This is a genomic window from Kitasatospora putterlickiae, assembly GCF_039527695.1.
In the GTDB taxonomy this organism is placed as follows: Bacteria; Actinomycetota; Actinomycetes; order Streptomycetales; family Streptomycetaceae; genus Kitasatospora; species Kitasatospora putterlickiae.
The window spans coordinates 14243-71913 of the sequence record NZ_BAAAKJ010000162.1 but is presented as its reverse complement, the minus strand read 5'-3'; the positions used below and the strand labels follow the sequence as shown (position 1 = coordinate 71913).

The window sequence follows — 57671 nt, the reverse complement described above, 5'->3', positions numbered from 1 at the left end:
ACAGGCTGTTCACGACCGCGGTCCGCATCGTCGAGTCCATCGTGTACGCGGCCGAGCAGGCCTCCGCGCAGAGCACCACGGCGAGTTCGCCGGGATGGGCGGCGGACCAGCCCGCCACCACGTTGAGGGCGTTGAGTCCCGCGTTGCAGCCCATGCCGACGATGTCGCTGCGGCTGCAGTGGCGGTCGATGCCCAGTTCCCGGATCAGCAGCGCGCTGAGTCCGGGGGTGAGGAAGCCGGTGGACGTCACGACGCACAGGTGCCGCAGGTCCGAGAGTTCGGCGCCGCTCCGCTTCAGGCAGGCCTGGAGGGCCGCGGCGCCCATCTCGACCGCCAGCCGCTTGTGCTTGTCGAGCAGGTCGCCCTGGGACTCCGTGACCCGGCCGCTGGCGCCGTCCTCGGGCGGCAGGTCGAGGTTGCGCCGCTCGATGGCGCTGTTGAGGAAGAGGGAGCGGACCTTGGGATCGGTGATCCCGAAGGTGTCGAGCACTTCCCGCTGGGAGTAGGACGTACTGGTCGCGGCCGTGCCCACCCCGACGATGCGGGGCCGTGGGAGGGCCGGGAACCCGGGGTACCGCGCGGACGCCACCTCCGTCTCCAGGACGGGGGCGTCGAGTACCAGCGGACGGTCGGCGTTGACGGTCACCGGAACGTCCACCCCCACATGCGCGGCTTGCTGCGCGGTCGGTGAATGACGGCGTCTTCGGTCATGCTCATCACCTTTCCTGATGAGTTGTGACGGTTCGTTCGTTCGAGGTCGTCACGGCCTCGCGCTCTCCGCCTCGATGAAGCGCGCGAGCCGGACGGTCCCCTCGTCGATCTCGGCGGGCGTCAGATAGCTGATCGAGAGCCGGATGCCGTGGTCTCCGCCCCCGCCCGGGTAGAAGTGCTCCATCGGCGTCCAGATGACGCCGAAGTCCTCCGCGGACCGGGTGAGCGCCGCGCCGTCCGCCCGGAACGGGACCCGCACGGTCAGGAAGAAACCGCCGGTCGGTTCGTTCCAGCGCACCCCCAGCGCCGCTCGCCGGTCCGCCGGCAGACGCGCGTCCAGGTGCCGCAGCGTGCGCCGCATGGCATCGCCGTAGTACTCGCCCGCCTTGGCGTTCAGTTCGGAGATCCGGCCCCGCGCGGCGAGCAGCGCGCCCGCCACGGCGGCCTGGCTCAGCGACGAGGTGTTCACCGTCACCATGCTCTTGATCTTGGCGAGTTCGTCCGCGAGCAGGCCGGTCCGTCCGGCCCGGTCCACGACCGGCTGGTCGGCGACGGCGAAGCCGACCCGGGCGCCGGGAAAGATCGTCTTGGAGAAGGAGCCCAGGTGGACCACCGTGCGGGCCCGGTCCAGGGACTTCAGGGTCGGCAGCGGCGGTTCGGGGCTGACCATCCGGTAGGGGCTGTCCTCCAGGATGAGGACGCCCTCCCGCGCCGCGAGTTCCAGGAGTTCGGCACGGGCCCGCGGCCCCATCGTGTTCCCCGAGGGATTGGCGTGGTCGGGCACCACGTAGAAGGCGCGGGGACGGCGCCCCCGGGCCCGCTCGTCCCGGATCGCCGCCGCCAGGTCGGCGCAGGAGAACCCGTCCTCCCGCTCCACGACCGGAGTCAGCGCGATGTCCAGCAGGCGGGCCGCGCCGGTGATCCCCACGTAGCAGGGGCTGGAGACGAGCAGGACGTCGTCGGGGCCGCTGATCAGGGCACGCAGCACCAGCAGCATCGCCTCCTGGGCACCGACGGTCACCACGATGGACTCGGGAGGGACGTCGATGTTCTCGTCGGCGCGGAGCGAGTCGGCGATGATCTCGCGGATCTGACCGGCCGTGGGCCCGTACTGGTACATGGCGGTGCGGATCTCCCGCGGTGAACCGCCCTCCTCGGCGAGGTGCTCCAGGTACCGCCGGACGTGCGAGAAGATCTGCTCGGTCTCGAAGAACCCGTCATAGGGGCGACCGGGCGCGAAGGAAATCGCGTCGGGATAGCGGAGCGTGACCTCGTTGAGGAAGTTCATCGTGTCCAGGACCGGATCCGAGACGCTGCCGTGCAGGTCCGCCTTCCGCAATTCCACCGATTCGGCCATAGGTTCCCCCAACGCGAAACAATTCAATGATTATCGGGGCCCGCCGATACAGGATCACACAGCGGATGGTGTTCGACAACCGCCGTCCAACCGGCATAAACGCTCACTTGGACACGGCTTCCGGGGGAATGCCGTCGCCTTTTCGCACTTTTTCCGTGAAGCGCGGTCCGGCGCCGTTCGGCCGCCCCGCCTCCCACCCGCCGGCCCTGAGCGAGGCCACGATCCGGGCGGCGGCGACCGGCCGGACGGTGAACCCCACGGTGAGCGCGCCGGTCCCGTCGGCGTCCACGGCGGCGTCCTCGGAGTCGACGCCGAAGTCCGCGATGGCGCCCAGCAGCCGCGGCAGCTCCCCGGGGCGGTCCGGGACGGTCACCCGCACCGCGCTGCCGCCCCCCGGGTCCCCGGGACGGCGCCCGGGGACCTCCGCCAGCCCGGCGACACCCCGGTCGAGCAGTTCCAGCACGATCCGCATGCCTTCGTCCCGGTCGCCGCCGTCCGGCCCGGCGAGCCGGTCCAAGGCGTCCACCAGCCGGGACATGTCCGCGTGCACGCGCCTGACGACGCCCGCCACGGCCGCCGCGTTGGACTGCAGGATGTCGGCCCACAACCGGGAGTCGCCGCCGGCGATCCGGGTCACGTCGCGCAGCCCGTGACCCGCGAGCCTGGACATCCCGGCCGGGGCGTCCCGCAGCCGCGCCGCCATCAGGCTCGCCAGCAGGTGCGGCACGTGGGAGGTCAGGGCCACCGCGTCGTCGTGCGCCCGGCTCCGCGTCACCACCGGCACCGCCCCGCACAGCGCCACCAGCTCCAGGGCCCGGTTGAAGGCCGCGTCGGACGTCACCGGTGACGGGGTGAGCGCCCACGGGCGGTCCCGGAACAGGTCGGCCCTGGCCGCCAGCGGACCCGACCGCTCCCGGCCCGCCAGCGGGTGGCCGCCGATGTAGCGGGACGGGTCCGGGGCCCGGCTCAGCGCGATCCGTTCCGGGCCGGCCTTCACGCTCGCCACATCGGTGTAGACGAGGGCGAGCTCCCGCTCCTGCGCCTCCGCGAGCACCGTACCGACCTGGCTCGGCGGGACCGCGAGAACGGCCAGGTCCACCTGCTCCGGCGGGGTCCGGGCCAGTCCCGCACCGAGCGCGGCGGCCGTCCTGGCCGTGGAGCGGTTCCGGTCGGACAGATACACCAGCACCCCCTGCCGGCTTGCCGCGAGCGCGACCGAGGTGCCGATCAGACCCGTGCCGATGACGGCCATGGTGCGAATCATGAGACATCACCCGTTCAAAAGGCCACCGACCATTACCGGAATTCCGACCGACGGTACCCGACGGGCCGTGAGTCCGTCCGTCCAGCCGTCCGCTGCTTTTATCCGGCGAGGGCGGCTATTAAAGTTCACAGCACCCTGCCTTCTCCTCCTGATATGGACACGGTCATGAGTGAATTAGCAGAGCACACGGACCCGCTGGCGGACCTCTCGGTCGACTACGTAGAGATGTACGTGGAACACCTGGAGACGGCCGCGCGCACCTGGGTCGACACCTACGCCTTCACCCCGGTCGGCTCCGGCGACTTCGCCGACCACCGGAGCGTCGCGCTGCGCCACGGGCGGATCACCCTGGTGCTCACCGAGCCGACGTCGGACGACCACGCGGCCTCGGCCTACCTCGCCTCCCACGGGGACGGTGTCGCCGACATCGCGCTGCGGACCGCGGACGTCACCGCGGCCTTCGACGCGGCGGTCGCGAACGGCGCCCGCGTCCACCGCCCGCCGACCCCGCACCCGGGCGACGGGCCGGCCGTGACGGCCGTCCTCGGCGGCTTCGGGGACGTCGTCCACACGCTCGTCCAGCGCGCCCCCGGGGAGGGGCCGGGGCTGCCCGCCGGTCTCTCCCCGGCGCCGCGCGCCGACGACGGCCCGACCGACGCGGGGCTGCTCGGCATCGACCACATCGCGGTGTGCCTGAGCACCGGCGACCTCGACCCCACGGTCGACTACTACCGGACGGCCCTCGGGTTCCAGCGCGTCTTCGAGGAGCGCATCGTCGTCGGCCGGCAGGCCATGGAGTCCAAGGTGGTGCAGAGCCCGTCGGGCTCGGTGACCCTGACGCTCATCCAGCCCGACCCCTCGGCCGACCCGGGACAGATCGACGAGTTCCTCAAGGCCCACCAGGGGTCCGGCGTCCAGCACCTGGCCTTCTCCTCGCCGGACGCGGTCCGTTCGGTGCGGGCCCTGACCGACCGGGGCGTCACCTTCCTCAGCACTCCCTCGACCTACTACGACCTGCTGGGCGAGCGGGTCGATCTGAGCGAGTCCAAGGTGGAGGCCCTCCGGGAGACGAACGTGCTCGTCGACGAGGACCACGGCGGCCGGCTCTTCCAGATCTTCACCGCCTCGACCCACCTCCGGCACACGCTGTTCTTCGAGGTCATCGAGCGCCAGGGCGCCGAAACCTTCGGCAGCGCCAACATCAAGGCGCTCTACGAGGCCGTGGAGCTGGAGAGGACGGGGCAGCGTGGGCCACGGCGATGAGGTGACGGTCGACCGCGCCCACTGCCTGGCCGACCTCGAACGCGCCGCCGCCTCGGCCCTGCCCGCCGAGGTCTGGGACTTCGTGGCCGGAGGAAGCGGCGCCGAGACCACGCTCGACGCCAACCGCCGCGCGCTGGACCGCGTCTTCCTCGTCCCCCGGGTGCTCAGGGACGTGTCGCGGTGCACGACCGCCGCCACCCTGCTCGGCCGTCCCGTCCCCGTGCCGGTCGCCACCGCGCCCGTCGCCTACCAGCGACTGGTCCACCCCGATGGCGAAACGGCCGCCGCCCGGGCGGCCAAGGCGGCCGGGGTGCCGTTCACCGCGAGCACGCTCAGCAGCGTCCCGATCGAGGAGATCACGGCGATCGGCGGAACGGTCTGGTTCCAGTTCTACCGGCTCCGGGACGCCGAGCGGTCCCTGAGGCTCGTCCGCAGGGCCGAGGACGCCGGCTGCGAGGCGATCATGCTCACCGTCGACGTGCCGTGGATGGGCCGCCGGCTGCGCGACGTCCGCAACCGCTTCACCCTGCCCGACCACGTGCGGGCCGCCAACATCGAGGCCGGCCCGACCGCGCACCAGCGGCACGCCGACGCCTCCTCGGTGGCCGTTCACACCGGCGAGATCCTCTCCTCCGCGACGACGTGGTCGTCGCTGGCGGCCCTGCGCGAGCAGACCCGGCTTCCGCTGCTGCTCAAGGGTGTCCTGTCGGCCGAGGACGCGCGGCGGGCGGCCGAGGCGGGGGTCGACGCGGTCGTGGTCTCCAACCACGGCGGCCGCCAACTCGACGGCGCCCTCCCCAGCGTCGACGCGTTGCCGGAGGTCGCGGCGGCCGTCGGGGACGGCTGCGAGGTGCTGCTGGACAGCGGCATCCGCAGCGGCACCGACGTGCTCAGGGCGCTCGCCCTCGGGGCGTCCGGTGTCCTGGTCGGCCGTCCGCTGATCTGGGGCCTGGCCGCGGCCGGAGAGGCCGGCGCACGCCGGGTGCTCGACCTGCTGTCCGACGAACTCCGCGACGCCCTCGGCCTGTCCGGCTGCGACGGCGTCGAGGCGGCCAAGCGGCTCCGCACCTTCGTCCCCGCCTGACGGCCGGTTGGTCGGCCGAAGTCCCCCCGCCAGCGCGTGGCGGGGGGACTTCGGCCGACCAACCGGCCGTTTTGGACGCTTGGACGCGGCGACGGCGCGTTACGCGGTCTTGGAGACCCCGTCACTCAGCCGAACGGACAGCTCCGACCACATCACCGCGTACTCGTCGGCCAGGCGGGCCACGATGCCGCTGCAGTGGGGCGGCACGTTGTCGATGATCCTCTGCCACTCCTTCTCGTTGATGGTGTGGAGGTTGAGCAGTCGCAACAGGGTGCGCCCGGTCTCGCTCAGCCGCAGCGACGGATCGGCCCTGAGCCGTTGCAGCAGGGCGCTGTACTCCTGCGCCGACGGCCGGTCGTGGATCGCCGCGACGCCGGAACCGTGCCGCGGCGCCGGAGGTCTCGCCTCGGGGTTCGCGGGTTCCCTGCTCTGCCGCACGGGCAGCGGGTCCTCCCCCCGCCGGAGCCGGCCCCTGACATCGCGGGCGGTCTCGGGGGAGATGCCCGCCATCCGCGCGATCTGACGCAGCGACAGGCCCGGGTTCTCGGCGATGATCCTTCCGGCGATCCTGCGTCCCGCGGCGGCGTTGATCGGGCGGACCCGGCCGTCCTGGCCGATCCGGCTCTCCTCGCCGGCGGACACGGCCGGCAGCCCCTTGCGGATGTCCGCCACCGTGCCGGAGGAGAAACCGGTGACCGACGCGACCATCCGGTCCGACCACTGCGGATGCGAGAGGAGGATCCGCGCGGCCGCCCGCCTGCGGTCGGCCCTCGACAGCGGGAGGCCGTGCATGATGTTGGACTCGACCGCCAACACGAACGCGTCGGCCTCGCTGCCCTCGAAGAAGCTGACGGCGATGGTCTCCTGCCCGCGCAGTTGAGCCGCCCGCACGCGGTGGAGACCGTCGATGACGCGCATCGTCGGACGGTGCACGAGGATGGGCGGAAGCGGGGCCTGCACCACGGAGAGCGCCTCCACGTGGTCCGGATCCGCCCCCGAGGTCCGTGGTGAGTCGACTGTTGACAGTAAGCCGATCTCGACTTCGACCGACGTCTGGTGATCGATGTGCTGCTGATCTCGCTGCACTGCGGTCTCCCTCATAATCTGACTACCTGTACACGGCTCTGTGAAGGCATGCAGAAAATCCCCCGCTGGAGCTGGGACGTGTCCCGTATCGCGGCGTGATCAGGGAACCCCGTGGTGTCAGAGAGATCGTCATCCGATCAGAGGGCGTTCCCGAACAAGATCACGCGTAACTTCGTAGAAGACCAGGGGCGTGCGAGCCCTGTCGCGCTGAACATCGTGTCGCCACTGCACACCCCTCCCCGTCTTAGAAATTCATCAGAACGGAACACCCATGGGACGGTAACACCTCAGCCCGAACGACGTACTCCCCTGGACCGCCACCGCCGCAATGGACGCCGCGATTCCAGCCACGGCCGGCCCGGTGGTTCAAATCCGTACTGGTGGCGGGCTTGCGCGCGGGCCCGGCGGTGGGGGGCCTGGCCATCGGACGCGGGAAGCGTTCCATTTCCCGGACAGAACTTCGAGACAAGTCCGCCGGAACGGGTGTCGTCCTCCACAAAGCCCAGGGGGGGTGTCTTCCGCATTGCCCCACCGTGGCCACATTCGGAATGGTCGGTTTCGGGTGCGGCGTCCTCGCGATCAGCTCGATCGCGGCGCCTGCGGGGGTCCAGGCGGAATGCTACGGGGTGACACATATCGTCCGCGTATCGAAAACCGCATACGTGCCGGCAACGGCCGGTCGCCTTACCTGGTCGCATGCCTCGAACCCCGGCCATGGCGCCATCGAACCCGCCTCGCGGCGCACGAGTGAGCGGGAACCGACGATGACCAGGGTGGACACGGCGGAGACCGGACGGGGAAGCCCGTCGAGCGAGGACGACGCGACCCGCCCCGTGAACCGTTCCAGGCCGGGCCCGTGGAGGCGCGGCCGGGTGCTCGCGGTGTGCGCGCTGCTGCTCTGGCTGCTCCTGCTGCTGCACCGGAGCGTCACGGACTGGGCCGGTCTGGGCAGTCTGGTGGAGACCTTCCTGCCGTGGTTCGGCCTGTTCGTCCCCGTGCTGCTGGCCGGCGCGCTGTGGCGCCGTTCCGCCTCCGCGGTCGTCGCCCTGCTGCTGCCGGCCATCGTGTGGTTCAGCCTCTTCGGCGGGCTGCTCCACGACAAGTCCCACCAGGACGGCGATCTCACGGTGGTCAGCCACAACGTGGGCGCCGCCAACCCCGATCCGGTCGGCACCGCCCGTGACCTGGCCGCCTCCGGCGCGGACCTGCTGGCGCTGGAGGAGCTGACCGACCAGGCCAGGAGCGCCTACGGGAACGCGCTGGCGACGGCGTACCCGTACCACACCGTCCAGGGCACCGTCGGGCTGTGGAGCAAGTCGCCGCTGTCCGGCACCCGGCCGGTCGACGTCCAGCCGGACAAGACCGGGCCGCTGGAGCCGCCCCGCGCGCTGCGCACCACGGTGACCACCGGGAAGGGACCGCTGGTGGTGTACGTGGTGCACCTCGGCTCGGTGCGGGTGATGCCCAGGGGCGGCTACTGGACGAACACCCGGGACACCGGCGCGGCCAAGCTCGCCGAGGCCGTCGCCGCCGACCCCGGCGAGCGGGTGGTGGTGCTCGGCGACTTCAACGGCGGCCTGGACGACCGCGCGCTCAGCGGCCTCACCGCACAGCTGCGTTCAGCCCAAGAGGTGGCGGGGGACGGATTCGGCTTCAGCTGGCCGGCGACGTTCCCGATGGTGCGGATCGACCACATCCTGGTCCGCGGCGTGGAACCGAGGAGTGCGTGGCTGCTGCCGGCCACCGGCAGTGACCACCGGCCGGTGGCGGCCGGGATCAGCTGGTGAACGCCGGAAGCGGCCCGGCGGTGGCATGTCGTCGGCGTATGGAAATCCGCATACGTCTGGGCAACACACCGCCGCGTTGACTGGCAGCATGTCCTCCATGTCCTCCATGTCCTCCAGTGAGCCAACGTCAACTACCGTCGGACGACCGGCCGTCAGGCCGATCAGCGCCGCCGAGCACCTGGCGTTCGTCCGGGCCCAGCGGTCGGTCAGCTTTCTGCAGACCCCGGCGTGGGGCCGGGTCAAGACCGAATGGCGCAGCGAGTCCCTCGGCTGGTTCGACGGTCCGCACCTGGTCGGCGCCGGGCTCGTCCTGCACCGCCCGCTCCCGCGGATCGACCGTCTCACGCTGGCGTACCTGCCCGAGGGCCCGGTCATCGACTGGAGCGGCGACATCGGCGCGTGGCTCGATCCCCTGGCGGCGTACCTCAAGAAGCAGGGCGCGTTCGCGATCCGGCTCGGCCCGCCGGTGGTGACGGACGTCTGGAGCGCCGACCAGGTCAAGGAGGGCATCGCCGACCCGCGGGTCCGGCGGCTGACCGACCTGCCCGGACGGTCCGGCTACCCGGTCGGCGCCCACGTGAGCGGCCGGCTCAAGGAGGCGGGCTGGCTGCCGCAGAACCCGGAGGACGGGTTCGGAGTCGGGCATCCGCAGTTCAAGTACGAGGTTCCGCTGGCGGGCAGGTCCGAGGACGACCTGCTCAAGGGCATGAACCAGCAGTGGCGCCGCAACATCAAGAAGGCGGCGAAGGAGGGCGTCGAGGTCACGGTCAGCGACGGGGGGCCGGAGGACCTCAAGGCGTTCCACGACCTCTACGTGCACACCGCCCAGCGCGACCACTTCACCCCCCGACCGCTGCGCTACTTCGAGATCATGTTCGCGGCGCTCAAGGCCGAGGACCCCGAGCGGATCAGGCTCTACCTGGCCCACCACCAGGGCGACCTGGTCGCCGCCACGATCCTGGTCAGCGTCGGGGCCCACGCGGTGTACTCCTACGGCGCCTCCGCCACCGCGAAGCGCGAGGTGCGCGGCTCCAACGCCTGCCAGTGGGCGATGATCCGCGACGCGCGCGCGGCCGGCTGCGACGTCTACGACCTGCGCGGCATCACTCCGACCCTCGACCCCGACGACCCGCACGTCGGCCTGGTCCAGTTCAAGGTCGGCACCGGCGGCCAGGCGGTGCGGTACGTCGGCGAGTGGGACCTGCCGCTGCGGCCGATGACCTACCGGGCCTTCGACCTCTACATGAAGCGGCGCGGACGCTGAACACCGTCCGGCCGGCTACGCGAGCGCGGCGGCGACCTCGTCGAGGCGCGCCCCGCGGGACGCCTTGACCAGCGCCACGTCCCCGGCGGCGAGGTGATCGCGCAGCCAGTCGACGGCCGCCTCCCGGCCGGCGAGCAGCACCGCCCGCTCTCCCGCGCCGTCGGCGATGGGACGGGCGGCCTCGCCGACGACCGCCACCACGTCGGCCCGTTCGGCCGCGTACGCTCCGACGGCGCGGTGCTGCGCCGCGCTGCCGTCGCCGAGTTCGAGCATCTCGCCGAGGACGGCGATGCGGCGTCCGCACTCGATGGCCGCCAGCGCGTCCAGGGCGGCGCGGGTCGAGTCGGGGTTGGCGTTGTAGGTGTCGTTGAGCAGCGTCGCCCCGCAGGCGAGGTCGCGCAGCTCCATCCGCCACGGCGACAGCGAGGCGGTGCCCAGCGCCCCCGTGGCCAGGTCGAGGGGGACCCCGGCCGCGAGCGCCGCCGCGGTGGCGGCCACGGCGTTGAGCGCCTGGTGGGCGCCGACCAGGGGCAGCGTCAGGTGCGCCGAGCCGGCGGCGGTCCGCAGCGTGCAGGAGGGCCGGCCGAGCCGGTCGAGGGCCAGGTCGCGGACCTGGACGTCGGCGTGGGCCGCCCGGCCGAAGGTCAGGACCGGCCCCCCGGTGAGCGCGCTCATCGCGGCCACCCTGGGGTCGTCGGCGTTGAGGACGGCGGTGCCGCCGGGCGCGAGACCGCGCACCAGTTCGCCCTTGGTCCTGGCGATGGCGGCGCGTGACCCGAACTCGCCGAGGTGGGCCAGGCCGACGTTGAGGACGACGGCGATGTCGGGCGAGACCAGGCCGGTCAGCCAGGCGATGTCGCCGACGTGGCGCGCTCCCATCTCCAGGACGAGGAACCGGGTGGCCGCGTCGGCGCGCAGCATGGTGAGCGGCACACCGAGCTCGTTGTTGAGCGAGCCGGCCGTGGCGACCGTCGGTCCGGTGCCCGAGAGCACGGCCCCCAGCAGGTCCTTGGTGCCGGTCTTGCCCTGCGAGCCGGTCACCCCGACGACGGTCAGTCCGTCGCGCAGCCGGGCCACGACCCGGGCGGCGAGCATCCGCAGCGCGGCCTGGACGTCCTCGACGACGACGGTGGGCAGCGGCGTGGGCCGGGAGCCGAGCACGGCCACCGCACCGGCCGCACCGGCCCGTTCCGCGTAGTCGTGGCCGTCGGCGTGCTCGCCGGCGAACGCCACGAAGAGGCCGCCCGGCTCGGCCCGCCGGCTGTCGAGCACGGCCGGCGCGGTCACGGTCACGGAGCCGTCGCCCGCGACCGCTCCGTCCACGATGTCGGCGATCTCGCCGAGGCTGAGCGGGATCACGCGGGCCCCCTGGACGTCACAACCGGTGCCTTGTCAGTCATGCCTCCAGCGAAGGGGGTGGGGCGTATCGCGTGTGTATCGAAAACCGAATACGTTCCGGCAACAGCACGCCGCCTTGACTGGGGGACATGCCCCACAGCGAGAAGACCCGTGTCACGATCTACGGGTGCGGTCCGGATGAAGCCGCTCAGTTCCGCGAGCTGGCGCCCGGCTTCGGCGTGCTGCCGGTCATCACCGACGCCGCGGTGTCCGAGGCCACCAGTGAACTGGCCGCCGGCAGCCGGTGCGTGAGCATCAGCCACAAGACGCCCGTCACCCACGCCACGCTGCGTGCGCTCAGGGCGGCCGGCGTGCGCTACGTCTCCACGCGGAGCATCGGGTACAACCACATCGACGTGGAGTACGCGGCCGGCATCGGCGTCTTCGTCGGGAACGTCTCCTACTCGCCGGACAGCGTGGCCGACTACACGCTGATGCTCATGCTGATGGCGGTGAGGGGTGCGAAGTCCATCGTTCGCCGTACCGACGCGCACGACTACCGGCTGAGCGAGGTCCGCGGCAGGGAACTGCGTGACCTGACCGTCGGAGTGGTCGGCACGGGGCGGATCGGCGTGGCGGTCCTGGACCGGCTGCGGGGTTTCGGCTGCCGCGTCCTGGCCCATGACACCCGTCTCGTGGACCGCCCCGGCGCCGCCGTCGAGTACGTCCCGCTCGATGAACTGCTGCGGCGGAGCGACCTGGTGACGCTGCACGCGCGACTCACCGAGGAAACCCACCACCTGCTGAACCGGCGGCGGCTGGCGCGGATGAAGGACGGCGCGCTGATCGTCAACACCGGACGTGGCGGGCTCATCGACACCGAGGCCCTGGTGGACGAACTGGAGAGCGGCCGGCTGGGCGGCGCGGCACTGGACGTCGTCGAGGGCGAGGAGGGCGTCTTCTACACCGACTGCCGCGACAAGCCCATAGCGAGCAAGGCGCTGTTGCGCCTGCAGGAGCTGCCGAACGCGCTCATCACCCCGCACACCGCCTATTTCACGGATCGCGCGCTGCGCGACACCGTCGAGAACTCCCTCATCAACTGCCTGACATTCGAAAGCGGGAATCAGCATGGGTAGGCTGAAGATCGGCGTCATATTCGGGGGCCGTTCCGAGGAGCACCCCGTCTCCGTCAAGTCCGCGCGGGAGGTCGCCCGGAACCTGGATCTCGAAAAGTACGAACCCTTCTACATCGGGATCACGAGGAGCGGTGCCTGGAGGCTCTGCGACGGGCCCGACACGGAGTGGGAGAACGGCGACGGCCGCCCGGTCGTGCTGTCGCCGGACAGCGGGGTGCACGGACTGCTCGTGCTGGAGCAGGGGGGCTGGAGCACGGTCCGCCTGGACGTCATCCTGCCCGTGCTGCACGGCACGCTCGGCGAGGACGGCGCCATGCAGGGCCTGCTGGAGCTCTCGGGCGTCCCCTACGTCGGCTGCGACGTGCAGAGTTCCGCCCTGTGCATGGACAAGTCCCTCACCTACGCCGTCGCCGGAAGCGCGGGAATCGCCACCCCCGACTTCTGGACCGTCGCGGTGGACGAGACCGTCGATCCCGCCCTGCTCACCTTTCCGGTCTTCGTGAAGCCGGCCCGGTCGGGGTCGTCCTTCGGCGTCACCAAGGTCTCCGCGCCGGAGGAACTGCCGGGCGCGGTGGAAACGGCGCGGCAGTACGACTCGAAGGTGCTGATCGAGGCGGCCGTCGTCGGCAGCGAGATCGGCTGCGCCATCCTGGGGAACGGGTCGGAGCTCGTCGTGGGCGAGCTGGACCGGATCGCGCTCTCGCAGGGGTTCTTCAGGATCCATCAGGAGCTCTCCCCGGAGACCGGTTCCGACAACTCCATCGCCATCGTCCCCGCCGACATCCCCGAGGAGTCGCGGCTGGTCGTCCAGGAGACGGCCAAGGCCGTGTACCGCGCCCTGGGGTGCCGCGGTCTCTCGCGGGTGGACATGTTCCTCAAGGAGGACGGCGAGGTGGTCCTCAACGAGGTCAACACCTTCCCGGGGCTGACCTCGTACAGCCGCTATCCGCGGATGATGTCGGCCGCCGGCCTGCCGCTCTCCGAGGTGATCGACAAGGCCGTCTCCCTCGCCCTGACCGGGAAGCTGCGATGAAGGACGGCTTCGTCTTCGCGGACGACCTGGTGACCGGCATCCGGTGGGACGCCAAGTACGCCACGTGGGACAACTTCACCGGCAAACCGGTGGACGGGTACCTGGCCAACCGGATCGTCGGCACGAGGGCCCTGTGCGACGCCCTGGGGCGGGCGCGGGATCAGGCCGCGTCCCTGGGGTTCAGCCTGCTGCTCTGGGACGGCTACCGCCCGCAGCGCGCCGTCGACTGCTTCCTGCGCTGGTCCCGGCAGCCGGAGGACGGCCGGACCAAGTCGCGGCACTATCCCCGCATCGAGCGGGCCGAGATGTTCGAACGGGGGTACGTGGCCGCCAAGTCGGGCCACAGCCGGGGCAGCACCGTCGACCTCACGCTCTACGACCTGGCCACGAACGAACTCGTTCCCATGGGCGGCGACCACGACCTGATGGATCCCGTCTCGCACCACGGCGCCCAGGGCATCACCCCCGCCGAGGCGCGGAACCGTGAGCACCTGCGGTCCGTCATGGAGACCAGCGGCTTCATCGCGTACGAGTGCGAGTGGTGGCACTACACCCTCGGCGACGAGCCCTATCCGGACACCTACTTCGACTTCCCCATCGCCTAGGACGAGGTCCGACGGGGCCGCCTGCCATCCGGCAGGCGGCCCCGTCGCCGTGCCCGGGTGATCCGGCGAGGCGCCGGCCGGGCGTCGACTCGGCGTCAGACGCCGTGGTCCGCCTTCTCCTTGGCGACCGGAGCGGGGCGGCGCCCCTCGTGGAAGCCGAGGCGTTGCAGCAGCGGTCCGGTCATGAACGTGGTGACCAGGGCCATGACGACCATGGCGCTGAACATGCGGCTGTCCAGCATGCCGAGCCCGAGGCCCACGTTCAGGATGACCAGTTCGGTGAGCCCGCGGGCGTTGAGCAGGACGCCGAGCGTCATCGCCTCGGCCCGCGTGGCGCCGGTCAGGCCCGCGGAGGCGGCGGCGCCGACGAACTTCCCCGTACAGGCGACCAGGACGGCGGCGGCGGTCATGATCAGACCGTGGCCGGCGAGCCCGCCGATGTCCACCGACAGGCCGGTCACGGTGAAGAAGACCGGCAGCAGGAACAGACTGGTCTGCTCGATGCGCTCGACGACCTGCGGGGCCCGCGCCTGGAGGCGGTCGCGGGGCACCGCGGCGCCGAAGGCGAAGGCGCCGAAGACGGCGTGCAGGCCGATCTGGTTGGTCGCCCAGGCGGACACCAGCAGTCCGGTGACGAGGACGGCGTGGATGAGGGAGCCGCCGACCGCCCGCGACCGCTCCGGGGCCAGCAGCCGGCGAAGCCCCGGTCGCACGACGCAGAGGAGCACGACCAGGAACAGCGCCGACTCCAGCACCAGCCGTGCCAGCGGCCACGCACCGCTCGCGGTGGCGACGGCCACGACCACGGCCAGGACGCACCAGGCGAGGAAGTCCTGGACGGCGGCACAGGCGAGCGCCATGGAACCGACGCGGCTGCGCTGCATCCCGTACTCCGCGATGATCCGGGACAGCACCGGGAACGCGGTGATCGACATCGCCGCCCCGAGGAAGAGCGCCGGGGCGAGCACACCGTCGGTGCCGAGCTGCGACTCGTCGTACCAGGGGAACAGCAGAACGGCGAGCCCGGTCCCCAGCGCCAGCGGCAGCGCCATGGAACCGAGGGAGACCGAGGTGACCCGGCGGCCGTGCCCCCGGAGCCGGGCGAAGTCCAGTTCGTAGCCGATGCCGAACATGAACATCACGAGTCCGAGCTGCGAGAGCGCCTGCAGGATCGGCCGCGCGTCCGCCGGGAACAGCGTGTTGACGGGGTCGCCCGGGAGGAGCCCCAACAGGCTCGGCCCCAGGGCGACACCGGCGATGATCTCCCCCATGACCACGGGTTGCCGGATGAGCTTGGCGAGCCGGGCGAAGACGAACGCCACGGCGAGGATCACCGCGAGGCCCGCCAGCACTTCTCCGATGAGGGCGTCGCCACTGGAGCGGGCGACGGAAGCGTACTCCGAGGTGATCAACTCTCTCCCTCGCCCGTCCGGCTAGGACCACTGCCATTCGGCCCGATTGAGCAGGTGGCCGAACTTGATCCCCTGGCGCGAGCACCATTCCTGGAACTCGGCGATCTGCTGGAGCTGATAGGAGTCCTCGTTGTAGCTGGTGGCCATGACGTGGCCGAGCCAGCTCTCCTCACCCATGGCGTAGATGTACACCTCCTCGGCCCCGAGTTCGGTGGCGATCGCGCTCGCCTGCACCGCGTCGGAGCCGGACAGCTTGCGGGTCTCGCCCATCTTCTTCGGGATCGGCTGGGTGAACAGGGGCTGGTACTTCCAGCTCATCGGCGCGCCGTCGCACTCCATGCCGAGGAACGCGATGTCGACCCGTCCGAGATGCCGGCGGACGTAGCGGTAGAGGACCGGATCGATGCCGGAGGAGTCCGCGCCCACGTAGACGGACTTCCCGCCGATGCTGATCCAGTAGGTCGACTTGGCGCGGATGTCGAGATCGGCGTGCTCCCCGAAGAACGGCGTGGCGACGATCCTCCCGCCGGAGAAGGGCACCTCGTCGAAGTCGTCCACCTCGATGACGGGGAACCCGAGGGTCTTCAGGAAGAGCGCCAGCGACGGGTCGAACAGATTGCCGCGCGAGGTCCTCGGCACGACGAACGCGCCGACCCGGCCCCGGAGCTGGAGCAGGGTCTCGGACACCAGGTGGTCGGAATGCCCGTGGGTGATGAGGACGTAGTCGATGTGGTCGGGCAGGTCGTCATAGGTGAACCGGCCGGTCGCGCCGGTGTCGGCGCTGATGAACGGGTCCGTGAGGATCGACACCTCGGGCGTCTGCAGGAGGAGGCAGGCATGCCCCCAGTAGCGGATCCTGGCCCCGTCCGTGACATGGCGGTCGGCGGCCAGCCCCGGCTCCGGGACCAGCAGGCGGGACAGCTGAGCGGCCTGCGCGTCGCCGAGTTCCAGCGCCTCGCGGAGCGCGGCCAGGGTGGTGGGCCGCAGCCTGGTACGGAACAGCTCCTCGATGCCGGGGTGCCGGAAGGGGATGTCCAGTTCCAGCACGTCGGGCGAGGGCAGCCGCGGGGTGCTCATCACGAACGGCCGCTCGATGCCGGTCTCCACCGAGAGCTGGACCGACTGGCGGTCCTCGGTGTAGGCCTTGCTCCGGTAGACCAGCGGCTCCAGGAAGTGCAGCGACGCCTGGTTGCCGGTGTCGTAGGTGACCTCCACCAGGCCCGCCAGCTCGGGGGGCAGCTTCGGGTAGAGCGGCCTGAGGTCGTAGCCGGTCGCCTCCTCCCGAACGGTCTTCTCGGCCTCCGCGATCGCCTCGGCGAACCGGATCATGTCCGCGCGGTCGCGCCGGATGGCCGCCAGCAGCGCCTCGACCTCGCCCTTGCGCTTCTCCTCGACCCCGACGAAGAATCCGCCGCGGAACTTCGGGTCGCGGCTGCCCGCGTAGTGCCAGTCCGGGGTCTGCAGATAGGACTCCAGCATCGGGATCTGCCGGAAGGCCAGGTTCATGCTGGCCGTGACCGGAGCCGTGGTGTACAGCTGGGCGTAGAACCGGTCGACCAGGGGCTCGATGATGGTGCTGGACCGGAGGAAGAGCCGTTCGTCAGTCACTTCTGTTCCTTACGATCGAGTGCTTACCGGGCTGCGTCGGGCAGCCACTTCAATCCGTCGGGCGAGACCGCCGGCCCACCCGGGAACACCGCTCCGCCTGTCACGAGCGCCGGGTCGCCGGACGACACGCCGGCGGCCACATCCACGAACGACTCCGGTTCCGGGTACTCGTCGCCGGCCGCCGTGTGGAACGCCGTGAGCAGATCGGAGAACGCCCCGAACTCGCGGCGGTACCGCGTCTCGAACTCGGTCAGGGCGGTCTTCTCGTCCAGCTCGCCCGCGAGGACGGTGTTGATCGAACGGGCGGCCAGCAGGGCGCCGTAGGTCGCGAGGTGGACACCGCTGGAGAACAGCGGGTCGAGGGAGCACGCGGCGTCGCCCACCAGGACCGTCCCCGGGCGCCAGAACGCCGTCCGGCGGTAGGCGTAGTCCTCGCTGATCCGCAGCCGCCCGTACTTGCCGGCCGTCACCCGCATCCCCCGCGACAGCAGGTCCGCGATGGTCGGGCATTCGGCGATCAGCGCCTTGAAGGCCTCCTCGCGGTCGGCCGGGAGCCGCTCGGCCCGCTCCCGGCGCACCACCGCGCCCACGCTGGTCAGCCCGCCGAACAGCGGGACGTACCAGAACCAGCCGCCGTCGAAGGCCACGCTCAGGCCGTCGCCCGCCCGCGGTTCCGGCAGCCGCCCGCAGCCGTTCCCGAAGTAGCCGGACAGCACCAGGCCGCCGAAGGACTCCGGGTGGTCGCGGGTGCCGCCGGCGCCGGGCGACAGCGGGCTCTCCTGGCCCGTCGCGTCGATCACGAAACGCGCGCCGACCTCGTGCTCACCGCCGTCGGCATCGGTGTACCGCAGGCCGGTGACCCGCCCGCCCTCCTCGACGGCCCCGGTGACCGAGCAGCCCTCGCGGACCGTCACGCCCTTGCGCTTGGCGTTGTTCAGCAGGATCTCGTCGAACCGCGTCCGATCCGCCTGGTAGGCGAAGGACGTCGGGCCGGTCAGTCGCGGTGACGCCTCGAAGGAGAAGGACCACGGCTGCGGCCGGCCACCCCACTGGAACGTCGCGCCCCGCTTCACCGGGAAGTCCGTCCCCGCCAGTTCGTCCGTGACGCCGAGCAGCCGGCACACCCCGTGCACGGTGGAGGGAAGCAGCGACTCACCGACCCGGTAGCGCGGGAAGGCCTCCTTCTCCACCAGGAGCACCCGGTGGCCCCCCAGGGCCACCAGGGTGGCCGCGGTCGAACCCGCCGGCCCGCCCCCCGCCACCACCACGTCGAACGCTTCCGCCGACATCTCTCACCATCTCCCGATCGATCGTTGAACCGTCGTGGCGCCCGCTACCAGGTGACCGGCAGGCGGTCCGGGCTGTCGATGAACGCGCTGCGGAACCTCACGTCCTCAGCGGGTACGGCCAGGTCCAGTCCGGGGAACCGCCGCCACAGGGACTGGTAGGCGATCCGGAGCACCGCCCGCGCCACGGCGGCGCCGATGCAGTGGTGGATGCCATGCCCGAACGCGACGTGCGGCAGCGGTTCGCGGTTCGCGTCGAGGAGGTGGGTCTCCGGCGTCAGCTCCGCGTCCCGGTTGGCCATCAGGATCGAGCAGAGGACGTACTCCCCCGCCTTGATCAGCTGCCCGTCCACGACGACGTCCCTGACGGCCATCCGCGGAGTCGGCTGCTGCACCGCCGAGAGGAAGCGCAGCAGTTCGTTCACCAGGCGGTCGGTCTCCTCGCGGGTGCCGAAGAGCAGCCGGCGCTGGTCGGGGTGTTCGAGCAGCGCGAGGACCCCGAAGCCGATCATCCCGGCGACGCTCTCGACGCCGCCGAGGACCAGCGCCGTGCAGACGCCCTTCAACTCCTCGTCGGTGATCCGCTCGCCGTGCTCGCGCACGAGCATGCCGAGGAACCCCTCGTCGGGCTCCTTCCGCTGCCGGGCGATGAGCGTCTTCAGGTACCGGTTGAACGCCGCGCTGTCCGCCGCCCGGGCCCGGTATCCGCGGCTGAGGTCGACGTTCTGCCGCACGCGCCGGATGAACTCGTTCCGGTCGTCGCGCGGGACCCCGAGCAGCTCGCACAGGGTCTCGCCGCCGACCGGGTCGGCGAACAGCACCTGGAGATCCGCGGGGGGTCCCGCGGCCTCCATCGCGTCGAGGTGCTCCTCGATGATGCCCTCGATCGCCGGCTCCAGCCTGCGGATCCGCCGGACCGTGAACTCCGGCGTCAGCATCCGCCGCAGTCGCGTGTGATCGGGGGGATCGTAGATCGAGATCTGTCCCACCAGCTCCGGCGGGACCGGAACCCCTTCGCCGCTGAGCGGCTGCGCCTCGGTCAGCCGCAGCCGCGTCGTGAAGTTCTCGTGGTCGCCGAGTATCCTCCGCACCACGTCGTAGCCCATGGCCTGCCAGACGTAGTCCGTGCTCATCTGATCGGAGGCGTTCCCCTCGATCCGGATCAGCGGGCCGTGCGCCCTGAGGGCGAACATGTCCTCGTGCGGATCGCAGAGCGTCCTTCGCATGTAGTTCGCCGTCGGGCGAACGAGCGGCGCGGCCTCGTCGGCCTCACCCACGGTAGGGCAGCCACTTCATCCCGTCGGGCGAGGACACCAGCCCGCCGGGGAAGACCGGCTCCTCGGGCGCGGCGTCCTCGCCGAGCACCGCCCGCATCTGGACCTGGCCGCCCTCCTGCATCACCTGCTTGACCACCTGCGACTTGAACAGCGGCACCATGTCCCCGTCGTCGGCGGCGGCCATCCGGTCGACGGCCCCGGCGAACTCGGCGCTGTGCTCGGCGATCCTGGACGCCACGAGCGCCGACTCGCCGGACGACACCCCGCCGACCAGCTCCACGAACGACTCGAACTCCGTGTGCTCGTTCTTCGTGACCTGCTTGGCGTGCCAGAAATACGATTCCTCGTTCTGGTTCATCTGGTAGAACGCCACCAGGAACTCGTAGAAGACGCCGTACTCCCGCCGGTAGCGGGCCTCGAACTCGTTCAGGGCGGTGTCCTCGTCCAGGTCACCGGCGAGAATGCTGTTGATGGAACGGGCGGCCAGCAAAGCGCTGTAGGTGGCCAGGTGAACGCCGGAGGAGAACACCGGGTCGACGAAGCACGCGGCGTCGCCCACCAGAATCATTCCCGGTCGCCAGAACGCCGTCTGGCGGTAGGAGTAGTCCTTCCGGACCCGCAGTTCCCCGTAATCCCCGGTCGTCACCCGGCGGGCGTCCGACAGGTATTCCGTGATCAGCGGGCATTCGGCGATCAGGGCCTTGTACGCCTCTTCCCGGTCCCCCTGGATCTTCTCGGACATCTCCCTGCGGACCACCACGCCCACACTGGTGAGCGTGTCGCTCAGCGGGATGTACCAGATCCAGCCGCTGTCGAAGGCGACACTCAGAATGTTGCCCGAATAGGGTTCCGGGAGCCGCTTGCCGTTCTCGAAGTAGCCGAAGAGCGCCAGATTGCGGAAGAACTCCGAGTAGTCGCGGGTGCCGCCGACACTGGAGTGCAGCCGGCTCTTGTTGCCCGACGCGTCGATCACGAAACGGGCGCCGACCTGGTGCTCAACGCCCTCGGGGTCGGTGTACCGCAGGCCGGTGACCCGCTCGCCCTCCTCGACGACCTCGGTGACCGAGCAGCCCTCGCGGACCGTCACGCCCTTGCGCTTGGCGTTGTTCAGCAGGATCTCGTCGAACCGCGACCGCTCCACCTGATAGGCGAACGAGGTCGGCCCCGTCATCCGCGGGGACACCGCGAAGGAGAAAGTCCACGGTTCCGGCCGCGCGCCCCACCGGAATGTGCCGCCGCGCTTCACCGGGAATTTCGCCGCCGCGAGTTCCTCGGTGACGCCGAGCATCTTGCACACCCCGTGCACGGTGGACGGGAGCAGCGACTCACCGATCTGGTACCGCGGGAACACCTCTTTCTCCAGCAGTAGTACCCGGTGGCCCTGCATGGCGACCAGGGAGGCCAAGGTCGAACCCGCCGGCCCGCCTCCCGCCACCACCACGTCGAACGTTTCCTCCGACATATCCCACCATCCCTGGATCGAGTCTTTTGCGATTGTGCAGCGCGATGGAGCGCCGCTCAAGCCGTCCGTTTGGTCACCACGTGACCAGCAGACTTTTGATTCCGTACGCGGGGGTGCTCAGCCGGAACTCGGTCGCCCCGGCGGGATCCGCCAGCCGAAGCCCCGGAAAGCGCCGCCACAGCCCGGTATAGGCGATGCGCAGTTCGAGGCGGGCGAGCGCGGCTCCCAGGCAGTGGTGGACACCGTGCCCGAACGCGACATGGGGGACGGGCTCCCGGGTGACGTCGAGACGGTCCACGTCCGGCAGCAGCGCGGGGTCGCGGTTGGCCGCCGGGAGGGAGCACAGGACGGTCTCCCCCGCCCTGATCACCTGGTCGCCGACGACGGTGTCCTCGATGGCGGTCCGGGGTGTCGGAGCGTAGGGGACCGTCAGGTACCGGATCAGCTCGTCGACCGCCCGGTCCGCCGACTGGACGTCGCCCCGCAGCGCGTCGATCTGCCCGGGATCGCGCAGCAGCGCCAGCACGCCCAGGCCGATCATGCCGGAGATGTTGTCGTCGCCGGCCAGCATCATCTGCACGCAGACGCCCCGCAGTTCCTCATCGGTGACCGCGTCGCCGTGTTCGGCGACGACCATCCCGATGAGCCCTTCGCCGGGCTCCTTCCGTTCCCTGGCGACCATGGTCACCAGGTACCGGGAGAACGCCTCGCCCGCGGCCGCCCGCCGGCGGGCGCTGAGCGAGGCGTCGAGATGCCGGTGGCAGAGCTGGAGGAACACCGCGCGGTCGTCCCGCGGCACCCCGAGCAGCTCGCACAGCACGGGGCCGGGCACCTGGTCGGCGAACAGCTCGATCAGGTCCGCGGGGGACCCCTCCCGCTCCATCGCGTCGAGGCGTTCCGCCACGATCTGTTCGATGTACGGGGCCATCCTGCGGATCCGGCGGTGGGTGAACCCCGGGGCCAGCAGGCGCCGTAGCCGGGTGTGCTCCGGCGGGTCGTAGTCCATCAGGTTGCCGACCAGCTCACGCGGCCGGAAGACGCCCTTTCCGCCGATCTCGTCGTTCCGGTCGAAGCGGCGGCGCGTGCTGAACCGGGTGTGATCGCCGAGGACCTGCCGGACGACCGCGTGCCCGGTCGCCAGCCAGGTCGTTTCGGCCCCCGCCCCGGATCCGATCGTGATCCGCGTCAGCGGTCCGGCGGCGCGCAGTTCGTCGGCCGGGTCGAAGCCCTGCCGACGCGTGTGGACCGGAGGCCGGTCGTCACCACTCAAGGGGAAGCTCCTCCACGGCGAAGGGGGCGGGACGGCCCGGCTTGAACCGCAGGTCCTCCTCGGGGACGGCGAGCCGCAGCGACGGGAACCGGCGGAACACCGCCGGCAGGGCCACCCGTAGCTGGAGCCTGGCCAGCGGCGCCCCGAGGCAGTGGTGGATGCCGTATCCGAACGCCAGGTGTTTCGGGTTCTCGCGGGTGATGTCGAAGCTCTCGCCCCGCGGACGGTTGATCGCCAGCAGGGAGCAGGTCATGACGTCCCCGGCCCGGATGTCGCGTCCGCCGACGTGCGCGTCCGCGAGAGCGACCCGGGGGGCCGGGGCCTCGACGATCGAGGCGTGCCGCAGCAACTCCTCGGTCGCGCCGTCCACCAGCTCGGGACGTTCGCGGAGCAGCGCCATCTGGTCGGGACGGGTCACGAACAGGAGCACCGCGACCGCCAGTTGGGCGGCCATCTGCTCGGCCGCCATGATCAGGTTCCCCTCGGCGAGGCCCGCCAGTTCCTCGTCGCCGACCTCCGCCCCGTACTCGCGCACGACGACGCCGAGCATCCCCTCGCCGGGATCGAGGCGCTTACGGGCCGCGAGCTTCTTGGTGTAGTTGACGACGCCCATCCCCGAGGAGGTCCGCTGCCGGGGGAGCCGGCTCTCCCGGCTCTCCCGGATCATGCGCGACAGCTCGGCCCGGTCGTCCCGGGGGACGTCCAGGAACTCGCAGGCGATGAGCGCCGGAATGGGCCAGGCCGCGTGCCTGACGAAGTCGACCGGCGACCCCATGTCCTCCAGGTCGTCCAGGCACTCCTCGACGATCTCCTCGATGCGGGGCCGCAGCCGCTCCATCCGCCGGGCCGAGTAGGCCGGGGCCACGGTCCTGCGCAACCGGGTGTGGTCCGGCGGGTCGTACGCCTGGAGGATCCCCGGCAGCAGGGCCCGGTCGGCCTCGTCGTCGACCGGCCGCATGGAGCTGAACCGCTCGGGATCGGCGAGGATCCCCCGGACCTCGTCGTACCCGGTGACCAGCCACTGCTTGCGGCCGTCCATCCCGGGCTCGGTGTCGTACTCGTGCAGCGACCCCTCGTCCAGCAGGTCGTGGAACTCCGGCACGGGATCGAGCCGGTGCCGCTGATGCGGTAGGGGCAGTGCCATCGGGTCCTCCAGTGTTTCGGTGCTACCAGTCGAGCAGCAGGGCTTCCACGTCGAACGGCGGCGGCCCCAAGGTGATCGGGCGGTCCGGCTCGGCCAGCCGCAGGGTGGGGAAGCGGTGCGCCAGCGCCGGTATCGCGACCCGGAACATCAGCTCGGCCATGGCCCGGCCGAGGCAGTGGTGGATGCCGTGCCCGAACGCCAGGTGGTCCGGCCTGCCCCGGGTGATGTCGAACCCGTCGTCGGCGTGCGGGTAGTCCCGGCGGTTGGCGGCCAGGAGAGAGCAGGTGACGGTGTCACCGGCCTTGACCAGGTGGTCCCCGATCCGCACGTCCTGCGTCGCGACCCGCGGATGGGTCTTCTCGTCGGTCGTGAGGTACCGCATCGTCTCGTCCAGCCAGTCCGGCACGCTGTCGGGCTTCTCGCGGAGCAGGGCGAACTGTTCGGGCTCCTCGACCATCAGCCACGCGCCGGCCGCGAGGAGACGGGCCACCTGGTCGGCGCCCGCACCCATGACGAACGCGGCCACCCCGGTCAGCTCGGCGTCCGTGATGGCGTCACCGTGTTCGCGCGCCACGACGCCGAACAGGTCGTCGCCGGCCTCCCGGCGCGACCGGGCGACGTGCTGCTTCATGTACGTCATGAACTTGTTCCCCGCCGCGGTGCGCCGCTTGTCCGACCGGTCGGTCCGGCTGGCGAGCAGGATCCGCGCCAGATCCGCCTGGTCGTCATGGGGAATGCCGAGGAAGTCGCAGGTCGCCGGGGTCGCCACCGCCCATCCGAAGTGCGGGACGAAGTCCACCGGGCCACCGAGTGCCTCGATGGCGTCCAGGCTCTCCTGGACGATCGCCTCGACCCGCGGCTGGAAGCCCCGCATCCGGCGGGCGGAGAACGCGGGAAGCACCATCCGACGCAGCCGCGTGTGCTCCGGCGGGTCGTACTGGGTGAGGAAGCCGGGCCAGGTGAAGCCGGCCGCGGTTCCGCCGTAGAGCAGGCGCGCGCTGAACTTGTCCGAACCGAGGACCTGCCGGACCTCGTCGAACCCGGTGGCGAGCCACGCGGTCCGCCCCTCGGCGGATTCCTCGGTTCCCAGGACGGTCAGGTCGCCCTCGGTCATCAGGGAGTGGAGCTCGGGCACCGGATCGAACCCGTTCCTCCGGTGCAGCCGCGCCGCCCGGACGACGTTGATCTCCTCGAACATGCTGCGGGTCCTTTCGCCTCATCCGGCCGGCGTTCGGGGAATGACGGTCACTGGGCGGTTGGACGGGCGCGCGGCCCGTCCAACCGCCCGAATCGAGCAGCTGGACACTCAGCCGCCGATCTCCGCGATCAGGCTCTTCGGCCGCAGGTCGGTCCAGTTCTCCTCGACGTAGGCGAGGCAGTCCTGGCGGGCGGCCTCGCCGTGCACCGGGGTCCAGCCGGCCGGCACCTCGGCGAAGGCGGGCCAGAGGGAGTGCTGGCCCTCGTCGTTGACGAGCACGAAGAAGGAGCCGTCCTCGTCGTCAAAGGGGTTGGTCATGGTGTGTTCCTCTCCTGCTACGGCCGCGGCCGGAGCTTCTCGGCGACGACGGCCCCGATCCGGGCCAGCGACGCGGGCTGCAACATCTCGTTGTGGTCCGAGGGGATCTCGTGGGGCTCCACGGTCCCGGTGGTCAGCGGCCGCCAGCTGGCGATCGCCCAGTCGACGGGCATGTGCGGCGGGCGGTCCTTCGCGGCGATGAACAGCAGGACGTCGGCGGCGATGCTCGGAGCGTCGTGCCTGGGCCCGACCTCGGCGAGGTTGCGCATCACCTCTTCCAGGCGGGCCCGGGCGCCGTCCCCCCTGGCCAGTGCGGCGGCGAGCTCCATCTGCTGTTCCTTCAGCCGGTCCACGGCCTCCTGGGCCTGCCCGTCGCCGCGCGCCTTCTTCCCCATGTAGGTGGGGTAGGCGTCGAGCAGGGCGAGCAGGGCGACCCGCTCGCCCTCGGCCTCGAACCGCGCGGCCATCGCCTGCGCGATCCGCCCGCCGAGGGACCAGCCGAGGAGGTGGTAGGGCCCGGTCGGCTGGACCGTGCGGATCTGCGCGACGTAGTCGGCCGCCATCTCCTCGACGCCGCCGGGCAGGGCCTCGGTGCGGGCCAGGCCGCGCGCCTGGATTCCGTACACCGGCTGGTTCGCCGGGAGTTCCCGCAGCAGCGGCCCGTAGTTCCAGCTCAGGCCGCCGCTCGCGTGGACGCAGAACAGCGGCGGACGGTCGCCGCCGGGGCGCAGCGGCAGCAGGACCTCGAAGTCGCCCGTGACGGTCTTCGCCACGACGCTGGAGCGCCGCCGCTCGCCCAGGACGGTCAGGGTGCCGGCGGCGGACCAGCGGGCGAGCAGGCCGGTGCGCAGCATCCGCCGGCCCTCGGCCCCGAACGGGTGGGCCAGGGTCTGGTCGGCCGGGCGCGCGTCGACCGCGGGGCCGGTGACGTGGAGACCGCCGACGGCCCCGGGCGCGACGGGCCGCAGCCGGTCGTCGAGCACCAGCGCGCCGAGCGGGCCGTCCTGGACCAGGTCGGCGAGTGCCGGGGGCACCGGTCCGGTCCACACCGCCGGGGCCTCGGCCGGGCGCTCGCGCTCGGTGTCGTCCAGCAGGAGGTCCAGGTCGCTGACGCGCCGGTGGGGGTCTTCGGCCACCTGCTCCAGGACGCGGACCAGCCGCCGGGCCAGCGCGTCGGCCGTGGCCCCGTCGAACAGGTCGACGGCGTAGCGGAGTTCTCCGTCGATGCCGTCGCCGTGGTCGTCCTCGTCGAGGTGCTCGGTGAGCCTGAAGGCCAGGTCCAGCTCGGTGGCCTCGGGCCGGCCGGGCTCGACGCTGGTGCGCAGGGCCGGCAGTTCCGTCGCGTCCCACGCGCCGGTGTCCTCCTCGGCGACCTCCAGGGACACCTGGAACACGGGGTGGCGGGAGAGCGAGGCGGGCAGGTCCAGCAGATCGACGACGCGCTCGAAGGGGACGTCCAGGTGCTGGCGGGTGTCCCGGACGGTCTCCTGCACCCGGGCGACGGTCTCCAGGAAGGTCGGGTCGCCCGGGAGGGTGGTGCGCAGTGGCAGCGGCCGGGCGAACGGCCCGACCATCGGCTCCAGGTCGATCAGGTCCTCGTCCCGGGGCAGCACCGTGCCGATCACCAGGTCGTCGCCCGCGCCCAGTCGGGTCAGCAGCATGGCGAGCGCGGCGTGCACCAGCTGGTGCGCGTCGGCGCCCGTCGGTTCCGCGGCCGCCAGCAGCCGGGCGTGCGGGGCGCCGTCCAGCCGCAGCGCGACCGCGCCGGCCTGTCGTGACGGGACGGCCGGGCGCGGACGGTCGAAGGGGAGGACCGTTTCCCCGTCGATGCCGGCGAGGTGGTCCCGCCAGAAGGACGCCTGGTCGTCGATCAGGCTTCCCTGCTCGCGCTCGCCCTCCAGCAGCCGCTGCTCCCAGACGGCGTAGTCGGCGAACTGCAGGGTCAGTGGCGCGCGCTCCGGGACCCGGCCCGCGCGCCGCGCGCCGTAGGCGGCCGCCAGGTCGCGGAAGTACACGTCCAGCGAGTCGTCGTCGGCGGCGATCCGGTGCACCGTCAGCGCCAGCACGTGCTCCCGCTCCGCGATCGCGAAGAGCTCGCAGCGCCACGGCGTCTCACGGGTGAGGTCGAAGGGCCGGCCGGCCCGTTCGGCGAGCAGCCCCGGGAGGTCCTCCTCGGTGGCCGGAACCGGCGTCAGCCGGGCCGTCGCGGAGTCGTGGACGTGCTGGTGGACGGTCGTGGCCTGGCCGGGGAAGGTCGTCCGGAGGATCTCGTGCCGGGACGCGACGTCACCGAGCGCCGCCTCCAGCGCGGGCACGTCCAGCCGGCCGCGCACCCGCAGCGCGACCGAGGCGTGCAGGCCCTCGGTCGTCTCTCCGGGACGGGCCAGCAGCCAGGCGCGGAGCTGCCGGGCGGTGAGCGGCACCCGCTCCGGCCGGGTGGCGGCCTCCAGGGCGGGGCGCGACTTCGCCGCCAGCGCCCTGGCGATGCCCGCGGGGGTGGGCGAGGAGAACAGCTGCCGGATGGGCAGGTCCGCGCCGATCTCCTCGCGGATCCGCGCGATGAGCCGCATGGCCAGCGCCGAGCTGCCGCCCAGGTCGTGGAAGGCGTCGTCGACGCCCACCCGCTCGACACCGAGGATCTCGGCGAACAGCACGCAGAGCACCTTCTCGGTCTCGCTCTCGGGGGCCTTCTCCGTGGAACGGTCCGCGAGGTCGGGGGCGGGCAGGGCCCGGCGGTCCACCTTGCCGTTCGCGGTGATGGGCAGGCCCGGACGGACGACGACCGCCACGGGGACCATGTAGGAGGGCAGGACGAGGCCGATCCGCCGCCGCATCTCCTCGACGTCGGCCTCGGCTCCGTCGGTGACGACGTAGCCGACCAGCCGCCGCTCGCCGGGCTGGTCCTCGCGTGCCACGACGACCGCCTCGGTCACGCCCGGCTGGGCGGCCAGCACGGCCTCCACCTCGGCCGGCTCCACCCGGAAGCCGCGGATCTTCACCTGCTCGTCGGCCCGCCCGACGAACACCACCTCTCCGTCGCGGTTCCAGCGCGCCAGGTCGCCCGTGCGGTACATCCGCTCACCGGCGAGGAACGGGCACGCGACGAACCGTTCGGCCGTCAGGTCCGGCCTGCCGAGGTAGCCGCGGGCCAGGCCGGTGCCGGCGATGTACAGCTCGCCGGTGATCCCCGGCGCGACCGGCCGCAGGAAGGCGTCGAGGACGTAGACGCCGCGATTGGCCATGGGGCGGCCGATCGGCAGCTCGTGTCCGGCCTCCTCGCCGGGCTCGATCGGCTTCCAGGTCGCGCACAGGGTGGTCTCGGTCGGCCCGTAGGTGTTCCTCACCCGCAGGCCGGGCTGGGCCCGCCGCAGGTTCTCCACCGCGAAGGCGGGAACGACGTCCCCGCCCGTGCCGACCTCGGTCAGACCCGTGAAGCATTCCGGTGACGCCTCCGCGAGGGCGCGGAAGGTTCCGGCGGTGAGGTGGACGGCGGTCGCGCCCCGCTCGACGGCCCGGCGCACACCGCCGGCGTCCACCACGCCCGGCTCGGCGAGCAGGATCCGGCCGCCCGTGGCGAGCGGCACCCACAGCTCGTAGAGCGAGGCGTCGAAGACGTGCGTCGCGTGCATCAGCACGCCGTCCCCGGGACCGATCCGCCAGCCCGCGTCGCCCGCCAGGCCGGCCACTCCCCCGTGGGTGACGGCCACGCCCTTCGGGACGCCGGTGGATCCGGAGGTGTACATCACGTACGCCAGGTCGTCCGCGCCGATCCGGGTCCCCGGAGCGGTGGCGTCCTGGCCGTCGACGGCCGCGCGGGTCTCCGGCGCGTCGAGGACGATCGCGTCCTCGGGTGCGGCCGTCCTGGTGGCGGCCGTGCACAGGGTGGTCGGGGCCCCGGAGTCGGCGAGGACGAGCGCGATCCGCTCGGCCGGGCTCCCCGCGTCGACCGGGACGAACGCGGCGCCCGCCTTCCAGATCGCCAGGAACGCGATCACCAGGTCGGCGGAGCGTTCCATGGCCACCCCGACCAGGGCGCCGCGCCGGACGCCGCGGCCGGTGAGGTAGTGGGCCAGCCGGTTCGACGCCCGGTCGAGCTCGGCGTAGGTCAGGTCCCGGCCGGCGGCGTCGGTGATCGCCACCGCGTGGGGTGCGGCGTCCACCCGCCGCCCGAACAGCTCGACCACGGACGCTCCGGGCACCGGGCCCGCGGTCGCGTTCCAGTCGTCCACCACCGCGGTGCGCTCGGCCTCGCTCAGCAGGGTCAGCCGGCCGACCAGCACACCGGGGTCGGAGACCAGCCGTTCCACCACCCGGACGAACGCGCCCAGGACGGATTCGGCGACCTCCCGGTCGAACAGGCCCCGGTCGTAGTTGAGGATCACCGGCATCCGCTCGCCCGGCCCGGTGACCAGGGTGAACGGGTAGTGCGAGGAGTCGCGCCCCTTCCGCACGGGGCGCATGTTCAGGCCGCCGTCCCCCGGCCGGTCGAGTCCGGTACGGGGGAAGTTCTCGTAGACGAGGAGCGTGTCGAAGACCGATCCGGGCCCGCCGGCGGCCTGCGCCTCCTGGAGGCCGAGGTGCTGGTGGGCCATCAGCGCCGACTGGTTCCGCTGCAACTCGGCGAGCAGGTCGACGACCCGCCGCGTGCCGTCGAGCCGAACGCGCACCGGCAGGGTGGCGAGCAGCATGCCGACCATCGACTCCACGCCGGCCAGCTCGGCCGGCCGCCCGGAGACGGTCGCGCCGAACACCACGTCGGTGCGGCCCGCCAGCCGCGACAGCACGACGGCCCACACGCCCTGGACCACGGTGCTCAGCGTGAGGCTGTGAGCGCGGGCCAGCCGGGCCAGCCGGTCCGTCAGCTCCGGGCTGAGCTCGGTCATCACCGTGTCGATGTCCGGCACCCGGCCCGGATCGGCCGGGGCGACCGTGGTGGGGGCGTCCAGACCGGCGAGCTCCTTGCGCCAGGCGGCCCGGGCCGCCTCCTTGTCCTGGCGGCCCAGCCAGGCGAGGTAGTCGCGGTAGGAGGTCGTGGCCGGCAGCCCGGACGGGTCCCCGCCGGCGGCGTAGAGCGCGGAGAGCTCGCGGTGGATGATCGGCATCGACCAGCCGTCGGCCAGCACGTGGTGCAGGGTGTGGACGAGCCGGTGGCTGTCCGGGCCGAGCCGGATCAGGTGCAGCTTCATCAACGGGGCCGTCTCAAGACGGAAGCGCTCGGCGAGCTCCTGCTCCGCCAGCCGCCCCACCTCGGCGTCGGCCAGGTCGTCCGGGAGTCCGGAGAGGTCGGTCTCACGCCACGGGATCGTGGCGCCCCGGAGGACGACCTGGACCATCTGCGCGCCGCTGACGTACCGGAAGCAGACCCGCAGCGCGGCGTGCCGGTCCAGGAGCGCCTGCCAGGACGCCTTCAGGCGCCCGGCGTCCAGCGGGCCCTCGATGCCGTAGACGGACTGCACGGTGTAGGTGTCCGGGCCGTCCTTGTCGAGGGCGGTGTGGTAGAGCATCCCCTCCTGCAGCGGCGACAGGGGCCAGACGTCTTCCACGCCGGAGCGAGGCTTTGCGGGGGTGTCGTCAACGGTCATGATCTGCTCCTTGTGGAGGTTATTCATCGGCCAGCCCGGCCTGGAGCCGGTCCATCTGGTCGGGCGAGAGGGCCACGAGCATCCCGTCGGGGGACGCCGGCTCCGTGCTCTCCCCGCCCTTGGCCGGGAGCTCCTTGGCGAGCGCCGCCAGCCGTTCGGGCGTCTTCTCCTCGAACACTTGCCACGGGGTCAGTTCCAGCCCTTCGCGGCCGAGCCGGGCGGACAGCTGCATCGAGCTGATCGAGTCGCCGCCGAGCTCGAAGAAGCTGTCGTCGGCCCCGACCCGTTCCACCCCGAGGATCTCGGCGAACAGCGCGCACAGCAGTTCCTCGACGGCCGTGCGCGGATCCCGTCCGGCGGGGTTCCCGGCGAAGTCGGGGGCCCGGAGCGCCCGGTGGTCGACCTTTCCGTTCGGGGTCAGGGGCATCAGGTCCAGCGGCACGAACGCCACCGGCCGCATGTGCTCGGGCAGGCGCTCGGCCGCCGTCCCGCGGAGGGCGTCGATCAGCGCGTCGGCCGGCTGCCCGGCCGCCGGGACGACGTACGCCACCAGCCGCTTCTCGCCGGGCCCGTCCTCACGGGCGGCCACCACCACCTGGGCGGCCCCGGGGTGGTCCGCCAGCACGGCCTCGATCTCACCCGGCTCGATCCGGTAGCCGCGCACCTTGACCTGCGCGTCGGCCCGGCCGACGAAGACCAGCTCCCCCTCCCGGGTCCAGCGGGCCCGGTCGCCGGTGCGGTACAAGCGGCCGCCGGAGGAGAACGGGTCGGCGATGAACCGTTCCGCGGTCAGGCCCGGCCTCGCGAGGTATCCGCGCGCGAGCCCCGGCCCGGTGACGTAGAGCTCACCGGCCACGCCGGGCGGCACCGGCTGCAGGAAGGCGTCGAGCACGTACGCCCGCGCGTTGGCGATCGGGCGGCCGATGGGGACCACGTCGCGTCCCGGGGACAGCGGCGGGCTCATCGTGGCGCACACGGTCGTCTCGGTGGGCCCGTAGGCGTTGATCATCCGCCGGCCCCCCGACCAGCGTTCCACCAGCGCGGGCGGGCACGCCTCACCGGCGGTGATCAGGGTCTCCAGGCCGTCCGGCAGGTCGTCCTCGACGGCCAGCACGCTCGGCGGCACGGTGACGTGGGTGATGCGCCACCGGCGCAGCGCCTCGCCCAGCGACACGCGCGGCGGCATGCTGTCGGGGTCGGCCAGCACCACGGTCCCGCCGGACAGCAGGGCCGTGCACAGCTCGGAGACCGCGGCGTCGAACCCGAGGGACGCGAACTGCAGGACCCGCGCGGAGGACGTCACGCCGAAGCGCTCGATCTGCGCGGCGGCCAGGTTGCCGAGCCCGGCGTGGGTGACCTGGACGCCCTTGGGCGTCCCCGACGAACCGGAGGTGTAGATCACGTACGCCGCGTCGCCCGCGGCCACGGCCGGCAGCACCGCTCCCGGGTCGGCGGCGGGCCGCTCGTCCAGCGCGACCACCGTGCCCGCGAAGCCGTCCGGCACGGCCGTCCTGGTCGCCCCCGTGCACAGCAGCACCTCGGGTCCGGAATCCGCCAGCATCAGCCCGATCCGGGCGGCGGGGTAGTCCGGGTCGACCGGGACGAACGCCCCGCCCGCCAGCGAGACGCCGAGAAGGGCCACCACCAGCTCCACCGACCGTCCGACCAGCACGGCCACCCGCGTCTCACGTCGGACGCCCAGCCCCGCCAGCCGCAGCGCCAGCTCCTCCGCCTCTCCCAGCAGCCCTCCGTACGACAGGCTCCGCGCCGCGTCCTCGACCGCGATCGCGTCCGGCGAGAGTTCCGCCCGGCGGCGGAACAGCACCGGCAGCGGCTCCGGCACGACCCGCGCGTCGGTGGCGTTCCACTCCTCGACCACCAGCCGGCGCTCCGCCGCGCCGATCAGGCCGACCCGGCCCACCGGAGTCCGCGGATCGGCCGCCACCTGCTCCAGCGCCCGGACGACCGCCGCCAGCATCTCCTCCGCCCGGGTCCGGTCGAAGGCGTCCGGCCGGTAGATGAACTCGCCGTGGACGCCGCCGTCGTGGGAGGCGCGCATGGAGACCGGATAGTGCCCGCTGTCGTTCGGGATCCCGGCGGGGCGCATCACGAGCGCGTCGGGGTCCTCGGACGGGAGCGGCGGGCGGGGGTAGTTCTCGAACACCACGATCGTGTCGAACGCGGCGCTCTGCCCGGCGAGCTGGTTGAGCTCCGACAGCCCGACGTGCTGGTGCGCCATCATCGCGACCTGGCGCTCCTGCAGGTGCGTCAGCATGTCGAGGAACGGTTCGCCACCCGCGAGGCGGGCCCGGACCGGCAGCGTGTTCATGAACAGGCCGACCACGGACTCGACGCCGGGGATCTCCGGCGGACGCCCGGCCACCGCGGAGCCGAAGACCACGTCGTCCCGGCCCGTCAGCCGGGACAGCAGCAGCGCCCAGACCCCCTGGAAGAGGGTGTTCATCGTGACGCCGTGCCGGCGCGTGAACTCCACCAGCCGACGGCTCAGCTCGTCGTCGAGTTCGAACCGGAGGCGCTCGGGCTCGACGGGCGCGGTGTGGGCCTCCGGCGGCACGACGTGGGTCGCCTCGTCGAGCCCGGCGAGCTCGGTCCGCCACGCCTCCCGGGCGGCTTCCTTGTCCTGGCGGGAGAGCCAGGCGAGGTAGTCGCGGTACGACGTCGGGGCGGGCAGGGACAGGCCGTCACCGCCCGCTTCGTAGGCCGCCATCACGTCGACGGAGAGGATCGGGAGGGACCATCCGTCGCAGGAGATGTGGTGGGAGGCGAGGGCCAGCCGGTGGCTGCGTTCGCCGATGCGCACCAGGTGCAGGCGCAGCAGCGGGGCCCGGCTCAGGTCGAACCGGTCGGCGTGCAGTTCCTCCGCGAGCCGCTCGAACTCCGCCAGCGCCTCCTCCTCGGGCAGGTGGGACAGGTCGGTCTCGGTCCAGGGCAGCGCCACCTCACGGGCGATCGCCTGCACGGCCCGGCCCGACCCGAGCTGGTGGAAGCTCGCCCGGAGGGCCGGGTGCCGGTCGACGAGGGCCTGCCAGGACGCGCGGAAGCGGGCGGCGTCCAGCGGGCCGTCGAGGGCGAGGGTGCGGATGCCCGCGTAGACGTCCGGGCCCCGCTCGTCGACGGCGTGGAACAGCAGGCCCTCCTGGAGCGGGGAGAGCGGCCAGATGTCGGCGAGGTCCGGAACGGCGGCCTCGATCTCCTCCACGTCCTGGTGCGTCAGCGCGGTGAGCGGGAAGTCGGAGGGGGTGTGCCCGCCGGCGCCGGGGGCGGCGTGCGCGGCGAGGCCGGACAGCAGGTCCAGCCAGGCCCGGCCGAGCGACTCCGCCTCGGCCTCACCGAGGATCCGGCCGGCCCAGGTCACGGTCAGCCGGAGTTCGGGTCCGTCCGGGGAGTCGAGGACGACGGCGTCGACCTCCACGGCGTGGCGCAACGGCGCGTGCTGCTCCGCCGCGCCGCCGATGGTCCCGGTCGCCTGCCAGGGCTCCGGGCCGCCGTCGGGGCCGGAGGGGAAGCGGCCCAGGTAGTTGAACCCGATCTCCGGCTGCGGCAACGCCGCCAGGACCGGTGCCGTCTCGGCGTTCAGGTGGCGCAGCAGCCCGTAGCCGAGGCCGCCGTCGGGCACGGTCCGCACGTTCTCCTTGACCTGCTTCAGCAGGTGGCCGGCCGCCTCGCCACCGGCGATCGCCTCGTCGGTGTCGATCCCGGTCACGTCCAGCCGCAGCGGGTGGATGTCGGTGAACCAGCCGACCGTCCGCGAGGGATCCAGCCCTGCGACGGGCCGGCGGCCATGGCCTTCGACGTCCACCACGACGGAGTCGCCGCCGCGCCACCGGGCGACCGCGCCGGCCAGGGTGGCCAGCAGCACCTCGTGGACACCGCAGTGGAAGGCCGGGGCGGCCTTCTCCACGAGCACGCCCGTGCGCTCGCGCGGCAGGGTCCACGACCTGCGTCCCGCGGTCGCGACGGTGTCGCGCGTGGGGTCGAGGGGGGCCAGCCGCTGTTCCGCGCGGTCGAGGACCTCCGTCCAGGTCCCGAGCTCCGCGGTCCGGAGCGCGGCCTGTTCGGCCAGGGTCAGCGCCCAGCGCCGGAACGGGACCTCCACCGGGTCGAGAGCGGGCTCCCGACCCGTGATCACGGCCTCGCACGCCGTCCGCAGGTCCAGCAGCAGGATCAGCCACGACACCGCGTCGGCCACCAGGTGGTGGGCCACCAGCACGAGCCGTCCCACCCGACCGGGTCCGGCGTCCACCCACACCGCCCGGATCATCACACCGGCGGCGGGATCCAGCCGTGCCGCCGCCTCTCCGGCGCACCGGTCCGCGGCCTCGTCGAGGTCACCGCCGTCCGCCTCGACCCGCTCGATCAGGGCCGCCGCGTCCACCGTGCCCCGGCCGGACACGACCAGGCGCGGTTCCTCGCCCCTGGCCACGACGACCCGGCCGCGCAGCAGGTCGTGGGTGTCGATCACCGCGCCCAGCCCGGCCGCCAGCGCGTCCGGCGTCAGGTCGCCCGGGGTGCCCACGGTCATCCACTGGGTCAGCGCCCCTCCGGCCAGCGCCCCGGGGTCGCGTTCGATGAGCGCCCGCGCCACCGGCGTCCACGGGACCTCGNNNNGGTCCCACCGGCGTCGCGCCGCCCTGCTCGGCGACCGCCGCGATCCCCGCCGGCGTCTCCTGCTCGAAGACGTCCTTCGCGCCGAAGACGACGTCGGCGCGGCGGGCCCGGGCGGCCAGTTGCATCGAGAGGATCGAGTCGCCGCCCAGTTCGAAGAAGCTGTCGTCGGCGCCGACCCGGTCCAGCCCGAGGATCTCGGCGAACAGCCCGCACAGCACCCGCTCCGCCTCGGTGCGCGGCTCGCGGCCGGCGACCTTCCCGGAGAACTCGGGAGCGGGCAGCGCCGCGCGGTCGATCTTCCCGTTGATGGTCAGCGGGACGTCGTCCAGGACCACCACGGCGGCCGGGACCATGAACTCCGGCAGCCGCGCCGCGAGGTGCGCGCGGAGCTCGTCGGGGTCCGGGGCCCGGTCCGGTTCCCCGGTCACGTAGCCGATCAGCCGCTTCTCACCCGGGCGGTCCTCCCGCGCGACGACGACCGCCTGCGTGACCCGGGGCGCCTCGGCGAGCACCGTCTCGATCTCCGCCGGCTCGACCCGGTAGCCCCGGATCTTCACCTGGGAGTCGGCCCGTCCGGCGAACAGCAGCTCGCCCCGGTCGGTCCAGCGCGCCAGGTCGCCGGTGCGGTACATCCTCTCCCCCCGCCCGTCGCCGGGGGCGAACGGGGCGGCGACGAACCGCTCCGAGGTCGCGCCGTTGGCGCCGAGGTAGCCGAGCGCCAGACCGGCGCCCGCGAGGTACAGCTCGCCGGTCACGTTCGGGGCGACCGGCTGGAGGAACGCGTCGAGGACGTACGCCCGCCGCCCGGCCAGCGGGCGGCCGATCGGCAGGACGTCACCCGTCCCGTCCCCCGGCTCCAGGAGGTGCCAGGTGGCGCACAGGGTGGTCTCGGTCGGGCCGTACAGGTGCCGGATCCGGACGTCCGGGCAGGCCCGGCGCAGCTGTGCGACGGAGGCGGGGGGCACCGTGTCCCCGCCGGTGAGGATCTCGCGCAACCCGTGGAACGAGCCCGGCGACTCCTCGGCCAGCACCCGGAAGCTTCCGGCCGTCAGATGGACGGTCGTCACGCCGCGGGCGATCGCCTCCCGCAGCCGCCGCGTGTCGACCGCGCCCGGTTCGGCGACCAGGACGCGGGCACCGTGGACCAGCGGCGCCCAGATCTCGACCAGCGACGCGTCGAACGCGTGCGAGGCGTGCATCAGGACGCAGTCGTCCGCGCCGAGCGACCAGCCGGGGTCGCCGGCCAGCGCGGCGACGCTTCCGTGCGGCACCGCGACGCCCTTGGGCTCCCCGGTCGATCCCGACGTGTACATCACGTAGGCGACGTCGCCCGCCGTGACCACCGGTGTCCCGTGCCCCGCCTCGCCGGTCCACGGCGCGTCCACGGGCACGGCCTCGATCCCGTCCGGCACCGCCTTCCGGGTCGCCCCGGAGCAGACCGCGACCGCCACGCCGGCGTCGGCCAGCGTCCGCCCGATCCGCACCGGCGGGTGGTCCACGTTCACCGGGACGTACGCGGCCCCGGCCTTCCAGACCGCGAGCAGCGCGACGAACAGGTCCGCGCCGCGCTCCATCACCACGCCGACGTGGTCGCCGCGCCGCACGCCCAGCCCGGCCAGCCGCCCGGCCAGCCGGTCCGACGCCCGGTCGAGCTCGCCGTAGGACAGGGTGCGGTCGCCGTCGACGACGGCCACCGCGTCCGGCGCGCCCGCCGAGCGCCGCCGGAACAGGTCCACCACCGACGGACCGCCGGCGGCCTCACCGGTCGCGTTCCAGCGCTCCACCACGGACGTGCGGGTCTCGTCGCCCGTCACGCCCAGGCGGCCCACCGGGAGCGAGGGCGCGGCCGTCATCCGTTCGATGACCCGCACGACCTGCCCGGCCACCTCGGCGGCGGTCCTCCCGTCGATCCGGTCGGGCCGGAAGGACACCCGGATCTGCAGGCGTTCCCCGGGGCTGGCGCTCATGGTCAGCGGGTAGCCGGTACCGGTCCGGGTGAGGGCCGAGCTGATCGTGACGCCGCCGTCGTCGCCGAGGCCGGCCGCGTCCCGCGGGTAGTTCTCGACCATCATGATGGTGTCGAAGACCGCGCCCGGCCCCACCGCCTTCTGGATCTCCGACAGACCCAGGTACTGGTGCTCCGTCAGCACCGACTGACGTCGCTGCAGGTCCTGGAGCAGCTCCAGCACCGACAGGCCGCCGTCGAGGCGCACCCGGACCGGAACGGTGTTGATGAACATCCCCACCATCCGCTCCACCTCCGGCACGTCCGCCGGGCGGCCCGACACCACCGTCCCGAACACCACGTCCGTCCGGCCCGCCAGCCGGGCCAGCACCAGCGCCCACGCGCCCTGCACGATCGTGCTCAGCGTCAGCCCGTGGCCGCGGGTGAAGTCGGTGAGTGCCCGGGTCGTCCCCTCGGACAGCCACGCGCAGTGCTCGTCCGGCATCACCATCGCCTTGCCCGCGTCGGCGTCCACCACGGTCGGCTCGTCCGTCCCGGCCAGCTCCGCCCGCCACGCCGCCCGCGTCGCGTCCTGGTCCTGACGGCTCAGCCACGCCAGGTGCTCACGGTAGGAGGGCGCGGTCGACGGGCCGGGTCCGCCCGCGTAGCCGGACGACATCTCGCCCAGGATGATCGGCGTCGACCAGCCGTCCAGGAGGACGTGGTGCGACGTCAGGACGAGCCGGTGCCGGTTCTCGCCGAGCCGGATCAGCAGCAGCCGGAGCAGCGGCGGGCGGGTCACGTCGAACCGTTCCGCCTGGTCCTCCGCGAGGAGACGCTCGACCTCGGCGGCCGCGTCGGCCTCGTCGAGGTGCGAGACGTCCGCCTCCCGCCAGGGGATCCCGGCCTCGCCCACGACGACCTGCACCGTCCGCCCCGAGCCGAGCTGGTGGAAGCCCGTCCGGAGGGTCTCGTGCCGGTCGACCAGCGGCTGCCACGCGGCGCGCAGCCGTCGCGGGTCGAGCGGCCCGTCGAGGTCCAGGATCCGCTGGCTCTGGTAGACGTCCACGCCCTCCACGTCGAGGGCCCGTTCGAAGAGCATGCCCTCCTGCAGGGGCGACAGGGGCCAGACGTCCGTCAGCCCGGGTGCGGCGGCCTCCAGCTCCGCGACGTCCCGCCGCGACATGGCGACGAGGTCGAAGTCGGACGGCGTGCGGCCTCCGGCACCGGGGGCGGCGGCGTGGGCGGCGAGGCCGGTGAGCATCTCCAGCCAGGCCTCCCCCAGCCGCTCCACCGTGGCGGGGTCGAGGTCCCGGCCGTCCATGGTGAGCCTCAGCACGGGACCGTCCGGCGTGTCCTGAACGTCCGCGCCGACCTCCAGGGCGTGGGCGAGGACCAGGTCGGGGCCGGCGGCTCCCCCGCCGAGCGGTCCTTCGCAGACCTGCCACGGAGTGGCCGGGGAGGCCGCGGCCGACCGGCCGAGGTAGTTGAACCCGATCTGCGGGGACGGCAGTTCGGCCAGCCTGGCCCCCGTGCCGGGGTTGAGATGGCGCAGCAGCCCGTAGCCGAGCCCGTCGCCCGGCACGGAGCGGACCTGCTCCTTCACGGCCTTCAGCAGGTCCCCGGCCGCCGCGTTCCCGGCCGCCGCGGCCGCCAGGTCGAGGCCGGAGACGTCGAGGCGGACCGGGTGGACGCTGGTGAACCAGCCCACGGTGCGCAGCAGGTCCTCGCCGTCGGCCGCGTGGCGGCCGTGGCCCTCCACGTCCACCAGCACTCCGGCGTCACCGCCGTGCCGGCGCGCCACCGCGCCCGCCAGGCCCGCCAGCAGGACCTCCTGGATCCCGCAGTGGAAGGCTCCCGGGGCCTGGCCCACCAGGCTCCTCGCCGTGGGCCCGGACAGGGTCCGGGCCCAGGAGTGCGGCCGCCCCGTGTGCTGCCCGGGGAACGGGTCCGCGCCGTCCAGGACCTCCGCCCAGTGATCGGTCTCGGCGACCGTGCGCTCGCTGAACGCCTGCTCGGTCAGCCGCCGCGACCAGTGCCGGTAGGAGGTCGTCGCGGGTTCGAGGGACGGGGTCCCGCCGGAGACCACCTGGTCGTAGGCCGTGCGCAGGTCCGGCAGCAGGATGCCCCAGGAGACCGCGTCGACCACCAGGTGGTGCGCCACCAGCGCCAGCCGGCCCGGCTCGGTGTCTCCGGCGTCGATCCACACCGCCCGCACCATGGTTCCGGTCGACGGGTCCAGGGTGCCCGCGGCCGTCCCGGCCGCGCGGGCGGCGATCTCGTCGGGGTTCCCGGTCCCGGCCTCCACCCGGGTCACCAGTGCGGCCGCGTCCACCGTGCCCCGACCGGGCACGATCAGCCGGCCGTCGGGCTCCACCCGGCCGCGGAGCTGGTCGTGGACGTCCAGCAGCGCTCCCAGGGCGGTCACCAGCGCGTCCCGGTCGAGGCCGGGCGGGGCGACGACGACGCGCGCCTGGGCGAAGCCGGGGCGCAGCGCGTCGGCGCCGAGGGCGCGCATCACCGGCGTCCAGGGGACCTCTCCGACGCCCGTGTCCGCCTCGGAGCGGCCCGGCCTGGTCGTCGCGGCCGTCCGCGCCACCGCGGCCAGCCGTTCGGGCGTCCGCTGCTCGAACACCTGCCTAGGGGTGAGGGCGAGGCCCTCGCGACGGGCGCGGGCGGCCACCCGCATCGACGAGATCGAGTCCCCGCCCAGCTCGAAGAAGCCGTCCCCGACCCCGACCCGGTCCAGGCCGAGGACCTCGGCGAACACCCGGCACAGGATCCGCTCGGCCTCGGTGGCCGGGTCGCGGCCCTCCGACGTGGACGCGAAGTCCGGTTCGGGCAGGGCCTGCCGGTCCACCTTCCCGTTGACCGTCAACGGCAGCTCGTCCAGCGCGATCAGCGCCGCCGGGACCATGAACTCGGGCATCGTCGCGGCGAGCCGCTCCCGCAGCCGCACCAGGTCGAGGTCGTGCCCCGCCTCGGCGACCACGTAGCCGATCAGCTGCCCGTCCCGGGCGTGGACCACGGCCTGGCCGACGCCCGGAAGCCCGGCGAGGACCGCCTCGGTCTCCCCCGGCTCCACGCGGTAGCCGCGGATCTTCACCTGGTCGTCGGCCCGTCCGCCGAACACGAGCGTGCCCCGGTCCGTCCAGCGGGCCAGGTCACCGGTCCGGTACATCCTCCCTCCGGGGACGAAGGGGTCGGCGGTGAACCGCTCGGCCGTCAACGCCGGACGCCCCAGGTAGCCGCGCGCCACCCCGGCGCCGGCGACGTACAGTTCGCCCTTCACGCCCGGCGGGACGGGGTTCAGGAACGCGTCGAGGACGTAGACGCGCCGGCCCGCGAGGGGACGTCCGATCGGCAGCACCGGGCCGGTCCCGTCGCCGGGTCCGAGCAGCCACCAGGTCGCGCACAGCGTCGTCTCCGTCGGGCCGTAGAGGTGCCGCACCCGGACGTCCGGGCACGCCCGCCGCACCCGCTCGACCGCCGTCGGCGGCACCTCGTCCCCGCCGGTCAGCACCTCGCGGAGCCCGGCGACCGCCTCCGGCGACTCCTCGGCCAGCACCCGGAAGGCCCCGGCGGTCAGGTGGGCGGCCGTGACGCCGCCCGCCACGTACCGGGCCAGGGCCTCGCCGTCCACCGCGCCCGGCGCGGCGATCACCATCCGGGCGCCCGACAGGAGCGGCACCCAGATCTCGAACAGGGAGATGTCGAAGGCGTGCGAGGCGTGCGTCAGCACGGCGTCGCCGGGCCCGATCCCCCACCGCGGTTCCCCGACCAGCGCCGCCACGGCGCCGTGCGACACCGCGACGCCCTTGGGCGTGCCCGTCGACCCCGAGGTGTACATCACGTAGGCGAGGTCGTCGGCTCCGACCTCCACCGGGGGGCGGGCGCACCGCGCCACGGCCCGCCGCGTCCGCTCGTCGTCCAGGACGATCGGATCGAGCCCGCCGTCCGACACGGCCTCCCGGCTCGCGGCCCGGCACACCACCGCCGCCGGATCCGCGTCCGCCAGCATGACCTTCACGCGCTCCGCCGGATAGGCGGGGTCCACCGGCACGAACGCCGCCCCCGCCTTCCACACCGCGAGCAGCGTCACGATCAGGTCGGACGACCGTTCCATCACCACGGCGACCCGGTCCCCGCGCCGGATGCCGCGGCCGGTCAGGTAGCCCGCGAGGCTGTCCGCCCGCCCGGCCAGCTCCCGGAACGACGTCGTCCGGTCCCCTTCGGTGATCGCCGTCTCGTCTCCGCGGCGCTCCGCCTGGCGATCGAACAGGGCCGGCGGCAGGCCGCCCGGCCCGGCGTCGGGCGCCGTGCCCCAGGTGTTCACCACCAGGTCGCGCTCGGCGGCGGTGGTCACGGCGACGTCGGCCACGGTGGTCCCGGGGTCGGCCGTCAGCCCGCGCAGCACCCCCTGGAACCGGTCGAGGACGGCGCGGGCCGCGTCCGCGTCGAAGAGGTCGGTCAGGTGGTCGAGCTTGAGGAGCATCGTGTCGCCGGGGACGGCGACCAGCGTCAGCGGATAGTGGGCGGCCTCCCGGCCCTGGTTCACCCGGATGGAGAAGGTCTCGGCGGAGTCCGGTTCGCCGAGGTCGCGGGGGAAGTTCTCGAAGACGAGCAGGGTGTCGAAGACCGCGCCGGGGCCGGCCGCCCGCTGGATGTCCACCAGCCCCACGTACTGGTCCGGGATGAGCGCCGACTGCCGCCGCTGCAGCTCCGTCAGCAGGTCGAGGACCGGTGTGGCACCGTTCAGCCGCACCCGCACGGGCACGGTGTTGAGGAACAGCCCGACCATGCCCTCCACGCCGGGCAGGTCCGCCGGGCGTGCCGACACCACCGCCCCGAACACCACGTCCGTCCGGCCGGACAGCTGCGCCAGCACCAGCGCCCACGCGCCCTGCACCACCGTGTTCAGGGTCAGCCCGTGGCCGCGGGCGAGGTCCTCCAGCGAGCGGGTGAGCCGCTCGGGGAGCTCGGCCGTGACGCTCTCCGGTATGCCGGGCGCCCGGGCCGGGTCGGCCGGCGCCACCAGCGTCGGGTCCTGCGCGTCGCGAAGCTCCGCCGTCCACGCCGCCAGCGCCCGCTCCCGGTCCTGCCGGTTCAGCCAGGCGAGGTAGTCCCGGTAGGACGCCGCCTCCGGAAGATCCGGCCGACCGGCACCGGCCGCGTACAGGGCCAGCAGTTCATCGAACACGATGGGCAGCGACCAGCCGTCCATCACCGCGTGATGGCAGGTCACCACCAGCCGGTGCCCGGCGTCGCCGAGACGGATCAGGGTGAGGCGCAGCAGCGGGGGCCTGGTGAGGTCGAACTTCCGGAGCCGGTCCTCCTCGGCCAGCTCCCGCACCGCCTCCTCGGGATCGTCGAGGGAGGAGAGGTCGACCTCGCGCCACGGCAGGTCCACCCGGTCCGCGATGACCTGCACCGTCTCGCCCGACCCCCGCTGCCGGAAACAGGCCCGGAGCGCGGCGTGCCGGGTGAACAGCGCCTCCCACGCCGCGCGCAACCTGGCCGGGTCCACCGGACCCCGCAGCTCCAGAATCCAGTGGCCGACATAGAGGTCGGGCCCCTCGTCGTCGTAGACCGTGTGGAACAGCAGGCCTTCCTGCAGCGGCGACATCGGCCAGATGTCCTCGATCCGCGACTGAGCCATCGGTATCTCCCTCGATCCGCAAAAAGGCTTAAAGGTCGTCGTTGAACTCGGCTTCGAGTTCCTCGATCTCGTCCTGGTTCAGGTCGAGGAGGTCGAAGTCGGACGCGGTGTGCCCCCCTGCGGAGGGGTCACCCACCAGGCGGGTCAGGGCGGACAGCCCGTCCGACCACAGCCGGCCGAGCCGTTCGATCCCGGCCTCCGGGAAGAGGCCGGCCGGCCAGCCCAGCGTGAGCGTCAGTTCCAGGCCGTCCGGCGACTCCCTGACGGCCGCCTCGGCCTCCAGCGCGTGCGGCGGGACGGGCGCCGGGTCCGGTGAACCGCCGATCGGTCCGGAGCGCCGCCACTCCCGTACGTCGCCGGTGACGGACCGGCCCCGGTAGGCGAAGCCGATCCGCGGGGCCGGCAGGGCTTCCAGGACAGCTGCCGTCCCGGCGTTCAGACGGCGCAGCAGGCCGTAGCCGAGCGTGTCGCCGGGCACCGCCCGCGACTGCTCCTTCACCGCCTTCAGCAACGACGCGGACGCCGGATCGAGCCCGCCCACGTCCAGCCGCACCGGATGCACGCTCGTGAACCGGCCCACCGTCCGGGACGGATCCAACCCGCCGACCGGGTGACGGCCGTGGTCCTCCACGTCCACCAGCACCACGTGGCCTCCGCGCCACCGCGCCACCGCGCCCGCCAGACCCGCCAGCAGCACCTCGTGGACCCCGCAGTGGAAGGCCGCGGTGACCCGCTCGACGAGCGCTCGCGCGGACTCCTCCGGCACGGTCCATGAGCGGCGTCCCCCGGCCGAACCGGCGCCGGGCGCGCCCGGCCGCGGCTCCTCCCCGTCGAGGAGCGCCGTCCACGCGGGCAGTTCCGCGACGCGCTCCGCGGAGGCCGCCTGTTCGGCCAGGGCGGCCGCCCAGCGCCGGAACGGGACGTCCACCGGGTCGAGGGACGGCTCCCCGCCGGCGGCGAGCGCCTCATGGGCGGCCTTCAGGTCCGTCAGCAGGATCTCCCAGGACGTCGCGTCGACCACCGAGGGATGCGCCACCAGCACGAGCCGGCCGACCCGGTCGGGTCCGGCGTCCACCCACACCGCGCGGATCATCACCCCCGCGGCGGGATCCAGCCGGACGGCCGCCTCCCGGGCGCACCGCTCCGCCAGGTCGTCGAGGTCACCGGTGTCCGCCCCGACCCGCTCGACCAGTACCGCGGCGTCCACCGTGCCCCGGCCGGACACGACCAGCCGGGGCGTCCCGGCCTCGACGACCCGGCTCCGCAGCATGTCGTGGGCGTCGATCAGCGCGCTCAGCCCGGCCGCCAGCGTGTCCACCGACAGGCCGCCGGGCGCGCCGGCGGTCACCCACCGCGCGGCTCCCGGTTCCCAGGCCGTCATCGCCGGCGTCCGGGCGACGTCCCCCGCCTCCCCGGCCGGATCGGGTGACCCGGCCGGACCGTCCGGCCCGCCGTCCAGGCCGAGGATCCCGGCGATCCCCGCCGGGGTCCTGTGCTGGAACACCTCGCGCGCGCCGAAGGCCATTCCGGCGCGGCGGGCCCGCGCCGCCAGCTGCATCGAGGTGATCGAGTCCCCGCCCAGCTCGAAGAAGCCGTCGTCCGCGCCGACCCGTTCCAGGCCGAGGACCTCGGCGAACAGCGCGCACAGCACCCGCTCGGCGTCGGTGGCCGGCTCCCGGCCGGTGACGCGGGCGCCGAAGTCGGGCTCGGGCAGCGCCGCCCGGTCCACCTTGCCGTTGGCCGTCACCGGCAGGGCGTCCAGGACCAGCACCGCCGCCGGCACCATGTAGTCCGGCAGCACCCTGGCGACGTCCTCGCGCAGCCGTTCCGGATCGGCGTCGCCGGCGGCCACGACATAGCCGATCAGGCGACCGTCACGGGCCACCACCACGGCCTGGTCGACACCCGGCCGCTCGGCGAGCGCCGCCTCGACCTCGCCCGGCTCCACCCGGTAGCCGCGGATCTTCACCTGCGCGTCGGCGCGCCCGGCGAAGACCAGCTCGCCCTCGTCGGTCCAGTACGCGACGTCACCCGTCCGGTACATGCGCCGTCCGGGGGCGAACGGGTCCGCGACGAACCGCTCCGCCGTCAGTCCCGGACGGTCCAGGTAGCCGTGCGCCACCCCCGCGCCCGCGATGTAGAGATCGCCCGCGACGCCCGGCGGCAACGGGCGCAGGAAGACGTCCAGCACGTACAGCCGCCGGCCCGGCAGCGGGCGGCCGATCGGCAGGAGCGGCCCCAGCCGCTCGCCGGGACCGATCGCCTTCCAGGTCGCGCACAGGGTGGTCTCCGTCGGACCGTACGTGTGCTGGACGACCAGTCCGGGGCAGGCCAGCCGGACCCGCTCCACCTCACCGGGCGGCACCACGTCGCCGCCCGCCAGCACCTCGCGCAATCCCGAGAACGACTCCGGCGCCTCCTGCGCCAGCGCCCGGAACTGACCCGCCGTGAAGTTCACCGAGGTGAGGCCCTGGGCGACGTGGGCGGCGAGGCGCGCCGCGTCGACCACGCCCGGCTCGGTGATCATCACCCGCGCACCCGACACGAGCGGCACCCAGAGGTCGTACAGGGACGCGTCGAAGGTGTGCGGCGCGTGCATCAGCACCGCGTCGCCCGCTCCGACGCCCCACCCCGGGTCCCCCGCCAGGGCCGCGACGCCGCCGTGCGGGACGGCGACGCCCTTCGGCGTCCCGGTCGACCCCGAGGTGTACATCACGTACGCCAGGTCGTCCGCCCCGACCGGGACCAGCGCGGTCGCGCCGTCGACGGCGTCGTCCATCATGACGAGCCCGTGGCCCGCGGGCACGGCGGCCGCGGTCCCCGCGCGGCACACCACCGCGGCCACCGCGGCGTCGGACAGCAGGTGCGCGACCCGGTCCGCCGGGTAGTCCGGATCGACCGGGACGAACGCCGCTCCCGCCTTCCACACCCCGAGCCATGCCGCCGGCACCTCCGGCGAGCGCTCCAGCAGGACACCGACCCGGTCGCCGCGCCGCACGCCCCGGTCCACCAGGACCCGGGCCAGCCGGCCCGACCACGCGTCGAGCTCCGCGTACGACCAGTCCCGCCCGCCGGCCGTGATCGCCGTCGCGTCCGGGGCCTTCTCCACCTGCCGGAGGAAGAGCTCCACCGCCGACGGCGCGGCGACCGGGTCACCCGTCCCGTTCCACCGCTCGACGGCCCGCTCGCGTTCGGCCTCGCCCACCAGGTCCAGGCGGCCCAGCGGCGCGGCCGGATCCGCGATCATCCGTTCCAGGACGCGGACCAGCCCGCGCAGAGCGGTCCCGGCGATCCCGGCGTCGACCAGCCCGGGCTGGTACTGCAGCTCGGTCTCGATGCTCTCGCCCGGCATGACGCCCAGGGTGATCGCGTAGGGGGACGCCTGGTGGAACTCCCGCAGGGTCAGTCCGAGGGCGCGCGGGGACGCCGGGCCCGCCGAGGGATCGACGTAGTTCTCGAACACGACGAGCGTGTCCAGGCCCGCCCCCGCGAGCCGCTGGATCTCCGGGAGCCCGAGGTGCTGGTGCGCGATCAGCGCGGACTGCCGCTCCTGCAGCTCCTTCAGCGTCTCCAGGACCGTCTTCCCGCCGTCCAGCCGCACGCGCACCGGCACGGTGTTGATGAACAGCCCCACCACGCCCTCCACGCCCGGCAGATCGGCCGGACGCCCGGAGACCGTCGCGCCGAACACCACGTCCCGGCGGCGCCCCAGCCGGGCCAGCACCAGCGCCCACGCGCCCTGCACCACGGTGTTCAGGGTCAGCCCGTGGCCGCGGGCGAACTCCGTCAGGGCGGAGGTGAAGGCCGGGGAATGGCGGATCACCTCCCGGACCGGCGGTTCCGGAGCCCGGCCGGGCCTTTCGGGGAGGCCGAGCGCCGATGTTCCGTCGGTGCCGGCCAGCTCCGCCCGCCAGGCCGCCCGGGCCGCCTCCTTGTCCTGCCGCCCCAGCCAGGCCAGGTGGTTGCGGTAGGAGGCCGCCGACCGCAGGCCCGAGGCGACGCCGCCGGCCGCGTAGACGTCGAGGAGTTCCGCTTCGAGGATCGCCCGCGACCACCCGTCCATCAGCAGGTGATGACTGGTCGTCACGAGGCAGTGCCGGTCCGGGCCGAGCCGGACGAGCGTCAGCCGCAGCAGCGGAGGCCACGTCAGGTCGAAACCCCTGGCGCGCTCCTTGCGCGCGATCACCGCCACCTCGGCCAGCGCGTCGTCCTCGTCCAGGCCGGACACGTCGTGCTCGGCCCAGGGGAGTTCCACCTCCCGGGCGATGAGCTGGACCGTCTCGCCGGACTTCCGCCGGTGGAAGGACGTCCTGAGCGCCGCGTGCCGGTCGAGGAGGACCTGCCAGGAGGTCCGGAGCCGCCGCGCGTCCAGCGGCCCGTCGATGACCTGGGTCTGCTGGATGACGTAGATGTCGGGGGCCGCGTCGCCGAAGGAGGAGTGGTAGAGCATTCCCTCCTGCATGGGTGACAGCGGCCAGATCTCGGCGAGCGCCGATCCAGGGGTCACGATTTCCCGCCTCCGCCGAAGTGCGTCGCTATGGCTTCAAAACCCTCGATCTCGTCCTGATCGAGGTCGAGGAGGTCGAAGTCGGACGCGGTGTGTCCGCCCGCCGAGGAGTCGTCCGACAGACGGGCCAGGGCGCACAGCGCGTCCCGCCACATCCGGCCGAACCCCTCGATCCCGGCCTCCTCGAAGCGGCCGGCCGGCCAGCTCACCGTCAGCGTCAGTTCCGGGCCTCCCGGCAGGTCACGGACGACCGCGTCGACCTGCAGCGGGTGCGGCGCCGCCATGGCCGGGTCCAGAGCACCGCCGATGTCACCGACCTGCTGCCAGGCCGCCACCTCGTGCCGCTCGCCCACCGCGAACCGGCCCATGTAGTTGAACCCGATCCACGGTGACGGCGCGGCCTCCAGCACCGCCCCGGTCCCGGCGTTCAGATGGCGCAGCAGCCCGTAGCCGAGCCCGTCGCCGGGCACGGCCCGCGACTGCTCCTTCACCGCCTTGAGCAGCTCCGCGGCCGCCGGGTCGGGCCCCGGGACCTCCAGTCGCACCGGATGCACGCTGGTGAACCAGCCGACCGTCCGGGACAGGTCCGGCCCGCCGACCGCCTGACGGCCGTGGCCCTCCACGTCCACCAGCACCGTGCGATCGCCGCGCCAGCGCACCACCGCGCCCGCCAGCCCCGCCAGCAGCACCTCGTGGACCCCGCAGAAGAACAGTCCGGGGACCCTTCCCAGCAGCGCCGACGCCTCCGCTCCCGACATCACCCACGACCGCGAGCACACGCTCCCCGCGCTCGTCCCCGGCACGCCGGCCGGCGGCTCCGCCCCGTCCAGGACCGCCCGCCAGGCGGGCAGTTCACCGACCCGCTCCGGGGCCGCCGCCCATTCCTCCAGCAGGCTCGCCCACCGCCGGAACGACACCGCCACCGGCTCCAGCGCGGGCTCGCGCCCCGCCGCGACCGCCTCGCACGCCGCCCGCAGATCCGGTACCAGGATCCGCCAGGAGACGCCGTCGACGGCCAGGTGGTGCACCGCCACCACCAGTCGGCCCACCCGTCCCGGCCCGGCGTCCACCCATACGGCCCGCACCATCGCGCCGGCCTCCGGGTCCAGCCGGCCCACCGCGTCCCGCACCGCGCCTTCCACGGCCTGCTCCAGCGAGCCTCCGGCGAGCCCCACCCGCCGGACCCGGCCGGTGGTGTCCACGGAGCCTCGTTCGCCGACGATCAGACGCCCCCGCTCCACGCGGGCCCGCAGCATGTCGTGGGTGTCCACCACGGCCGCCAGCGCGGCGGCCAGGGTCTCCTCGCCCAGCTCCGCGGGTGCGCCCACGACCACCCACTGGGCGAATCCCGCACCGGTGATCCCGTCGCCCAGCATGCGCATCACCGGCGTCCACGGCACCTCGCCCGCACCGTCGGCGGCCGTCCCGGGCCTGAGGTGTTCCGGCAGGGCCGACTCCGCCGCCAGCCGCGCGAGTTCCGCCGGCGTCCTCAGCTCGAAGACGTCCTGCGTGGCGAGCGCCAGCCCTTGCCGCCGGGCCCGCGCCACCAGCTGCATCGAGGTGATCGAGTCCCCGCCCAGCTCGAAGAAGCCGTCGTCCACGCCGACCCGCTCACGACCGAGCACCTCGGCGAACAGCCGGCAGAGCACCCGTTCGGGCTCCGTCGCCGGCTCCCGGCCGCCGGTCCCCGCGACGGGTCCCGGGCTGGGCAGCGCGCCGCGGTCGATCTTTCCGTTCGGGGTGGTGGGCAGCGCCTCCAGCGCCACCACGGCGGGCACCATGTGCTGGGGCAGCCGGGCGGCCAGGTACTCCCGTACCGCCTGCGGATCGACCCCCGCCGGCGACACGTAGGCCACCAGGCGGTCGTCCCGGACGGCCACCGCCGCCTGGGCGACGCCCGGGTGGCCGGACAGCACGGACTCGATCTCGCCCGGCTCGATCCGGAACCCGCGGATCTTCACCTGGTCATCGGCCCGCCCGGCGAACACCAGCTCACCCTCGGCCGTGAGGCGGGCCAGGTCCCCCGTCCGGTACATCCGCCCTCCTCGCCCGCCGCCGGGCAGGAGGGGCCCGTCCGCGGCGGCGAAGGGATCGGCGACGAAACGTTCCGCCGTCAGCCCCGCACGACCCAGATAGCCACGGGCCAGCCCGGCCCCCGTCACGTACAGCTCACCGACGATCCCCGGCGGCAGGGGCCGGAGGAAGGCGTCCAGCACGTAGCAGCGGCCTCCCGCGATCGGCCTCCCGATCGGGACCACGTCCTGACCCGCCGTCAACGGCAGGCTCATCGCGGCGCACACCGTGGCCTCGGTCGGCCCGTAGGCGTTGATCAGCCGCAGCCCCCGCGACCAGCGGTCCGCGAGGCCCGGCGGGCACGCCTCCCCCGCCACCACCACCGTCTCCAGCCGCGCCGGCAGCACCTCGGCCGTGGCGAGCACCGACGGCGGAACCGTCACATGGGTGGCGTCCCACCGCTCCAGCGCCTCGGCCAGCGACACCCTCGGCGGCAGGTCCCGCTCCGGAGCCATCACCAGCGTCGCCCCCGCCAGCAGCGCCATCAGCACCTCGGAGACCGTGGCGTCGAAGCCCAGCGCCGCGAACTTCAGCACCCTCGACGACGGCGACACGGCGAACCGGTCGATCTGCGCCGCCGCCAGGTTCCCCAGGCCCTCGTGGGTGACGACGACCCCCTTGGGAGTCCCCGTCGACCCCGACGTGTAGATCACGTACGCCGGGTCGCCTGGCCCCACCGGAGGCGGCGACGCCTCCGGGTCCGCCGGGAGGTCCACCTCGTCGATCACCACCGACCGGCCGGCGAACTCCCCGGGCACCGTGTTCCGCGCCGTCCCGTCGCACAGGACCAGCACGGGATCCGCGTCCCCCAGCAGCAGTGCCACGCGCTCGGCCGGATAGGCGGGGTCCACCGGGACGAACGCGCCCCCGGCCAGCGACACGCCCAGCATCCCGGCCACCCACCACGCCGAACGCCCCACGACGAGGCCCACCCGGGACTCCGGCCCGACCCCACGGGCCCTCAGCACGGCGGCGAGCGCGGACGCCCGTTCCCAGAGCTCCCCGTAGGTCAGCCCGCCGTCACCGTCCACCACCGCCGTCGCACCGGGCCGCTCCGCCACCACCCGTGCCACCAGCGCCGGCAAGGACTCCCCGGCCACCGGCGCCGCGTCCGGGCCGCTCACCCGGCCCTCGCCCACGGCGACCCGTCCCACCAGCGCGTGCGGGTCGGCGCCCACCGCGCCGAGGGCGCCGACGAACCACCCCAGCACGGACTCCGCGACGGTCTCCTCGATCTGCCCGTGCCGGTAGGCGAGCTGGATCCTGAGCCGGTCCCCCGGGATGATGCCGAGGGTCAGCGGGTAGTGGGTCCCCTCGACCGTGCCCAGGTAGCTGAACCGGTCGGCGAAGTCCCGCGGATAGTTCTCGAACACCAGCAGCGTGTCGAACCTCGCGCCCGGCCCGGCGGCCTTCTGGATCTCCGGCAGCCCCAGGTACTGGTGCGGGATCAGGGCCGCCTGCCGCCGCTGCAGACCGGTGAGCAGGTCGGCGACCGACCGCCCGCCGTCGAGCGGCACCCGCACCGGCACCGTGTTCATCATGAGCCCGGTCATCGACTCCACCCCGGGGAGCTCCGCCGGACGGCAGGCGACTGTGGTGCCGAACACCACGTCGGTGCGCCGCTCAAGCCGGGCCAGCACCAGCGCCCAGGCACCCTGCACCACCGTGTTCAGCGTCAGCCCGTGGTCGCGGGCCACCTCCCGCAGCCTGCCGGAGAGCTCCGGCGTGAGGTGCGCGACGCGGTACTCGTACCCCGTCCCGGAGGCCGTCCCGGCGATCGACGCGTACCCGTCGAGGCCGGACAGCTCCGCCTGCCAGGCGGCGCGGGCCGCGTCCTTGTCCTGCCGCTCCAGCCAGGCCAGGTAGTCCCGGTAGGACGCCGCGCCGGTCCGCTCCGGGTGCCGGCCGTCGGCCTCGTACGCCTCGGCCACCTCGTTGAGGATGGCCGCCACCGACCAGCCGTCGGTCAGGATGTGGTGGTGGACGACCAGCAGGCGGTACCGGTCCTCGCTGATCCGGGCCAGCAGCAGCCGGAACAGCGGGCCGGCGGCCAGGTCGAACCGCTGCTCCTGCTCCTGCCGGGCGAGGGCCCTGACGGCCTCCTCGGCGTCGTCCGCGCCGGTGAGATCGACCTCCCGCCAGGGCAGGACGACGTGGCCGGCGACGGCCTGGAGCGTCCGCCCCGACGCGAGCCGGACGAAGCTCACCCGGAGTTCGGCGCGCCGCGCGAAGACCGCTTCCCAGGCGGCCCGGAGCCGGGCGGTGTCCAGCGGCCCGGCCAGCTCCAGGATCCACTGCGCCTGGTAGATGTCGAGGCCCTCCCGTTCCAGGGTCGACTGGAAGAGCAGCCCTTCCTGGAGCGGGGCGAGCGGCCAGGCCTCCACGGCACCGGGCACGGCCGTCGCCAGCTCGGCCTCCTCCTCCGCGGTGAGGACGAGCAGCGGGCGGCCGGCGGCGTCGGGGTCGTCGGCGGGCACCGGACGCGCCGCGGCCGCCAGCCGTGCGGGGGTCAGCTCGCCGAAGACCTGCGCGGGCGTCACCAGCAGCCCGGCCCTGGCCGCGCGCGCCGCCAGCCGCATCGCGACGATCGAGTCCCCGCCCAGGGCGAAGAAGCTCTCGTCGACACCGACCCGGTCCAGGCCGAGCAGGTCGGCGAAGAGCCCGCTCAGGACGCGCTCCGCCTCGGTGGCGGGCTCGCGGCCCGGGGCGTCCGTCCCGAAGACGGGCGCGGGCAGCGCCGCCCGGTCCACCTTGCCGTTGCGGGTCAGCGGAAGCCCGTCCAGGGTGATCACGACGGCCGGGACCATGTACTCCGGCAGGACCGCCCCGAGGCGCTCACGCAGGACGCCGGGATCCACGTCCGTCACGGCGTAACCGATCAGGCGTCCGTCGACCACCACCACGACGGCCTCGTGGACGTCCGGCCGGCCGGTCAGCGCGGCCTCGATCTCGCCCGGCTCGATCCGGAACCCGCGGATCTTCACCTGGTCGTCGGCCCGTCCCGCGAACAGCAGTTCGCCGTCGGCGGTCCACTGGGCGAGGTCCCCGGTCCGGTACATCCGCGCTCCGGGTACGGACGGATCCGCCACGAACCGCTCCGCCGTCAGCGCCGCCCGGTCCAGGTAGCCGTCCGCGAGGCCTGCGCCCGAGAGGTAGAGCTCGCCGACCGCGCCCGGCGGCAGGGGCCGCAGCGACGCGTCGAGCACCTGGGCCCGGCGGCCCGGAAGCGGACGGCCGATCGGCAGCACGGGGCCCAGCGCGTCGCCCGGCCGGAGCAGGTGCCACGTCGCGCACAGCGTCGTCTCGGTCGGACCGTACAGGTGCCGGATCCGGACCCCGGGGACCGCCCTCCGCACCTTCTCCACCGCGTGCGCGGGCACCACGTCGCCGCCGGTCAGCACCTCGTGGAGACCGGCGAAGGACTCCGGCGACTCCTCCGCCAGCGCACGGAAGCTCCCCGCGGTCAGATGCGCCTTCGTCACGCCGCCGGCGATCGCCTCCCGCAGGCGGCGGGCGTCCACCGCGCCCGGCGCGGCGATCACCACCCGGGCGCCGGAGAGGAGCGGGACCCAGATCTCGAAGAGGGACGCGTCGAAGGCGTGCGGCGCGTGCATGAGGACCGCGTCACCGGGCCGCACCGTCCAGCCGGGGTTCCCCGCCAGCTCCGCGACGCTCCGGTGCGGTACGGCCACGCCCTTCGGGGTGCCGGTCGACCCGGAGGTGTACATCACGTACGCCAGGTCCCCGGGGCCCACCGGGACCGCGGTCGCCCCGCCCGGCCCCTCCTCCTCCGTGTCCTCCGCGACGACGACCGGCTCGGCCCCGTCCGGCACCCCGGCGGCCGTCGCGGCCGAGCACACCGTCAAGGACGCCCCCGAGTCCGCGACCATGAACGCCACCCGGTGCGCGGGATGGGCGGGGTCCGCCGGCACGTACGCCGCTCCCGCCTTCCACACGGCGAGCAGCGTCACCACCAGGTCCGCCGAGCGTTCCATCAGGACCGCCACCCGGTCGCCGCGGCGGACACCCCGGCCGATCAGCCGCCCGGCCAGCCGGCCCGCGAGCTCGTCCAGCCGACGGTAGGTCAGGACCCGGTCGCCATCGACCACGGCCACCGCGTCGGGCGTCCGCTCCGCCTGGCGGGCGAACAGCTCCGGCACCGTCGGCGCGGCCGGTGCCGCGGCCAGTGCTGCGGACTTCATCGTCCCCCTCCGGAGGCCGGCTGGGGGACCGGTCCGGCCCCGTTGCGCTCGGGCCCGGCGGCGCCGTCGCCCGACTTGGCGAACTGCGTGTGGTAGAGCTCCGCGTAGAGCCCGCCCCCGGCCAGCAGCTCCTCGTGCGTCCCGCGCTCACGGACGCCGCCGTCGTCGATCACGACGATCTGGTCGGCCTCGCGGATCGTGGACAGCCGGTGGGCGATCACCAGCGAGGTGCGGTCGCGCAGCGCGGTCTTGAGCGCCCGCTGGACGGCGGCCTCCGACTCGGAGTCCAGGTGGGCGGTGGCCTCGTCGAGCACGACGACCGAGGGCGCCTTCAACAGCAGCCTGGCGATGGCCAGTCGCTGCTTCTCGCCGCCCGACAACCGGAAGCCGCGGTCTCCCACCACGGTGTCGAGCCCCTTGGGGAGGGATTCGATCAGGTCCCGGATCTGGGCCCCCTCGCACGCCGCGAGCAACTCGTCCTCGGTGGCGGCCGGACGGGCGTAGGCGAGGTTCTCCCGGATGGTGTCGTGGAAGAGGTAGGTGTCCTGGCTGACCACGCCCACCGTCTCGCGCAGCGAGTCGAAGGAGAGGTCCCGGAGGTCGTGTCCGCCGATGCGGACGGTGCCGGAGGTCGGGTCGTACAGCCGGGACACCAGGTGGGTGAGCGTGGTCTTCCCCGCGCCGGACGGGCCGACCAGCGCGGTGAGGGTTCCGGCCGGCGCTCGCAGGCTGAGGTGGCGCAGGACCTCCGACGCCTCCTCCCCCCGCTCCCGTCCGCCGCGCACGTTCTGCTCCAGCGACGCCAGCGAGACCTCGTCCGCGCCGGGGTAGCGGAACGACACGTCGTCGAGCTCGATGTCCGGGGCCGTGTTCACCGTGAGCCTGACGGCGTCGGGGCGTTCCTCGATCAGCGGCTTCAGGTCGAGGATCTCGAAGACCCGCTCGCAGCTGACCAGGACGGTCAGCGCGTTCGCCTGCATCCCGGACAGCTGGGTGATCGGCCCGAACAGCCGCCCGAGCAGGGTGGCGAGGGCGATCAGCGTGCCGAGCTGGAAGGTCCCGTTCAGCACGAGGCCGCCGCCGACCCCGTAGGCGAGCGCCGTGGTGAGCGAGGCCATCAGCGCCATGATGATGAAGGCCATCCGGCTGTAGACGACGACGCTCACGCCGACCCTGCGGAGCTTCTCCAGCCGGCCCTCGTACTCGGCCATCTCCTGCTTCGGGCGGCCGAAGAGCTTGGAGAGCATCGCCCCCTGCACGTTGAACCGCTCCTGGAGGACGCCGGCCAGGCCGGCGTTCGCCTCCATCGACTGCCTGGTGTACCGCTCCATCACCCGGCCCACGTAGATCCAGGGCAGCAGGAACAGCGGGATCAGCACCAGCGTGACGGCCGCGAGGAGCCATGACAGGTAGAACAGTTCGGCCACCACCATGACCACCGCGACCGCGCTGGTGACCGTCATCAGCAGCTGGCTGAACGCCTGTTGCATCATGATCAGGTCCATGTGCAGCCGCCCGACCAGCACCCCGGTCTGGGTGCGGGTGAAGAACGCGACCGGCAGCCGCTGGACGTGGCCGAGCGCCTGGACCCGGAGTTCGTAGGTGACCGCCTGCCCGATCCACCCGGAGATGTAGGCCAGCGCCAGCTGCAGCAGCGCGTCGAGGACGGCGAGGCCGGCGGTGAGGCAGGCCAGCGTGGTGATGGACCCGGAGTCGTCCTTGAGGATCCCCTCGTCGACGATCCGCTTGAGCAGCAGCGGGGTCGCCACCACGATCAGCGCTTCCAGGACGGCGACGAAGGCGAAGAGGGCGAGTTTTCCGGTGTACGGGCGAAGGTAGGCGAGAACTCTGCGGGACGTGCCGGGGCTGATTCCGGACGGCTCGGGATCAGCGCCTCCGCCGGCCCTCAGCGCCCCCCCGGTGGACGGCATCAGCACCATGCGGACATCCCCTCTTCCACTTCGCCGAAGTCAGGAGGTCCATGCTGCCGACCGGAGTTGATGTCCACGAGTGTCGTCCAAGCGGGTAATTCCCACAGTTGGACGTGGCCCTGGGAACGACCCGAACGCCCGCCCGGGTGCGTTTACGCCCGGGATAGGTCCCGGGTCGTAGCATCGGTCCATGCGTGTCTTGATCGTCGAGGACGAGCTGTACATGGCCGAGGCCATCCGCGACGGGCTGCGACTGGAGGCCATCGCGGCGGACATCGCCGGTGACGGTGACACCGCCCTGGAGCTGCTGAGCGTCAACGCCTACGACATGGCCGTTCTGGACCGCGACATCCCCGGTCCCTCCGGTGACGAGATCGCCGCCTGGATCGTCGCGGCGGGCTCGGGCATGCCCATCCTGATGCTCACCGCCGCCGACCGGCTCGACGACAAGGCCTCCGGGTTCGAGCTCGGTGCCGACGACTACCTCACCAAGCCGTTCGAGCTGCGTGAACTCGTCCTCAGGATCAGGGCGCTCGACCGCAGGCGCGCGCACATCAGACCGCCCGTGCGGGAGATCGCGGGACTGCGGCTGGACCCCTTCCGCCGCGAGGTCTTCCGCGACGACCGCTACGTCGCGCTCACCCGCAAACAATTCGCCGTGCTTGAGGTGCTCATCGCCGCGGAAGGCGGCGTCGTCAGCGCCGAGGAACTCCTGGAACGGGCCTGGGACGAGAACGCCGACTCGTTCACCAACGCCGTGCGCATCACCGTCTCGGCTCTGCGCAAACGCCTCGGTGAACCCCAGATCATCGCCACCGTTCCCGGCGTCGGATACCGGATCGCCACCACGGCGGACACCGGGCGCGAGGGTGGTACGGGTGCGTAGAACGCCCGGAATGAGCGTCCGCCTCAAATTCACCCTCAGCTACGCGGGCCTCGTCATGCTCGCGGGCGCGCTGATGCTGGCCACGGTGTGGGCGTACCTGCTGCGGGACCTGCCCGACGCGGCGAGCAGCCCCAAGGGGCTCGTGCCCGTCCGGGCCATAGTGCTGCACGCCTACGCTCCGGCGACGGCCGTCGTGCTGGTGCTGCTGCTGGTGTTCGGCCTGCTGGGAGGGTGGCTGCTCGCCGGCCGCATGCTCGCCCCGCTGACCCGCATCACCGACGCCACCCGCGCGGCCGCGAACGGGTCGCTCTCCCACCGGATCGAGCTGGAGGGCCGCAAGGACGAGTTCCGCGAGCTGGCCGACGCCTTCGACACCATGCTCGCGCGCCTCGAAGCCCACGTCGCCGAGCAGCGGAGGTTCGCGGCCACCGCCTCCCACGAGCTGCGCACCCCGCTGGCGATCACGAAGGCGCTGCTCGAAGTGACGCGCAACGACCCGTCGCGGGACCTGGGCGAGCTGGTCGGACGCCTCCACGACGTCAACACCAGGGCGATCGACCTCACCGAGGCGCTGCTCCTGCTCAGCCGTGCCGACCAGCGGTCCTTCACCCGGGAGCCCGTCGACCTGTCCCTGTACGTCGAGGAGGCCGTCGAGACGTTGCTCCCCCTGGCGGAGAAGCACGGCATCGCCATCGAGACCACGGCCGACATCACCCCGGCCGTCGGCTCCCGGGCGCTCCTGCAGCAGCTGACGGTCAATCTGATCCACAACGCGATCGTCCACAACCTGCCCGGCCGGGGCGTCGTGCGGGTGACGACCGGCGTGCATCCCGGAAGCGTGACGCTCAGCATCGAGAACACCGGCGAGGTCCTCCCGGCGGAGCTGGTCTCGACCCTCACCGAGCCGTTCCGGCGCGGCACCGAGCGGATCCGCCAGGACCACGCGGGCGTCGGCCTGGGCCTGGCCATCGTCAAGAGCATCACCGAGGCGCACGACGGAACCCTCTCCGTCGTCCCGCGTCCCGGAGGCGGCCTCCACGTCACGGTGCGGCTGCCGGCCGCGCCGCCGCACACCGTCAACGGGTGATCCCGGCGTCGGCGAGGGGTCCGGCAGCCCCCGCCCCCGCGCGCCGGGGCGCGGGAGGGGGGCGTGGGCTCACTCCTTCGGGGACTCCGGCTCCTCGGCGAAGTTCACCCGCTTGAACTGCTTGTTCATCGACTTGGCCAGGAACCAGGTGGCCACGCCGAGGGCGGCGAAGACGACGAAGCCGAGGAGGCCGGGGGTGACCTTGGCGTCGTCCACGGCGAGCTCGACGGCGAGGTGGGTGAGGTTCACGGGGGCACTCATATC

The 57671-nt window shown here is 73.2% G+C and carries 29 protein-coding genes and 1 pseudogene (1 of these 30 cut by a window edge); 9 read left to right on the top strand and 21 right to left on the bottom strand.

Features of this window, described 5'->3' with window-relative positions:
• The 3 genes from dpgA to ABD308_RS16950 all read right to left on the bottom strand — a co-directional run.
• Positions 1-601: the 5' portion of a 3,5-dihydroxyphenylacetyl-CoA synthase DpgA gene (gene dpgA / locus ABD308_RS16960; RefSeq protein ID WP_344335159.1), read on the bottom strand. The gene continues 509 nt to the left of window position 1, outside the view; only the first 601 of its 1110 coding nucleotides appear in the window; the start codon lies at positions 599-601; the stop codon falls past the left edge of the window.
• 159 nt (positions 602-760) lie between these two features.
• Entirely contained in the window at positions 761-2068 is a 1308-nt protein-coding gene (locus ABD308_RS16955; RefSeq protein WP_344335127.1) for an aminotransferase-like domain-containing protein, read from the bottom strand.
• Positions 2069-2171: 103 nt separating this feature from the next.
• On the bottom strand, positions 2172-3332 hold the full coding sequence (locus tag ABD308_RS16950) for a prephenate dehydrogenase (protein WP_344335124.1): 1161 nt from the start codon (positions 3330-3332) through the stop codon (positions 2172-2174).
• Positions 3333-3497: 165 nt separating this feature from the next.
• On the opposite strand from ABD308_RS16950, the gene hppD reads away from it, so the two are divergent.
• Together hppD and ABD308_RS16940 are read left to right on the top strand one after the other, a co-directional pair.
• Positions 3498-4595, top strand: coding sequence for a 4-hydroxyphenylpyruvate dioxygenase (gene hppD / locus ABD308_RS16945; RefSeq protein ID WP_344335121.1), 1098 nt, complete (start codon positions 3498-3500; stop codon positions 4593-4595).
• Positions 4579-5679, top strand: coding sequence for an alpha-hydroxy acid oxidase (locus ABD308_RS16940; protein ID WP_344335117.1), 1101 nt, complete (start codon positions 4579-4581; stop codon positions 5677-5679). Before hppD ends, ABD308_RS16940 begins: the two co-directional genes overlap by 17 nt.
• A 99-nt stretch (positions 5680-5778) precedes the next feature.
• On the opposite strand, the gene ABD308_RS16935 is transcribed toward ABD308_RS16940, so the two are convergent.
• Positions 5779-6597, bottom strand: a complete 819-nt coding sequence (locus ABD308_RS16935; RefSeq protein ID WP_344335114.1) for a hypothetical protein — start codon at positions 6595-6597, stop codon at positions 5779-5781.
• A gap of 932 nt (positions 6598-7529) precedes the next feature.
• Between ABD308_RS16935 and ABD308_RS16930 the strand changes: the two genes are divergently transcribed.
• Both ABD308_RS16930 and ABD308_RS16925 read left to right on the top strand, forming a co-directional pair.
• Complete coding sequence (locus tag ABD308_RS16930) at positions 7530-8552, top strand: endonuclease/exonuclease/phosphatase family protein (protein ID WP_344335111.1); 1023 nt, start codon at positions 7530-7532, stop codon at positions 8550-8552.
• 106 nt (positions 8553-8658) lie between these two features.
• Complete coding sequence (locus ABD308_RS16925) at positions 8659-9816, top strand: lipid II:glycine glycyltransferase FemX (protein WP_344335157.1); 1158 nt, start codon at positions 8659-8661, stop codon at positions 9814-9816.
• 15 nt (positions 9817-9831) lie between these two features.
• On the opposite strand, the gene ABD308_RS16920 is transcribed toward ABD308_RS16925, so the two are convergent.
• Positions 9832-11175, bottom strand: coding sequence for a UDP-N-acetylmuramoyl-tripeptide--D-alanyl-D-alanine ligase (locus tag ABD308_RS16920; protein ID WP_344335109.1), 1344 nt, complete (start codon positions 11173-11175; stop codon positions 9832-9834).
• A gap of 128 nt (positions 11176-11303) precedes the next feature.
• Between ABD308_RS16920 and ABD308_RS16915 the strand changes: the two genes are divergently transcribed.
• From ABD308_RS16915 to vanX, 3 genes are read left to right on the top strand one after another with little or no spacing between them, the layout of a single operon-like run.
• Entirely contained in the window at positions 11304-12293 is a 990-nt protein-coding gene (locus tag ABD308_RS16915) for a D-isomer specific 2-hydroxyacid dehydrogenase family protein (protein WP_344335108.1), read from the top strand.
• The gene (gene vanA-Sc, locus ABD308_RS16910; RefSeq protein WP_344335106.1) at positions 12286-13326 is read left to right on the top strand and encodes a D-alanine--(R)-lactate ligase VanA-Sc; all 1041 of its coding nucleotides are present in this window, start codon (positions 12286-12288) and stop codon (positions 13324-13326) included. The genes ABD308_RS16915 and vanA-Sc overlap by 8 nt, the downstream gene beginning before the upstream one ends.
• Positions 13323-13931, top strand: a complete 609-nt coding sequence (gene vanX, locus ABD308_RS16905) for a D-Ala-D-Ala dipeptidase VanX (protein ID WP_344335104.1) — start codon at positions 13323-13325, stop codon at positions 13929-13931. The genes vanA-Sc and vanX overlap by 4 nt, the downstream gene beginning before the upstream one ends.
• 95 nt (positions 13932-14026) lie before the next feature.
• On the opposite strand, the gene ABD308_RS16900 is transcribed toward vanX, so the two are convergent.
• The 15 genes and pseudogenes from ABD308_RS16900 to ABD308_RS16830 form a co-directional block, all read right to left on the bottom strand.
• Complete coding sequence (locus ABD308_RS16900) at positions 14027-15343, bottom strand: cation:proton antiporter (RefSeq protein ID WP_344335102.1); 1317 nt, start codon at positions 15341-15343, stop codon at positions 14027-14029.
• Positions 15344-15364: 21 nt separating this feature from the next.
• A complete protein-coding gene (locus ABD308_RS16895; RefSeq protein WP_344335099.1) occupies positions 15365-16951 on the bottom strand; it encodes an MBL fold metallo-hydrolase in 1587 nt (528 codons plus the stop codon).
• A 23-nt stretch (positions 16952-16974) separates the two neighbouring features.
• Positions 16975-18240, bottom strand: coding sequence for an FAD-dependent oxidoreductase (locus tag ABD308_RS16890; protein ID WP_344335097.1), 1266 nt, complete (start codon positions 18238-18240; stop codon positions 16975-16977).
• Between the two features lie 44 nt (positions 18241-18284).
• Positions 18285-19463 carry a cytochrome P450 gene (locus ABD308_RS16885; RefSeq protein ID WP_344335094.1) on the bottom strand — a complete coding sequence of 393 codons (1179 nt, stop codon included), beginning with the start codon at positions 19461-19463 and terminating at the stop codon, positions 18285-18287.
• Between the two features lie 43 nt (positions 19464-19506).
• A complete protein-coding gene (locus ABD308_RS16880; RefSeq protein ID WP_344335091.1) occupies positions 19507-20976 on the bottom strand; it encodes a tryptophan halogenase family protein in 1470 nt (489 codons plus the stop codon).
• 73 nt (positions 20977-21049) lie between these two features.
• Entirely contained in the window at positions 21050-22246 is a 1197-nt protein-coding gene (locus tag ABD308_RS16875) for a cytochrome P450 (protein ID WP_344335089.1), read from the bottom strand.
• On the bottom strand, positions 22236-23390 hold the full coding sequence (locus tag ABD308_RS16870) for a cytochrome P450 (protein ID WP_344335087.1): 1155 nt from the start codon (positions 23388-23390) through the stop codon (positions 22236-22238). The genes ABD308_RS16875 and ABD308_RS16870 overlap by 11 nt, the downstream gene beginning before the upstream one ends.
• A gap of 22 nt (positions 23391-23412) precedes the next feature.
• Complete coding sequence (locus ABD308_RS16865) at positions 23413-24588, bottom strand: cytochrome P450 (RefSeq protein WP_344335084.1); 1176 nt, start codon at positions 24586-24588, stop codon at positions 23413-23415.
• 108 nt (positions 24589-24696) lie between these two features.
• On the bottom strand, positions 24697-24906 hold the full coding sequence (locus ABD308_RS16860; protein WP_344335082.1) for an MbtH family protein: 210 nt from the start codon (positions 24904-24906) through the stop codon (positions 24697-24699).
• 17 nt (positions 24907-24923) lie between these two features.
• Complete coding sequence (locus ABD308_RS16855) at positions 24924-30488, bottom strand: amino acid adenylation domain-containing protein (protein ID WP_344335080.1); 5565 nt, start codon at positions 30486-30488, stop codon at positions 24924-24926.
• 19 nt (positions 30489-30507) lie between these two features.
• Complete coding sequence (locus ABD308_RS16850; protein ID WP_344335078.1) at positions 30508-35031, bottom strand: amino acid adenylation domain-containing protein; 4524 nt, start codon at positions 35029-35031, stop codon at positions 30508-30510.
• A gap of 181 nt (positions 35032-35212) precedes the next feature.
• Positions 35213-42688, bottom strand: a pseudogene (locus ABD308_RS16845) (amino acid adenylation domain-containing protein); the annotation flags it as partial.
• Positions 42689-42749: 61 nt separating this feature from the next.
• Positions 42750-47228, bottom strand: a complete 4479-nt coding sequence (locus ABD308_RS16840) for an amino acid adenylation domain-containing protein (RefSeq protein ID WP_344335076.1) — start codon at positions 47226-47228, stop codon at positions 42750-42752.
• Positions 47225-53503 (bottom strand): amino acid adenylation domain-containing protein, encoded by a 6279-nt coding sequence (locus ABD308_RS16835; RefSeq protein ID WP_344335073.1) that lies wholly within the window; start codon positions 53501-53503, stop codon positions 47225-47227. Before ABD308_RS16835 ends, ABD308_RS16840 begins: the two co-directional genes overlap by 4 nt.
• Positions 53500-55443, bottom strand: coding sequence for an ABC transporter ATP-binding protein (locus ABD308_RS16830; protein ID WP_344335070.1), 1944 nt, complete (start codon positions 55441-55443; stop codon positions 53500-53502). Before ABD308_RS16830 ends, ABD308_RS16835 begins: the two co-directional genes overlap by 4 nt.
• A 181-nt stretch (positions 55444-55624) precedes the next feature.
• Here ABD308_RS16830 and ABD308_RS16825 point away from each other — a divergent pair, with 181 nt between their 5' ends.
• Complete coding sequence (locus ABD308_RS16825) at positions 55625-56320, top strand: response regulator transcription factor (RefSeq protein ID WP_344335067.1); 696 nt, start codon at positions 55625-55627, stop codon at positions 56318-56320.
• A gap of 10 nt (positions 56321-56330) precedes the next feature.
• On the top strand, positions 56331-57407 hold the full coding sequence (locus tag ABD308_RS16820) for a sensor histidine kinase (RefSeq protein ID WP_344335064.1): 1077 nt from the start codon (positions 56331-56333) through the stop codon (positions 57405-57407).
• Positions 57408-57476: 69 nt separating this feature from the next.
• Here ABD308_RS16820 and ABD308_RS16815 read toward each other — a convergent pair.
• A partial coding sequence (locus tag ABD308_RS16815) for a hypothetical protein (protein ID WP_425554785.1) occupies positions 57477-57671 on the bottom strand: 195 nt, incomplete at its 5' end.

Coding starts and splice junctions, on each gene's coding strand:
- ABD308_RS16850 (WP_344335078.1), bottom strand. CDS start 35,031: ATGACCGTGGGCACCCCGGGCGACCTGACGCCGGACGCGCTGGCGGCC.
- ABD308_RS16835 (WP_344335073.1), bottom strand. CDS start 53,503: ATGAAGTCCGCAGCACTGGCCGCGGCACCGGCCGCGCCGACGGTGCCG.
- ABD308_RS16930 (WP_344335111.1), top strand. CDS start 7,530: ATGACCAGGGTGGACACGGCGGAGACCGGACGGGGAAGCCCGTCGAGC.
- ABD308_RS16915 (WP_344335108.1), top strand. CDS start 11,304: ATGCCCCACAGCGAGAAGACCCGTGTCACGATCTACGGGTGCGGTCCG.
- vanX (WP_344335104.1), top strand. CDS start 13,323: ATGAAGGACGGCTTCGTCTTCGCGGACGACCTGGTGACCGGCATCCGG.
- ABD308_RS16925 (WP_344335157.1), top strand. CDS start 8,659: ATGTCCTCCAGTGAGCCAACGTCAACTACCGTCGGACGACCGGCCGTC.
- ABD308_RS16950 (WP_344335124.1), bottom strand. CDS start 3,332: ATGATTCGCACCATGGCCGTCATCGGCACGGGTCTGATCGGCACCTCG.
- ABD308_RS16825 (WP_344335067.1), top strand. CDS start 55,625: ATGCGTGTCTTGATCGTCGAGGACGAGCTGTACATGGCCGAGGCCATC.
- ABD308_RS16955 (WP_344335127.1), bottom strand. CDS start 2,068: ATGGCCGAATCGGTGGAATTGCGGAAGGCGGACCTGCACGGCAGCGTC.
- ABD308_RS16885 (WP_344335094.1), bottom strand. CDS start 19,463: ATGCGAAGGACGCTCTGCGATCCGCACGAGGACATGTTCGCCCTCAGG.
- ABD308_RS16860 (WP_344335082.1), bottom strand. CDS start 24,906: ATGACCAACCCCTTTGACGACGAGGACGGCTCCTTCTTCGTGCTCGTC.
- ABD308_RS16820 (WP_344335064.1), top strand. CDS start 56,331: ATGAGCGTCCGCCTCAAATTCACCCTCAGCTACGCGGGCCTCGTCATG.
- ABD308_RS16855 (WP_344335080.1), bottom strand. CDS start 30,488: ATGACCGTTGACGACACCCCCGCAAAGCCTCGCTCCGGCGTGGAAGAC.
- ABD308_RS16830 (WP_344335070.1), bottom strand. CDS start 55,443: ATGGTGCTGATGCCGTCCACCGGGGGGGCGCTGAGGGCCGGCGGAGGC.
- vanA-Sc (WP_344335106.1), top strand. CDS start 12,286: ATGGGTAGGCTGAAGATCGGCGTCATATTCGGGGGCCGTTCCGAGGAG.
- ABD308_RS16880 (WP_344335091.1), bottom strand. CDS start 20,976: ATGTCGGAGGAAACGTTCGACGTGGTGGTGGCGGGAGGCGGGCCGGCG.
- ABD308_RS16935 (WP_344335114.1), bottom strand. CDS start 6,597: ATGCGCGTCATCGACGGTCTCCACCGCGTGCGGGCGGCTCAACTGCGC.
- ABD308_RS16890 (WP_344335097.1), bottom strand. CDS start 18,240: ATGTCGGCGGAAGCGTTCGACGTGGTGGTGGCGGGGGGCGGGCCGGCG.
- ABD308_RS16865 (WP_344335084.1), bottom strand. CDS start 24,588: ATGTTCGAGGAGATCAACGTCGTCCGGGCGGCGCGGCTGCACCGGAGG.
- ABD308_RS16870 (WP_344335087.1), bottom strand. CDS start 23,390: ATGGCACTGCCCCTACCGCATCAGCGGCACCGGCTCGATCCCGTGCCG.
- hppD (WP_344335121.1), top strand. CDS start 3,498: ATGAGTGAATTAGCAGAGCACACGGACCCGCTGGCGGACCTCTCGGTC.